This is a genomic window from Mesorhizobium sp. WSM4807 (assembly GCF_055811615.1).
The window spans coordinates 1-57,544 of sequence record NZ_JBVVQY010000030.1 but is presented as its reverse complement, the minus strand read 5'-3'; the positions used below and the strand labels follow the sequence as shown (position 1 = coordinate 57,544).

Sequence of the window (57,544 nt, the reverse complement as noted above, 5' to 3'; positions counted from 1 at the left end):
AGGCGCATCCAGACTATCTCAAGTCCAACCGCGCAGCCGTCGGGCTTACGCGCGATGGCGAGCACCAAATCACGGAAGTCCGGCCCCGGTACGTTGTCGGAGACACGGCCATATGCAAGACTGTAGTAAGTATTGATCTGTGCCTTACCGAGCTCAATCGCGCGATGCAGCCGCTCAAGAGCACGCGCGTCGATGTCTACTGTTGCCTGCAGAATCGGGAACCACGCGGCAAGGGCTGGGTGCTCCAGCGCTTCATCAAGGACGGCGTCGGCAAGCGCAGCGTCGCGCTTGTTTAGCCCGCCTAAGAAACCGCTCAGGAGCCGCAGGCTCGCGTTTTCGGTTGCTGCAAACTGTACAACGATAGTGTCCCACATCGCGCGCGGGCTTTCAGCGGCCTCCGCCAATGCCGCACCGAAGGGAGCCGCATTAGCGTTCTCGCCCATCAACTCCAAAAGCACAGTTTTGAACGTATCCTCGTCCGCCGCGACGTCATGGCCGAGCTCACGTATCGCCGCCGCCGAGCGCGCAGCACGTTCAGCGTAGCACGCGGTCGGGTCGCTCCCGCCTTCGTCCTCGTCATCATCGTCATCATCGTCATCATCGAAGTCGTCCAGGTCGAGGCTTCCGGCGCGCGCGCCGATGACAAGCCCGAGCACTTTGCTGACGAGATCCTTGGGCCGAAGAAAATCCTCCAGCGCCGTCAAGCGGTCGCGAATCTCAGGGTCCATATCCTTGCCGCCATAGGCGCGGGTCTGGCGTGCCGCGATCCAGCCGTCGCGCCAGAACGACGTGGCGGCGATCGCGCGGGCGAGTTGGTCCAACTCCTCCGCCCGACCCGTATCGCTCCAAAGACCCCGAAACTCCCGCGCGATGGCCTTCTGCACCTCCCCAGCCACCTGGCTGTCCGACAGGGCAAACTTTCCTGCGAGTTTCAGCACGCGGTCGAACCATGCGCGCACGTCCGCGCCGGTGGGGGGGTAGTAGCCATAGTCCCGGGAGCGCGCGCCGAAGTCGAATTCATAGTGTGAGGAGAAGTGGCGTGTTTTCATCATCGCTTCGAGCGCTTTGATGCCGAGTGGGCGCACGGCCTCGTCCTGGGAGGCCAGCAGCGCTTCCGCGGCCTTCACACGCATCTCGACCGGCGCATGCGTGCCGGACAGAGCAATGTGAAAGAGCGATTCCACGACCCGCGTCGCTTCGTTGTCATTGGTATCGCCGCTTGGAAGCGCCGCGAATTTCACCAGCAAAGCGAGGGCGCGCTCGAAGAAGGCAGGTTCGTAAGCGAGCAAGCGCAAGAGCCGAACGAAATGCGTGCAGTGGCGGAGCGTGGTTTCATCGGCGCCGGACAATGCATTCGCCAGCGCGGCCAAGACGGTCTCCGGCGCGACCGGTGCGATGTTGGTAAACATCGCGCGGCCAAGCTCGGTGAAATTCGGCAGGTCGCTGAGCAGACCGTCCGGCGCCACCCACGTCTTCACGATGGCTTGGGCTTCCTTGCTGTCATCAAGATACCCGAGACGCCGCGAGAAGGAGCGGAGAAGACGTTCGGACGCATTGTCGACAAGCACCGACTTCACCTTGGCCGGCGCAATGGTCTGAAGTGCCCTCTTGGCGAGGCGATTTGCAATGGCATGCGGCAGCACCGCGCGCCATTCTGCACGCGCCTGCACGAGGTCCCGTTGCTTGAGCTCTGCCACCCCGGCGTACATCTCGTCGGCCGATTTGCCGACGAGGCTGCCGAGGACTGGAAGCTCCGCTTCGCCGCCTTCGAGCGTCTCGCCGTTGAACGAATAGACCAGCGAGCACCCTTGCGCGACCAGAAGGAGCGAGGGGTCTGGGTCGTGGCGCTGCTGAAAGAGACGCTTGAACAGCTCTTCCTCGTTCAAGCCTGCAACGGTCTCGGTTTTCTCGATCCGCGAGGCCAGCGCCAGGGCAACCCGGGCATTGCCGCCGGAGAACTCCGCAATGGTGTGCGCATCGATCTGCGAGAGGTGGGGGTACCGCCGGCCCACCAGCTTCTCGATCAGCGATACGGAAGACGTTTCCAAGACGAAGACGTCGGTGCCCTCCGGCTGGTCCTCCCGGATGTCGTACTCGATGGTGATCCCGCTGATTGTCGAACTGCTCGACCGCGCGACTTCCGAAATCCGCCGGTGCAGTTCGGGCGTGCAATTATCGACCACCAGGATAGCGAGGGTCCGTCCGGCGATCAGGTCCGAGGCAAGCCCGGCGGGCGGCGGCTTGGGCTCGTCGGCTTCATTGGTGTAAATCGCAAGTGACGGATCGAGCGCGCCTTCGCCAACGCTTGCGTCAAACAGCGCCTCGGCGAGTCGCGTTTTGCCGACACCAGAAAGCCCGACAAGCCGCACCACATGCCCCGGCGTGGCAAGCACTTTCCGGATACGGTTGATGCCCTCGATAGCGGAAGCCCCGTCGCCTTCATCCTTGTCGCCCGTCAAAATGCGCGCCTTGTCATCGGCGATGTAGTTTGCGTCCACGCCCGCAGGCGCAAACGACCATGAACCATGAGACTGCCATCCCGGCATCGCTTTGCCGATCCGCGCGCGCACCCACGGAATCTGCCCGGGATGATTCCGAACCCATGTCGCGATCCGGTTACGGTCATAAAAGTCGAGCGTGAGCTTGCCTTCGGCAGGCGTGCCCTTGATAGCTTCGGCCATCGCGTTGCGGCGGTCGGTCAGCGCCGAGTCCGATGTCGAGCCCGTAGAACTCACGATAATGTAGGCGCCGCCGGCATCAGCGAGCTCATTGATGACGGGCCGCAAGACGCCCTTCGGATTCATCTCCTTCAGAATCTCAGCCCGCGGCATGTCCGGCTTCTTGACCTGCACGCCGGTTGCTGGCTTCGGCACGAAGCCGTCGATTGCCGTCCCGGCCGGGAGCGCCACGCGAACATCAAGACCGCCGTCGCTTGCGTCTTGATTTCCACCGTAGGTGACGGCGGACGTGGGCAGGCCTCCTCGACGCATCTCGGTCTCGCAGAGAAGGCCAACTAGGGTGCGCAAGTCTGCGTCGCCAAGAGCGGCGATGTCGTCGCCAGTGATATCGAACATGGGAGCAAGCTAGGAAGCGCTCATCGGGCCGTCAATCGCAAAGAAGGACGGCCGATAACTCGTGCGAGTATTACCTGTGCGTCGCCTTTGCCATGAGCGGCGCGAGGATAACTGGAACCGCAGCTCTCGAACTTGCCGCCCTTGGGAAGAAGTACGCCTTGGCCACGATGTGCATTGGCGTGGGCCAGGGGATCGCTATCGCACTGCAGCGGGTCTAAATAAGTGGGCGACGACCTTAGTTAGACATCCTGACTTCGGACGGCAGCGTCAGCGGACGCCGGCGGTGGCGGTCAGCACCCGAGCAGGCTCCCAACTAGCGAGACAAACGTCCAGAGCGGAGGCCTCGGCTTAGTCAAGCATACCTACGGAATGATGCGCCTGGCCGGTGACAAATGAATCTCTGCTGCACCGCCGATGATATGGGGAGGCGCTCGCAAATCGCGCCCTACGCGCGGGTTGATCGGTTGATCAACATCAAAGCTTGAATATGAGAAATGCGCTAACTGTGACGGCGGTGGTCACGGTGGCTCGAGTGTCAGCAGATGTGGTAAGGTTGAGTGTCGGCGAGTAGCAGAGGTCCAGCAACAATGACTTTGAGGCGAACCAGAGCTTACGGCGCATCCGGCTTGGTTCTAGCGGTTTGCACTGTGTTTGCTTGGCAGAACGCCACTGCTGCTCACAATTGCCACGCAGCCGCGACGCCTGGCGTCAATTGGCACGAGTGTGACAAGAAGCTTCTCATCCTAGAAGGACAGGACCTGAGCGGGGCGAACCTGTTCGGTGTTGATTTCACTTCGACCGACCTCAGGAACAGCAATCTCCTTGCGGCAAATCTTGAGAAGGCAACGCTTGTGCGTGCTTCCCTGGCCGACTCGACCGCCAAAGGCGCCCGGTTCGACAGAATCGAGGCCTACAGGACCGACTTCAGCCGTATGGACGCGCAGGGCGCTGTGTTTGCGAGCGCGGAAATGCAGCGCTCGAATTTCCAGGACGCCAATCTGACCAATGTTGATTTCACAAAGGCAGAATTGGGGCGTGCGCAGTTCCATGACGCCGATATCAGCGGCAGCCGCTTCTCGTTTGCCAATCTCGCACGGGCGGACTTCCGAGGAGCGACGTTCACCGCGCCGATAGACTTTGACCGCGCCTTTTTCTTTCTGACCCGTATCGAGGGCGTCGACCTTTCCAATTCGGCGGGTCTGTCCCAGTGGCAGCTCAACATGGCTTGCGGAGACGCCCGGACCGAGTTGCCTTCTGGCTTGACGAGGCCTGAAGATTGGCCCTGTCAATTCCAGCAGGAATAGTTGTCGGCAAGCGAACTGCGGCAATGCTGCACCCGACAGGATTCGAACCTGTAACTTCTGCCTTCGGAGGGCGCAGATCCTCCGCCAAAGTGGCACGTTTCTGCGGTATTGCTATTGGCGAAATCGCGGCCGAAGGGTGTTTGTGCCCTTTCCGTTCACCGCTACCGGTTCAATCGAACCGGTAGCTCCTGTCCGAATAAATGGCAGCAACTCTTGCATCGTCGAGAATGACTACCATCGTCGTGTTTATCAATTCAGAAGCGCTATCGCGCCAGCAAGCTGGACTGCGACGCCTGTGCCCTGAAGCTGGCGCCAGATGCCATTGCGGGCTTCCTTGCTGAATATCGTGCTGAGCAAAAGCGACTGAACGCCATGAACCGCGAACGGCAAAGGGAAGTCGAAAGGCGGCATGCCGGCATCGACAGGCAGATCACTAACATCGTCGATGCCATCGCTGACGGTGTCGCGACGACCAGCATGAAATCGAAGCTGCTGGACCTCGAACGTGAAAAGGAGGATCTGGCCCGAGAGCTTCAGGCGATGGCGGTCGCAGACAGCATCGTGGAGTTTCATCCGGCAGCGGTGACGGTTTACCGTCGGAAGGTAGTCGAGCTTCAGGACGCGTTGCAATCCGATCAGCGCGAGCGCCACAAGGCGGCCAGGATCATCCGCTCACTGGTCACGGGGATCGAGATCATGCCGACCGAGGGTAGGGGACAGGTTGAGCTGAAAGTCCGCGGTGCGCTGGCGGAGCTTCTCAACCTGCCAAATCGTAAACCAGGAACAGCGCCTAGCGCTGCAGTGATGGTAGAGGGAGAGGACCTGAAATCCAACCTTCTCCACCCCGACTTGCAACCTGCCCCATCACGTTGCCGCCATGCACCACCGCCCACGGCGAAGCCGGGAACGTTGCACGCTTCCTTGACCTTCTTAACGATGTCCGGCAGGGCGCCACCGCCTTCTCGACACTCCGACACTGCCATCAGCGCCACCTTCAAAAGCCGGCCTAAGTTTTTTAACGGAGGCGGGGAACATGGATGCTGCCTCGCGGTTGGACCTCAGAAAGCCAATTCCAGCCTGAAGGAAAGCGGCCGAGCTCGCTCTCACGACGCCGCGAACCGGGCCTACGGGAGATTAAGCATGCGAGCGCTGGTTTGGCATGGAAAAGAAGACATACGTTGCGATGAGGTTACCGATCCCGAAATCGAGGACCCGCGCGACGTCATCGTCAAGGTGACGAGCTGCGCGATCTGCGGCTCGGACCTGCACCTCTATCACAACCTCATTCCGGCAATTCTGCCCGGCGACATTATGGGCCACGAAATGATGGGTGAGGTGGTGGAAGTTGGATCCGGGGTAAACAGCGCCCTTAGGAAGGGAGACCGCATCGTCGTTCCCTTCACCATCATTTGCGGGGAATATGACCAGTGCAAGCGCAAGAACTTTTCGGTCTGCGAACGTACATGGTCGTGCCGCCGATGTACCCCGTGGCGGCGGCACTGCCCGCTTCAGCCGAAGACAATGTCTCCAGCATCGACGGAGATGGTAGTACCTTTTTCACCTCGCACCGCGGCGGGCACATCCGGCAGGGCACAGATGATGGCGCGTCCACCGGTTACCCGGGCGAAGTCCTGCGCCGCCTCGACTTTCGGCCCCATCGAGCCCGCAGGAAAGGTGTAGGCGTCGAGCGCGTCGGGCGTAGCCGAGCGAATCGCGCGCTGTCCAGGCTTGCCCCAATCGAGATAAACAGCATCCGTGTCGGTCGCGACGACGAAAAAATCCGCCCCGATTTCCTTAGCGAGCAGGGCCGAGGCACGATCCTTGTCGATCACGCATTCGACGCCGATCAGATGCCTCTCCTTGCCCGGTTCATACATCGTCGGGATGCCGCCCCCGCCGGCGGCGATCACCACCGCGTCCTTTTCAAGCAGCCACTTGATCGGGCGGAGCTGGAAAATGCGCTGTGGCAGCGGAGAGGCCACGACCCGGCGCCAATACTTGCCGTCGGGCTTGACTTGCCAACCTTTCGCCGCCGCCTCCGATTTCGCCTCCTCTTCGGTGTAAACCCTTCCAATGAACTTGGTCGGGTCCTTGAACGCAGGATCATCGGGGTTGACCTCGACCATGGTCAGAATCGTAGCGATCGGCTTTTCGAACGGCAGGATGTTGCCGAGTTCCTGTTCGACCATGTAGCCGATCATGCCCTCGGTCTCTGCCCCGAGCACATCCAACGGAGAGTCTTCGCCCTCGTAAGCGATCTCCTGGAGGGCTAACAGTCCGACCTGCGGGCCGTTTCCGTGAGTGATGACGGTCTGGTGCTCCAGGCATAGCGGCGCCAAGGCTTCGGCTGCGACCTTGGCATTCTTGCGTTGATTGGTGGCGGTCATGTCCTCGCCGCGTTTCAAAAGCGCGTTGCCGCCGAGTGCTACCACCACGCGTCCCATGGCTCAGGCCCCCAGCGTGGCGACAAGGATCGCCTTGATCGTATGCATGCGGTTTTCCGCCTGCTCGAAGGCGATGTTCATCGGGCTCTCGAATACTTCCTCAGTTACCTCCATTTCGGTGATACCGAACTTCTCGGCCATTTCTTTGCCGACCTTGGTGTCGGTGTTGTGGAAGGCCGGCAGGCAGTGCATGAACTTCGCGTTCGCGTTGCCGGTCGCCTTGATCACCTTCATGTTGACCTGGTAGGGCGTCAGCAGCTCGATCCGACTCTTCCAGACTTCCTTTGCCTCGCCCATCGACACCCAGACGTCGGTGTGCACAAAGTCGACCCCCTTAACGCCTTTCGCCACGTCGTCGGTGATGGTGATGCGCGCGCCGGTCTCGGCGGCGCGCTTGGCCGCCATCTCGCGCACATCCTCATGCGGTTGGTTCTCCTTCGGAGCCACCATGCGCACGTCGCAGCCCATGATCGCGCCCAACATCAGCAGCGAATTGCCCATATTGTTGCGTGCGTCGCCTAGGAAAGCATACGAGATCTGGGTACGCGGCTTGTCGGCATGCTCGACCATGGTCAGCATATCGGCGAGCATCTGGGTGGGGTGCCAGTCGTCGGTCAGGCCGTTATAGACCGGCACGCCGGCGTATTGGGCAAGCTCCTCGACCAATCCCTGACCGGAGCCGCGGTACTCGATGGCATCGAACATGCGCCCGAGGACGCGGGCGGTGTCCTTCATGGATTCTTTGTGGCCGATCTGGCTGCCGCCCGGATCGAGGTAGGTGATGTGGGCGCCCTGGTCGTGGGCGGCGACTTCGAACGCGCAGCGGGTGCGCGTCGAGGTTTTCTCGAAAATCAGGCAGATGTTCTTGTCCTTCAGCGCCTGCTGCTCGGAACGGGCGTACTTCGCACGCTTGAGATCGCGCGAAAGGTCGAGCAGGTAGAGCATCTCGCGCTGGGTGAAATCCGCAATCTTGAGGTAGCTGCGGCCCTTGAGATTGAATGCCATGATGTTTCTCCCTGAAATTGGTTGGCGAAGGCTCAGTAGGCAGGGTCGCGCAGGATCGGGCAGGTCATGCAGTGACCACCGCCGCGGCCGCGGCCGAGTTCCTGGCTTCCGATGGTGATGACCTCGACGCCTGCGCGGCGCAGCAGCGTGTTGGTGTGGGTGTTGCGGTCGTAGCCGATGATGACCCCGGGCTCGAGCGCGACGACGTTGTTGCCGTCGTCCCATTGCTCCCGCTCCTGCTCGAACGCGTTGCCTCCGGTGCCGATGACGTGCAGGTCGTCGAGCCCGAGCGCCTCCTTATAGACATCGAACAGGTGCTTGTTCTCCTTATGGATCTCGAGACCGGCATCGCCGCCTGGACGCAGCGAGAAGCAGTTGATCTCATCGACTACCTCGCGGAAGGCGGTTACCTTGTCGTGATCGAGGCAGGTGAACACCGTGTCGAGATGCATCGCCGCCCGCGATTTCGGCATGACGCAGGCGATAACGCGTTCGGCGGCTTGCTTGGCGAACAGCCGGTTGGCGACCTGGTTCACCGCCTGCCGTGTGGTGCGCTCGCCCATGCCGATCAGCACCACCCCCTTGCCGATCGGCATGACGTCGCCGCCCTCCATGCTGGTATTGCCCCAGTCCTCGTCGCTGTCGCCCCACCAGATCTCGAATTCGTTCTTCGTGAAAAGGGGATGGAACTTGTAGACGGCCCGCTGATAAAGCGTCTCGGGCTGGCGCGCCGGCCAGAACATCGGATTGCAGGTCACTCCGCCATAGATCCAGCAGGACGGGTCGCGCTGGAACAGCGCGTTCGGGACAGGCCGGACCACAAACTCGCTCGCTGACAGCACCTCTTGCATGATGGGCGTCACCATGTCGGCCGGTAGGTCATCGCGCACAATGCCGCCGAGCAGGTGCCGCGCGAGGGCATGACCGTCCAGTTCGTCGAGCCATGGTCGCAGGATTCGCGAGAGCGTGGGACCGACCTGATTGTCCGTTATTCTCCGGTCCAGAACGAACTTACGACCCTCCGGCACCGTGTCGAAGACTTCCGTCAGCAGGTCCTGGATGTCGTAAACCTCGATGCCGCGGTCCTTCATTTTAAGTACGAAGTCGGCATGATCGGATCGTGCCTTCTGCACCCAGATCACGTCGTCGAACAAGAGATCGTGGCAGTTACCCGGCGTCAGCCTTTCGTGCGCCAGCGACGGGCGCGACACCATCACTTTGCGGAGCTTGCCGATTTCCGAATGAACACCGAGTTGCATAGTCGAACCTCCCTTACTTGAGACCGGAGGCCCCGTGGGCTCCGGCGCGGGCATTGCGCCATTTGATCAGGACGTGAATGGGAATTCCCACGAGAACGAGCAGGAAACCGAGAAAGACTGTTTGGGCCCCAGCGCCATAGATCGCCCAGAGCGAATAGGTGAAGCCAACGCCGCCCAGTATCGCGACCTTGGTGACGCCGGCGCCAGCCACTGTCCGGCCAGTCCGAATCAGGATCACAAGCTCGGCGAGCGAGCAGAGCGCGTAGGGCAGGAGGCTCGACATCACCGCAAGCAGGATGATGGTGTTGAACGCGCCCACCAGCCCTTGTGCAAAATTCATCGCGACGAGGATCGAGGCCAGAACGTTCGAAAACACCAGCGCGTTCGCCGTTGAAGAAAAGATGTCTCGCAAGCTCATACATTCTACAATCTGTTCCTACATGGCAATCGCGCCTGTGCGCCGTCGTTGCCAGACAAACACAGGAATGCCCAACAGCAAGAGCACCAGTCCGTAAAGAACGGGCTCTGCCCCGCAGCCGTAGAGCGTGAACATGGCGAATAGGAAGGCTACGATCTCGACGATCGTCACACGGGGAACATGCACGCCGCCGCTGACGCGAGCTGAAACCAGGCTGCCGGCTAGTGCGCAGAACGCGTAAGGGACGACTGCAGCCATCGTGCTCAAGCCGACGACCAGATTGTAGAACGCCGAGAAGCCCTCCGCGCCTATGGCCTGAACGAGAATGAGCAGCGTCGCCAACACGGCCGAGACCACGATTCCGATCGCCGGCACGTTTTGCTGCGAAAGGTTGCCGAACAAGGGTGGGAATAGCCCATCGCGCGCTGCCGCCATCGGCACCTGCCCCATCAGCAAGGTCCAGCCATTAAGGGCGCCGATAGATGACAGGATCACGGCGATGGAGATCGAAATCTCGCCTGCAGGCCCCCACATCGCTCGGGCTGCATCGGAGAACGGCGAGAGCGAATGGACGAGTTCGTGCCGCGGCAACACGCCCATCACCACAATCGTTCCGAACACGTAGAGGGTCGCCGCGATCACAATTCCCAGCACTGTCGAACGAGGAATCGTGCGCTCGGGATTGCGAACGTCGCCAGCCGGGACGGTCGCAGATTCAAGCCCAAGGAAGGCGAACATGGTCAGCGGCGCCAGCGCGGCAGTGGCTTGCAGCAACGGCTGGCCGCTCGGATTGAACTCGCTGAAATGCGACGTGTCTATGTAGAGCAGACCAATAACAGCTACTGCACCGAACGGCACCAGCTTGGCGTAAGTCATTACCTGAGACACGAGGCCGGCAGCTTTGACACCTCGCAGATTGATCAGGACCACAACCCAGATCGCACCGAGGGTAAAGACAACGATCATCGTCCTCCCCCGCAGAATCGGGAACAGGTCGACGACCGAACCGGCAAGGGCAACGGCGATTACTGGCAGTGACGCCCAGATCGATATCCAATAACCCCAAGCAACCAGAAAGCCAGGGAAGTCGCCGTAAGCCAAGCGGGTGTAAGCGTAGGGTCCGCCGGTTGCGGGCGCCAATCGCGCCAGTTTCGCGAAGGTCAGGCCGAGGCAGATCGCTCCTGCACCCATCACGATCCAGATGACAATGGCGAGGTTGCCATAGGGAGCGAGGGCCGCGGGCGACAGATAGAAGCCCGACCCGACCATGTTGCCGACCACGATAGCCGTACACGCCGCCATACCAAGGCTTTTTGCGGTCGTGAGACCGTGCTCCGCCACAGCAACTGCAGGCCCTGCGGCAGGTGCACTTTTGGTCGGGTCCGGTGCTTGCGTTGTCAAGGAAGCGCTCAATCCGTGCTAGCAGTGGTCACAGTGCCGGTTCAAAGACCTTGAAGTACGATGATCGCCCTTCGCTCGGGCCTGCCTGGAACCTCGAAGTTCGTTGTCAATTCCGCTTACCCAGATCCCGCCAAAACTGCGACTTGCTAGGCCTCTGTCAAAGCAGACAGGCTACTTGTCAGATAACCAGTCCCTCACCGCCGACCAGCTCGTATCGAAGGAAATGGTCGCCACCACCCTGTCATCGCAACCATCGGGGAAGCCGCTACGAACCGTGCAGCCCTCGTCGGAAAGATCGGTACCCCAGTAACGAACATCGAGGGTCAGCGATTTCCAGCTGTACGAGATGCCGGCCATCCATGCGAGTTGCTCGAATGCGTCGGGATCATCGATGAACTGGTAGCCGATGCCAGCATACGCCGAGAAGTCATGCGGCAAAGGTACCCTCACGCCGCCGGCAACCCAGGTAGCGGTATTTCCACTTTGATTGAAGTCGGGAGCAAAAAATACGCGGCCGCCAACAGTAAACATGTCGTTGAAATTGTAGTCCCCCTTGGCGAAAATTTCCCCATAATCGGGGCTAACATGCTCCGGTGTATAGAAGTAGTGAACGTAACCAAGATCGAGCGACAGCGGACCGAATTCCGGCCTGATACCCGCGGCGACATCGATCTCTGCTCCTTCAAAACCTTCGCCATAGTCGACGTTGGACGACCACACATTCACATATGCCGTGCCTATAGTCGGTAGTTCGATACTAGGCTCGACATAGCCTTGGATTGCAGGTTCGCTGTTGGAGTTGGTTATACCGCGCGAAACATAGTCGGTCGTAAATGCAATGCCAAACGCAACGTCGAAGGGGACCCCCGGAGTGGCAGCGAGAGGCGGAGGGGGAGCTGTGGGCGCGATTTCCTGCTCAACTGCCTGCGTGTTTGCTGACAGCAGTATGAAAGGAATTGCAACCATTGATCGTGAGAATATTGTGGCATAGACAGTACGGGAAATGTTACGAACAAATGCGGCCATGTCGTTCCCCTGGAATCGTGTTTTCAAGCCACCCCATTCCAGAATACGCCCCTACACGTTGGTGTAAACACGGCATTCGCGTATCCTTGTGTTATTATTGCACCAGATCATGTCTCCGAGCGCCATCAATCCGGCAATGCGCTTTGAAGGAAGAAAGTCAGGACCGCCTCGTCCGGCGCGCCGAACCATTTCGCGTAGGTGTCTTGGAACTCACTGGACCTGAAGTGCCGGCTGAGCGAACGATCGACAGACAGCCGAAAATCGTCATCGTTCCTTGCCAGCGTGAGCGCGACGGGCTCATGGGTGAAGAACCTCTGCAAAATCATCAAGCTGTCCTTCTCTTCAATTTCCGCTGTGGTCTCCACCAGGATCGGCCGGGGCCCGAAGAAGACATCCGTGGCGCCTTCCAGAAGGCCACGCACGCCGGCTTCGAAGCTCTCGACTGGAACGACCTCCGCGGGAATCTGAAAGTGTTTGAGGCGCTCTGAGAGCCAGGTTTCCGCGCTCGTGCCGGCCACGACGGAAAAGGTCTGCTCCTCGAGAATATGAGCCGGCGAGGCGCGCCAGATCGGTCCCGACGGAGGGCGGCCCTCCAGCACATCCCTCAGAGCCGGGGGAGCATCCGCCCTGAGCATCGCGGCTACTCCGGACGGATAGATCGGAATCGAGAACGAGACAGTCTTTCGTCTCTCAAGAGTGACCGCGTCCGGTCCGCACAGCAGATCGACCTTGCCCTGCACGACTGGATCGAAACCCTCCCCGACAGTCACAGGCACCCATTCGATCTCCAGGTCAGAAAGATTGAGCTCGGCTCTGATCTCTTCGGCAATCTTTTGGCACAACGAAACCGAATAGCCGGCGGGACCACCCGATTGCTCCGCGAACGAGAACGGCCGCACGTCCGGCCGGTAGCCGAGCAAGAGCTTGTGCGCCTCGCGGATGCGGTCCAGCGTGGCGGCCGGGGATGGAACCGTATACAAAAGCCCCAACGCAAACGCGACTGCCAGGACTAGCAAGGTCTGCCGGTGGCTATGATGCCGCAATGAAAACTGTTGGGCGCGTTGCATGTTTAGTCTCCTCTCGAGGGCCTTGCTCCCCGGCAGTCAAGGGGCCGTGGTTGGTTCGACCGCCTCGCGCTGCCTGGTCGCGAAGCGAGGCGCGATAAAGCCCCAAATGATAAAGGTAAGCGCCGTCACCAGCATGCCGCCCATGACAGCCTCGTGCCCTGATGCGTAGAGGGCATAGGTGCTGTAAAGCATGGCCACTAAAGCAACAGCGACATTTGCCCGGTACTTTGTCCCGGCAATGTTCGCGGTCTTCATCATCATTATGAGCGCAGACAGAGCGATGATGTAAGGAATCACGTTCGTCACGACCGCGAGATTCACTAGAGCCGAGAACTGCTCGCTCAGCGTAGGCGAGATCGTCATCAGTGCCAGCAGCGATTGCACGACGCCGAGAACGATCATTCCCGTGACCGGCGCACCCATGCTGTTTACTCGCGAAAAGAATGCGGGGAACATGCGTTCGTCGGCAGCCGACTTTCCGGTCTGGGCGATCGTGAACTGCCAGCCGAGCAGCGAGCCGAGGCAGGCAAGAATTGCGAGCGCCATGACAATGTTTCCGATAAACGGATTGAACATCTGCGCATATGCCAGCGCGAACGGGCCGGTTGACTGGGCTAGGTCGGCGTTTGGCACGATGCCCTGGATCACGGTCGTGGATAGAATATAGATCACCGCCGCGCCCAAGGTCCCGAACAGGCATGCCAACGGGACGTCGCGCTTCGGGTTCTCCACCGCAGCCGAATTCTGCGCGGCCGATTCCATGCCCAGAAAGGCCCATAGCGTCAGGGCAATGCTCGATCCCATGCCTTCCGCGAGCGAAAGCCCGTTCGGATTCCATGCCTGCGCGAAGGTCTCTGAGCTGAACCAGAACCAGCCTATGATGGATATTCCGGCAACTGGAATGATCACGCCCCAGACCGTAATCGCGCCAATCCTTCCTGTGATGCTCGGGCCGCCGAAGTTTGCAACGGTAGTCAACCAAAGCAGTGCGATAAGTCCGATGCAGGTTGCTATCGGGGTCGACGAAAGCACCGGGAAGAAGCCGGCCAGGTAGCCGACGGCGGAGATGCCAATCGCCACGTTTCCAATGGCCAGCGAAAGGAAGTAGAGCAGGAACACCAAAAAGTAGCCTGGCTTCCCGTAAGCATCTTCGGCATAGGCCGACATGCCGCCAGGACGCTGATTAAACAGGCCCGCCTGCGCGAACCCGTACGCGATCGCCATCGATCCCACTGCTGTCACAATCCAGGACAGCAGCGATATCGCACCAACCTTTGCCATGTTCGTCGGCAGCATAATGATGCCGGACCCCATCATATTCACAGCGACGATCAAGGTCAGCTGGACCAGGGTCATGCGTTTTGGCTGTTCCGGCATGGACAGTCCTCCTTAGCGTCCCCTGTGGGCCCTACTGGCGCACCACGTAGGTGTGAAACTTAATACGGCCGTTGATCTTTTCCTGGAAAACGCCCTGAACCTCGTAGTTGAATCCAGGAAACCGATTGAACGATTCTTCGAAAGCAAGGAAGTAGTCGAGCATCGGACGGGCTCTCTCGTCCCAGCGTTCGCCGGGCACGACGACGCCGATGCCAGGCGGGTAAATCAGCGCAAGCGTGGCCGATATCCGGTCTTTAATGTTGGCCAGAGGTATATAGTCGACATCGTTCGCGACGAGCGCCTCGTAAGCCTTCTTGGAAGGCATCGCGAGTTCAGGGAAGCTGGACGCCCTGAAGCATTGCAGTTGAAGTCCCTTGACGTTGGCCGCACGATAGAAGTCGTGCATCTCATTGCAGATCTTGCGGATCGTATAGCCGGCATAGCGTTGGCTGTTCGCCGCGCACACGGTCGGCAGGACCTCGGGCAACGGCGCATCGCGATCCCATAGGTTCTTGAACTTGACCAGTTTCGCAATCAGCGTGTTGAGCTTGCTCTCGTCCTCCGCCGGTGTCATGAGAAAGAGTATGCTGTTGAGATCGCACTTTTCCGGCACGACGCGCTGTTCGCGCAGATAGTTGGCCACAACCGTCGCGGGCACGCCGAAGTTCAGGTAGTCGCCGGTCCTCCGATCAATCCCAGGCGTCACCAGCGCCAGCTTGTTGGGATCGACCATCGCATAGCTGTCCACATAGCCTGAGTAGCCGTGCCACGTGGCCTCCGGATGGAAATTCCAGCATTGCTGCTCGCGCTTAAGCACGTCCGTGGGAAGGCTCTCCCATGGAGCAGCGTCAACGTCCGGGGTTATGGCGGAGCCGCGGATCGTCACCTTGTCGGGTACGAACGGGTCGAAGAACCATTTCTCTTCGTCGCCCTCGCCGTTATCCTTGTAGAATCGGCAGAATTCGCGCAGCTTTTTGCGGCAGTCAATCCCGAGCGCGATGCAACGATCCCAAAGCATCTCGCCGGCCTTGCCTTCGTGCACCTTCGCGTTTACCTCCAGCGAGGCGAACAGCGGATAGAACGGCGACGTCGACACGTTCATCAGGAAGGATTCGTTGAACCGCTTGTGCTCGATGAACCGGCGCTGGCCGCTGATATGCTGGTCGCGCTTGTGGATTTGCGATGCCTGCGAGAAGCCCGCGCCCTGCTTGTGAACGGATTGCGTGGAGAAAAGACCCGCCATCTGCGGCCCAAGGTCCTCCAGGCGCATGGGGCTATGGTCTTTGAAAAGGGGGTGGAAGGCATTGTAGCCGATCCACGCTTCGTCCCAGAGGATGTAGTCGCAGAGATGACCGATTTTCTCCATGACCTTGCGGACATTGTAGACGGTGCCATCGTAGGTTGCGAGTTGAATGCACGCGAGCCGGAAGGGGCGTTCCGCCCTGTGCCGGTTAGGATCCTTTACGAGAGGATTGGTGCGGATTTGCTCGCGGAGATAATCTTCGTCCCAAGCATTCCAGTCGACGGCGCCGATCATGCCGAAGGAATTGCGGGCGGTCGGCAGGAAGATGGGGATCGCGCCGGCCTGGACCAGTGCGCCCTGGTGTAGCGATTTGTGATTGTTGCGATCGAACAAAACCAGATCATCGTGCTTGAGAGCGGCGTTTGCCACGATCTTGTTGGAGGTGCTCGTGCCATTAAGGACGAAGTAGGTCTTGTCTGCGCCGAATACCCGTGCGGCGTAGCGCTGTGCTTCTACGGCCGGGCCCTCGTGAATGAGGAGATCTCCGAGATCAACATCGGCGTTGCACAAGTCGTTGCGAAAGATGTTCTCGCCGAAATGCTTGAAGAACAGCTGGCCGGTCGGGGACTTCTGGTAGAACTGGCCGCCCTGATGTCCCGGGCAGTCGAAGGCTATGTTGGCCTCGCCGTCATAAGCCATCAACCCCCCGAAGAATGGGGGCAACAGCGTCTTTCCGTACATCAGCAGGCTGGCGACCACCTGCTTGGCGTAGAAGGCCGGGGTCTGCTGACCGAGGTAGATATAGCCGTCAACCTCGCCCGTCTGGATGAGTACCGCCATGTCAGCGAGCTGGTGCGAGTCGGCCAGCGCCCACAGCGGCGTACGGAACCCAATTGCCCTCACCGCCCTCGCCAGGCTGCGCGCACCTTCGAGTCGATCGCCGTCGATGGATGCAATGTAGGCCCCGACGGAGGCATCCTCGGAAACGTCGCGGTTGGGACTGTCAGCGATCTCGATCTCGAAGCCATCGGCTGCGATCTGCTCGAGCAAATTCTTCGTCAGGGGATTGCTGTCGTCAACGATCGCGACGATCTTGAGTAGTTTGTGGAATGGGATCGCGGCAGTCGGGGATCTGACGTCACGAGGGATCATTTGGCTACCCCTTTCGCAATGCAGTCAATCAGGTAGCGTCTTCCCTCCGTAGTAGGCTCGAAGCGCAGCCCGTGAATGTCGGTTTCAAAGCCTGGAAACTTCTTGTCGAAGTCCCGAGCGTAGAGCAGATAGTCGTAGATCGACTTGGTTGCCTCGGTGATACGTTCACCAGGCATGATCAAAGGTATGCCTGGCGGGTACGGCACCACCATTACGCCAAGCGTTCGTCCCATCAGCGCGTCGATCTCAACGCTTTCCACACGGCCGCGCACGAGGCTTTCATAGGCATCGCAGGGCCGCATCGCCATCTCGGGCAACGTCGTGTACATCTCGCGCTGCGCCTTGGGTAGATTGTCTTCGCGACAGATCTTGTGAACCTGATCGCACAGGTCCTTGAGGCCCATTTTTCCATAAGCCCCCGGATGCGCGTCGACGAGCGCCGGTAGCACACCCTTCAGAGGCGCATTGGCATCGTAGAGTTCCTTGAAATTGAGCAGCTCCGTCACCAGCGTGCTCCACTTGCCCTTGGTGATTCCCATCGAGAACAGCACCAGGAAAGAATAGAGTCCTGTCTTTTCGATCTCGATGCGTCGCGCCGACAAGAACTTGACGACCACGGCAGCAGGGATGCCATGTTCCTGCATGTAGCTATTCGCCGACAGGCCCGGGCTGAGGATGGTGACCTTGATCGGGTCCACGAGTACATGATTGTCAGCCAGACCCTCGAAGCCGTGCCAAGGATCACCTGGTTTCAGGACCCACTCGAACCTTGTCCCGGCAGGCAGCTCAGCGATGGCATCAGGCTGCCAGACGTCGAACCACCATGAACCGTGGACCTGCTTTCTGACGGCCGCCATTGCGCGGCGGAAGCTGAGCGCCTCCTCAATGGTTTCCTGCACGAGAGCCCGGCCTGCAGGTTGTTCCATCATCGCCGCGGCGACATCGCAGGAAGCAATGATGCCGTATTGCGGCGAGGTGGAGGTGTGCATCATGAACGCGTCGTTGAAGCGGGCCATGTCCAGCCGCTTCTTCTCGGCATGCTGTACGTGGATCATGGACGCCTGCGACCAGGCAGCCAGCAGCTTGTGTGTCGAGTGGGTTGCGAAGGTGATCGCGTTGGCCGAACGCGCAGGACTGGCCGACGAGATGCCGTGATAGCCATCGTAGAATTCGTGGAAATTGGCGTAAGCGTACCAAGCCTCGTCGAAATGAAGTATCTCGACAGAATTGCCGATGGTCTGCTTTACCGCATCGATATTGTAGCAAAGACCGTCATAGGTTGAGTTGGTCATCACCATCAGGCGGACCTTGCCGTCGGTCTCCTTGGCAAACTCACTCGCCGCGATCTTCTTCTTGATCGACTGTGGCGTGAACTGGTCCCTGGATATCGGACCAATGATGCCCAAGCCGTTACGGGACGGCACAAGATAGATCGGCGTTGCACCCGTCATGATCAATGAGTGCAGTATCGACTTGTGACAGTTACGGTCGCACAAAACCAGATCGCCACGGCTAACGGTTCCGTGCCAGACGATTTTGTTGGCCGTGGATGTACCGCCCACGACGAACAATGTCTCGTCCGCTCCGAAGATTCGCGCAGCGTTACGCTCGCCTTCCGCGATGGGACCGGTGTGGTCCAGGAGCGATCCAAGCTTGCCGACCGATACGGAGATATCGGACCGCAAGGTGTTTTCGCCGAAGAACTCGTAGAAGAGCAGACCGACCGGACTCTTGCGGAAAGCCACACCACCGCCGTGACCGGGCGTGTGCCAGGAGTAGCTGGCCTGCAAAGTGTATTCCATGAGCGCCTTGAACATCGGCGGTGGAAGGCGCTCGAGGTAGAGCTGCGCCGCGCGCACGATGACCCGCGCAATGAACTCAGGCGAGTCCTCGAACAGCCGCATGAAGGCATTGGCGTGCTTCAGGACCCTGGTCGGAACCATCTCGGCGGTGAGTTCGTCGCCGAAGAGGAAGATTGGCAGTCGATCGTTGCGACTGCGCTTGGACGCCAACACCTCCTCGAGGACCTGCCACCGCGTCTCGGCGTTCTCCGAGCCGTCTACGGAGATCAACCAGCACGATTCGTTATTGAAGATTTTGACGAGCCGCCGGGCATCCTCGTACGATACGCCAGCGACCACGCGGAATCCCTCTTTCTCGATCGCGGCAGCAAGCTGTTGCATCCCGCGACCGGCAGCGTTCTTGCCTTCATAGTCTTCATCGATGATGGCAATGGGGAACGCCTGGACCTCATGCATGGCTTACTCTCATTGCCTTGAGTTTCGCGGCGCGTCATAAGACGCAACCCAGGTAGTCCTACCTCTTCCAGATCAACCGAGAGTTGTGGCGGCGGCGGCGTTCGCTGCTGACGATCCGTCAACGCTATGTGGCGAATGGCAGCTTTGGTCGCGGGTCGCCCGGTATCTGCGCCCTCATGCCCCTAAGTTTCGCACGAATTGGTGGACCTGACAAGGAACGAGGCGAAAGTTACGGCAATCGAGGAAACAGGCCATGGCACGGTGTTGATGCCGCAGGTTGGAGCGTCGGGTTCGCCCGCTGCGATCTGTCCGACAGAACAGCACGTGTGCAGCCGACCAGCCGCGGTCCCTCAACCGCCTAACGCGATGGTCAGCGCAACCAACAGGCAACCGAGCAAAACCATGGAACCGGCCGTCCACCACGGCCGGTATTCTACCAGGTGTCCGAACGCGTAACCAGCGATCAGCATTATCGCAATGGCGATTGAGTTTGAGATCCGAAGCGCAGTTCGGGCATCCTGCACAAGCAGGAACGGAACAATGATGGGCATCGTAGAGCCGAACACCAGAACAAAAACAGCCGCGGCGCCTAGCCAGTCCTCTCTCTTGAGTCCTGCCCGCGTTTTCGCCGTCGTGACCTTCGACAGCGTGGAATGCACCCTGTCGAGATCGGCAGGCGTCAATACCGACGCCACCAGCGAAGGCAGCCTGTCAGCTATTGCCGCCCGTGCCTCTTCGGGTGTGGCAGCCTGGTGCACCTTGGCAATGGTGCGCTGGTCTGCTGCCCGATCGGCAAGACACCCCATGAGATACATGATTGCATCGATGAGAGCCCAAGCCAGATTGCAGCCGATCGCGCCGACCAGCATTGTACGCACTTCCAGTCGGCCCACCCCTGCAACGCTCATCGAGCCGGTAAAGGTAAGCGCCATTATAAGGCCGAAAAGCACTTCGGAAATCCGCTCGATAGGTTCGAGCACTCGCATCGATGCACCCAGATGCCCAGCGCCCATTGTCTACCCCGAAGAACAAGTCGTGGCCCGCGATGTGCGTCATCACTGTGCCATGGGACGGATTTTACGATGCCGGCTGCGTCATTATCCATCTGGAACGCAAGGCGACACCATGAGGATAGCATTGTGATCTTCTCCTCGCCAGCGTGACTTCCTCGTCATCAGACACTCTTCTCGGAACGCGTCTCCCGCAATGTCGACCTCGGTCGCGCGATGCGGGTCTGCGTAAATTGCGCTAGCGGATTGAGAACGGATACCTCATGACGGTATCGCTATTCGGCCCAGCCGACGTCCGCAGTAAAGGCTATTGTTAACCAGCGATTGTGTCCTTCATCGCCAATTGCTGTACCTATCTGGTCGCGGATGCGATCCCACTCCTCGATGCTCTTTGGAGGCAGGTTCGCCGGCACGATAAAGTAGAGTTCTATTTGCGTGGCCCGTCCAACTTTTGCGGCGTAAGCTCTATGGGACAGAAATCCTTCCCGCTGTACTGTCTCGGTGGCAATTCGGTCAACGTGAGCTTTGAGATCGACAGGTGTTATGAGCAAGATCTCGGACAGAGCTTGGCGCACCGCGCCGATGGGCAACGGGATAATCACTACGCAAACCAACGCCAGAACGACAGGATCGACGTATGGCGAAATCCAGGCAAGTGGTGTTCCGCCTACCGCCTGACCGATTAGGAAAGCGATCAAGAGGGCCGACGTTATGCCGGCGGACATTATCCATGCCTTGACATCCAATGCGATAAAATCCGACTGCAGACTCCTATTTACCCGCGTGCCTATTAACGCCATTGCCAGACAGACCGCGAGGGTGACAACGGCATAGACAATCGCGATGCCAAAGCGCAGTTCGTTGCCCCCGTGTAAAATGGTGATTACCCCGTTGATAAGGGCGTAGCTTGCAACGGCAATAAGGAGGGTGCCATTGAGGCCAAGCACGATAGGCTCCAGATGCCAGAATCCCATCGTGAAGCGATTGCGCAGCCTGCCCGACAATGCATCGGTCTTCGCCGATCTTACAATGAGGCTGGATACCCAAAGAGCCAGGATTGTCATCCCCGCATCGCCAAGAGAATAGGCGCCGTCAAAAGCGATCGAGAACGAGCCCGACAACAGGCCGAAGACAATTCCAAAGGCCGCGACGGCAACCGTTGCAAAAATCGAGGTGCGGAGGAAACCTTGTTCGCTGAACATCTATCTCAATCAGCTTACGAGCGGAGAGCCGAACCAGTCTTGTGCTGCGTTAGTTGTCGCTCACCCAATTGCTGAATACAGAACCCAATTAGGGGGTTATCGACCCCCTGCTGTACAGGTTCGCCCGAAACTGTCAGACTTTCAAGCTGGAAGGGACTGTGTAGCAATCTGAGAGCCAAAACATGGCAGCTTCTAGATCTAGGGGTAAACTTCACGGCCCTCTCGGAAAGCTCCCCTTGCGGCGCTAAAGCGCTTTGAACATGCGCTCGGCTCGTTTCTCAACCTCACCGAAGCCGGGCGTGAGTCACAACCGGCTACAGAGCCGAGCGACGGCTGGCCAGCAGTAGCAAACTATACCGACATCTTGAGCATGCGGAGAAATCGCCTCCGCCGAACACACTCGCCTATTGAGGTGACGAAGAGCATGTTCAACCTTGGCCGAGCAGCCGTGGCTTGACGTGCTCGCGCTTCAGCGGCTCCTTCAACAGCGGGTTATCGAGGAGGAAAATCTGGCGACCGACAGATAGTTGGACGGCCGGTATAGGCGTCATCGCTCGAAGTTCATCGACCGAGAGGCGCGCCGGCTGGTGGTATTACAATCGGGCCTTGTCTAGCGGCCAGACCACCATCTCTTTGTGACATCGGCTGCACCGTGCGCTCGTTGCGACAATCTCGCAGGCGTTGTCTTCTGACTCGATGGGGCGCCCGCATTTCGGGCAAGTATAACCTTTAGGTGTTGGTACGAAGTCGTATTGGGGCCTACATAGGCGCACATCATGTGATGAAACACCGGGAAGATTTCGAGGCCGCCACCACAGGCGGGGCACAGAGACTGGTCGGCTTCAATTTGCATTACGTATCGCCCAGCTCAGTCGAGTCCGAACAGCCATATCAGCTACTCGGCGACGCGAGCAACGAAGCGCGTGTAGTACATGTGAATGGAGACCGTTGAATTGAGCGCCGGCGGCGGCGCGCCCTCGTTGAAGCGGATACGCGCAATCTGAGTGGCCTGACGGTCGCGCCCGAACTGCGGCTGCCGGCCAGCGTAGACATCGGACACCGGCAGGATGTCGATTATCGTGCCGGGAATTCATCGGTTACCGAACAACACCATAACCTGATGGTCGATTCTGGGATCGGCGAGGCGCTGTTGGGAATGTACCAGTCGACGAAGATATCGGTCGCATCGAGGATCTCGGCGATTGGCGCGCCAGCCACCAACGATTGGCCGGCATAGGCTACATTGATTGAGACCACTCCCGCGACCGGCGCAGAGACCTTGCCGCCCGCAAAACTGTGCTCGACGGCATCCACAGAACAAATTCGAGTCGGAGAGTGATTGCACTATTTCGAACATGCTAGCCACCGCGATGCAGCAGGCAGCTAAGCACAAATATGAAGAAGCCACGAGGTGGCGGCGCTTTCAATTCACTCAGCGTGCTTAACGGATGAGCAATCGCAAGAGCCCGGCCACATTGCGAACCTGCCCGCTCAGCCCGAATGACGCCGGTCGTTGGCAGAACTGTGGGCGCGTCACAAATCAGTCATTACCGGCACCGCATAGTGTTATTGACGTACCGCAATGCCAATCAGCCGAGTTTCTCTTGTCGAGGATATTAGTAGTTAACCGGCGTCGATCCCGTTTGTCCCGGCCGCGCCGGTGGCTATTTCCCGCTTATAAAGAGTAGGGGATTGCCGCGCGAGAACGTTGCGCAAGTTCGACACCTGCCATTGGCCATTGCGCGCTGTGGGAACGCCGCGGTTGTTTAGAGCGATTGCCAGTCCACGGAGGCTGGTGATGCCCGACCGCTGAATGGAAGCGATGATTGGCAGCACGGTCTGGGCAAACCGGTCGGCTTCTTCGATCGACATCTTCCGACCCTTCGCCGCAGCTTCCGCTGTGTTAGTCGGATTACCGAGTTTTATGCCAGTGGTCTTGCGCGAGGCGAGGGCCATTTTGGTCCGTTCCGAGATTAACCGCCGTTCTTTCTTTGCCGACGCGGCGTAAAGGTGCAACATGAACGGATCGGCATCGGCGCCAAGTTCGGCGACGATAAACGGGACCCGCTGGACCATCAGGCCGGCTATGAAGGCGACATCTCGCGACAGGCGGTCGAGCTTGGCCACGATCACCTGGCATTTGAACTGCCGGGCAAGGGCGAGGGCAGCTGTCAGTTGCGGACGTCGATCAAAAGCATCCGCGCCCTTTCCGGTTTCGATCTCGGTGAACTCCTGGAGGATGATCATTCCCTCCGCCTCGGCAAAGCGGGCGACCGCGGCACGTTGGGCCTCGATGCCCAAGCCTGAACGTCCTTGCCTCTGAGTGGAGACTTGATAGTAGGCGACCGCGCGCGGCATGTTGCTAATCCCTGGGGTGTGCTCACAGGAGAATGAGAAGCAACTTCTAAGTGGTTGTTTATGAAAACTTCCGGTCACCGGCGAGCGTAGCAGGGCGCACCAGCCGGTTTCCTCCATCAGACGCACTCCCGAGCGATCGGGATGAGAAGCCATCACAAGCGTTCTACGACGTAAATTGACCCCAAGTGGACCTTCTTATCGCGAGGCGGCAGTGACCGCTCAAGGGGGAAAGCCGGACCGATGTAGGCCTCATGCGTTGACATTAGGCGGGCGCGGCCAGTTTAGTGGGGGCACCAAAGCTGTTGTGCCCTATCGGAAGATGCTAGGTTACCTCTTACCTCTCGGCTACCGCCCCATCCTGTCGCTTCTTCGCGGCACGGGTTTCCTGCTTGCAGCAACAGGGTTGCATGGCTTGCTCTTGCCGCTGCGCGGGCAGGCGGAGGGGTTCTCGACTGCGTCCCTTGGGTTACTCGGAACCGCCTGGGCGGGCGGTTTCGTCGCCGGCTGCATCTTGGCACCTCGGCTTGTCCGCCAGATCGGGCACGTCCGCGCATTCGGCACCTTTGCGGCTTCTGGCGCAATCATCGCGCTGCTCACCGGCCTGATGGTTGACCAGTACGTATGGATTGTTCTGCGCGCCTTCACTGGCTTCGTGATGGCCGGCGCTTACATGATCGTCGAGAGCTGGTTAAACGAGAAGGCGACCAATGAGAGCCGGGGCACCGTCTTCGGCCTTTACATGATTGTCTCATATGCCTCGCTCGTGGCCGGCCAGATGATCGTCGTCTTGGGAGACGTGAGGAACGCGTCGCTGTTCATGGTCGCCGGGATCTTCTTCTGCCTCGCCTTAATCCCGACGGCAGTGTCATCGGCAGCGACGCCAAAACCGCTAGAGGATGTCGCCCTCGATCTGAAAGGTATCTATGCCACTTCACCGCTCGCCCTGATCGGCTGTTTCCTGACCGGCGTTGCCAACGGAGCCTGGGGAACGCTCGGAGCCGTCTATGGTGCCCGCATCGGTATCAGCAACACGGGTATTGCGGTGATGGCAAGCGCAGTTGTTCTCGCCGGTGCCGCTCTCCAGTTTCCGGTGGGCCGGCTGTCCGATATCACCGACCGCCGCCATGTGCTGGCCGGTGCGGCGGTCGGAGCGGCCGTCTTCGCGCTCCTCGTCTTCGTCCTCCAGCCGCGGTCGGCCGCATTGGTCATAGTTACCACCGCGGCCTACGGTGCCCTGGCCTACACCCTCTATTCGGTCGCAGTGGCACATGCCAACGACCGCGCCCGTCCAGAGGAGTTCGTCAAGGTGTCGAGCGGTCTGCTGCTGTTCTATGGCTTCGGCACGATGGTCGGGCCGGTGCTGGGGGCCGTGCTGATGGCCGAGATGCGGCCCGAGAGCTTGTTCCTCGCTACCGCTCTCGCGCACACTCTGCTCGCCGTATACGCGCTGGTCAGCATCAGGAGCCGCGCTCCGGTATCGCAGGCTGCCAAGGAGGCGTTCAGGACACTGCCGGTCGAGCAGGCTGGGACGCCTGAATCGCTGCGGCTGGATCCACGAACCGGCCCGGCCGCAGAGTGAAACCAGGCGGCAAGTCTGACAATCCCGTCGGGAATGCGTCGCTGTGTCGCTTGCCGCCGTCTGTAGATTGTGCGCTTTGCACAGCCGCTCCCTACAGTGGAGTGTCCTATCTCGGCCGATATTGTTGAAAAGTCCGGCGCCCCGAACGCTTCCAGGCGTTCGATAATCGTGGTCTGAGTCAACCCGTCCTTGTGGAGGCGATCCCTTGCTTCGTCCTTCCAGAAGAGATCGCTGTGCGGCAGCCGCTTCGCGTTCAGATCCCTGACTGTCCGGACGGCCTTCTTGGCCCATTTCTGAAAATCATCGACAGACCAGTAAAGCACCTTCTTCAGTGCGGGCTTCGCACCAATCCCAGCCTTAACGCACGGCGTGATGAGAACAGCGGTCATGCTCAATTCGTCCGCTCCCGCCACGTTTTCCTTGATCCAGTCGGGGTGCATCGCAGCCTGTTTCGCCTTTTCGGCCCCAAACACCGACGTGGCGCTGCATTAGGATGATCCTCGAACACGATGCCTTTGGTTTCCCCGAGCCACCAAGGGATCGGGCGCAGCGTCAGAGTCCTCGTTTCCCGTGACGAAGCCAAGCAATTCCCCCAATTCGCTGTGTCCCTGTTAGAAAGTCTCCGGCTTTCCTCGCTTCAAGCTCCCGGGCGGCTTCCTTGAACCGCTCGGATTGCTCTTTCAGACTAAGTTTATTCCCCTTTTTGCCACTTGGCAGGAACCGGTCCGAGCCAGGTGGCGAAGTCGCGACCATGCTTGGAAGCTTTTGGCTCCTCGACGGCGAGGCGGTCGTCACCTGCAAGGCGCGCCGCGAAATTCTCTATGGTAAAATCAAGCCGAACAAGAGGCGATGCCTGGTGACCCAAACGCGATCTTCTACCTCGTCGACCAGGCAGGGATTGAGGGGATCGTCTCGAAGCGCGCCGACAGCAAATATCGGAGCGGCCCGACGACGAACTGGCTGAAGATAAAGAGCTGGACGGTCGACGAGTTCGAACTGGTCGGCGTCGAGCGGGAGCCGGGCAAGGGGGGGCATGCTGGTCAGCAAATTCCCGCCTATAAAAGCACGTTCGCAGAAGCTTGCCGCCCCAAAATGTTGCGCACGTTAGAGACTTGCCACTGGCCGTTGCGCGCGGTTCGAACGCTCGATTGTTCAGGGCGATTGCCAGTCCACGTAGGCTGGTGATGCCGGACTGCTGGATGGAGGCGATGATCGGCAGCACGGTTTGGGCAAATCTGTCAGCCTCCCGGATCGATATCTTCCGACCTTTCGCCGCAGCTTCGGCTGTGTTGGTCGGATTGCCGAGCTTCATTCCAGTGGTCTTGCGAGAGGCGAGGGCGGCTTTGGTGCGCTCCGAGATCAGCCGCCGCTCTTTCTCTGCCAACGCGGCGTAAAGGTGCAACATGAACGGATCGGCATCAGCACCGAGTTCGGCGACGACAAAAGGCACCCGCTGGACGATCAGTCCGGCAATGAAGGCGACATCGCGCGAGAGTCGGTCAAGCTTGGCGACAATTACCGGGCACTTGGCCTGTCGGGCCAGGGCGAGGGCGGCTGCAAGTTGCGGGCGGCGATCTAGGGCGTCCGAGCCCTTTCCGGTTTCGATCTCGGTGAACTCCTGCAGGATGATCATTCCCTCGGCCTCGGCAAAGCGGGCGACCGCGGCACGCTGGGCCTCGATGCCCAAGCCCGAGCGTCCTTGCCGCTGTGTGGAAACCCGATAGTAGGCGACCGCGCTCGTCATGCTGCTGTTTCCGAGGTGTTCAAACTGCAAACCACCGTTTGCAATTGGTGACCGTGAACCGATACCTAGACGTCTCCAAACATCGCCGGGCTCTCTGTCGCCAGAGCCCGGATTAGTCAAAAGCAAACTTTCGCTAGATGACACACAGGCGGCAGCTTGCAGCCAGTCGAATTGACCTACACCACCTCGGACGGTAGCAACTCCCGGTCGGCCAGAGAGGCGATAATCAGCGGACGACCGAAAGGAATCATGAAACACGAAGCGATGGCTGAGAGTGCGCTCCGCAAAGAGCAGCTGGGGCGAATCGCCTTGCGGGAGGCCGAGCGATTAGCTTTCCCCCCGACCGAATGGGAGGCTAACACACTTGCTGAGGTTCTCGCCCTGCCGCGAGTTACTGTCACGCGACCGCCCGAAGAGCATCTTCTGGCGGCCGGCATGGTTCCCAAGGACTGTCACGTAAATTGCTCCACACAGGCGGCAAATGACCCGGATCGGCTGAGCCGTCATGTTTGGGGTTGGTGGATCTATAGTCCAATTGTTGTCCTGCATTCAGTTGTCGAGGTTCGCGGGCAATGGCTTTGTCTAACGCCACAGATGAAGCTGTTACCTTCCACGTTCCAGTTCATCCCCGATGCCTCGATCGAATGGCTAGAAGCCAGCGACGGTGTGGCAACGCATGGATTTCGGGGCGGAGTAAAGCTGCCCGATGCGCTTCGCAGATATCCCGAACATCATCTTCGGATGCGGGATGAGCTCCGCGCTCTTACGGCGTCAGGAATGACGGCCTTTAATGCCTGGCAAATCGTCGATGCCAATCTGGGCGCCGAGCTAATGAAAAGAGAGCCCATTTAACTCATGCGTCTCGGCGCCCGAACCGCTTGTGTAGGATCAAATACGAGGTCTCATTAAAAGAAAATGAGGCTGAAGCCGATCGGCTGATTTCCGCCCCCTAGAACTCAGAAGCGGACCGGTAGCTGCCGGTTGAATGTCTGCTATCCGCTAGGGACATACCGCAAGCTGTCGGTCCGCCTTCGGCCCAAGACGCGACGTCGAGCAGTGGCTTGGGGATGTCCGTGTTGGCGCAAGCCGGACCTAGCGAGCGACAACCTATTTGTGGTCTTCCTTGACAGGCGAGCGAAGCGCAAAACTGCCCGTAGCAAGGCCGGCGCTAAAGCATTGATATTGCCGGTGTCAAAACCTGGGGACCTTTTAGGGCTACTCCCCAGCTTTGGAGAATGATGGGCGTTCAGAGAGCGTTTTGCGGAAGAACGTCGTTTCCGCACTCCCCGGCTTTCGGCCGCACGTACCGCACACGCTGGGCTTTCGGGAAGCCATCAGCGAACCGGAGAATTGTTTGGACTTTGAAGGTGGTAGCGGGAGAGGGACTTGAACCCCCGACCCCAGGATTATGATTCCCGTGCTCTAACCAACTGAGCTACCCCGCCAGGGCGGCGAAAGGCCCGAAATCCGCCTCAAATCAGAGGGCATGTCGAAGCGTTCGCCAAGGTCGGGCGGATATAAGGTTGGGACGCCAAGCCTGTCAAGCATCGATGCAGCCGGTGTCGATGCAGCTGGCGCCACACTCTATCGCATCCTGTCGCGTCGCCAAGCTTCACGGTTTTGAGACGTACTTTGTGTGTCCAGGTGCACGCACGTCGCTCTGATGGCCGAAAAGCTTTGCCGGGCAGATAATTGGGCACAGAAATGCCGGGTTGAGTTCGGCGGGGCGCGCCGCTATGTCTCGGCCACGAAATTCTAGAGTTGGAATGATGAAACCGCGCATTGCAGTCCTCGGTTGCGGATACTGGGGCAGCAACCACATCCGCACCCTCAAGGCGCTCGGCGCGCTGCACGCGGTCTCGGACGTCAACCCTGCCCGCGCCGAAGGCTTCGCCAGTGAGCAGGATTGCCTGGCGATCGAGCCGGAGGCGCTCTTTGTCCGCAGCGACGTCGATGCCATCGTCATGGCGCTGCCGCCGCAGTTCCATGCCGACATGGCGGTGCGCGCCGTCCAGGGCGGCAAGGACGTGCTGGTGGAGAAGCCGATCGCGCTGACGGTGGCGGATGCCGGGCGCTCGGTGAAGGCGGCGGCCGACAATGGCCGTGTCTTCATGGTCGGCCATGTACTGCGCTTTCATCCAGCCTTCGAGACGTTGAAAGCGCTGATCGACAATGGCGAGCTCGGCGAGGTCCGCTATATCCATTCGCACCGGCTCGGGCTCGGCAAGTTCCACACCGAGAACGATGCGCTGTGGGACCTTGCGCCGCACGATCTGTCGATGATCCTCGCCATCACCGGCACGGAACCGATCGAGGTGCGTGGCGAGGGGGCAGCGCTCCTCGACAATCTCAGCGATTTCGCGCATCTGCACATGCGCTTTCCCAACGGTCTGCGCAGCCATCTCTTCGCGTCGCGGCTCAACCCTTACCGCGAGCGGCGGCTGACCGTGGTCGGCACCAAGGCGATGGCGGTGTTCGACGATGTCGAGCCGTGGGAGCGCAAGCTCGCCGTCTACCGTCACGCGGTATGGCAAGACAGCGGCCAATGGGCCTTCACCACAAACGAGCCGTCCTATGTGGCGGTAGGCGAGGGCATGCCGCTGACGCGAGAGCTCGAGCATTTCATCCAGTGCATCGAGACGCGGGCAGAACCGCGCACCAGCGGCGAGGAAGCCATCAGGGTGCTGCGTATCCTGACCGCTGGCACGGTTACCCACACCGGATCGTCTTCCTGAAAGAAAGTGCCGCTGTGTTAGAGCCTGATCATCCCGATAGAATCGGGATCATTCGGCGGGAATCTGCGCCGGGCGGGCTGCCAGCCGCGTCAGCATCGCCTCGGCCTCGGCGCCACGCTCGGAACGCTCGATGAAGCCGCCGCCGAACACGCGGGCCTGGTTGCCGTCGTCGGAATAGAGCACGCAGGCCTGGCCGGGCGCGATGCCGGACTCGCCGTCGACCAGTTCCACCGAAGTGATGCCGGCGTTGTGATGCAGCACGGCCGGGCGCGGCGGGCGTGTCGAGCGGACCTTCGCGAAAAGCTCCAGCCCGGCCGCCGGGATGTCGGACAGCGCAGCGTCGCCCAGCCAGTTCATGTCGCGCAAATAGATCTTGTGCGTCTCCAGCGCCTCGCGCGGGCCAACGACGACGCGGGCCCGATCGGCGTCGAGATGGACGACGTAGAGCGGCTCGCCCGAGGCGACGCCGATGCCGCGGCGCTGACCGATCGTGTAGCGCAAAATGCCTTCATGGCGGCCGAGCACGCGGCCGTCGATATGGACGATGTCGCCCGGATTGGCAGCAGTCGGCCTCAGCTTGGCGATGATGTCGGAATATTTGCCCTCAGGCACGAAGCAGATGTCCTGGCTGTCCTGCTTGGCGGCGACCGTCAGCCCCATTTCCTCGGCGATGGCGCGAACCTGCGGCTTCGACAGGCCGCCAAGCGGAAAGCGCAGATAATCGATCTGCGCCTGCGTGGTGGCGAACAGGAAATAGCTCTGGTCGCGGTCCGCGTCGACCGGCCGGTACAGTGCGCGATGGGCGCCGTTGGCGCCGGAGCGGATGTAATGGCCGGTGGCCAGCGCGTCGGCACCGAGCTCCTTGGCGGTCGCCAGAAGGTCGGCGAATTTCACCGTCTGGTTGCAGGAAACGCAAGGGATCGGCGTTTCGCCGGCCACATAACTCTCGGCGAAGGGGTCGATCACCGCCTTGCGGAAGCGCTCCTCGTAATTGAGCACATAGTGCGGAATGCCGAGCGTCTCGGAGACGCGGCGGGCATCGTCGATGTCCTGGCCGGCGCAGCATGAGCCGGGCCGGTGCGTTGCCGCGCCATGGTCGTAGAGCTGCAGCGTGACGCCGACGACATCATAGCCTTCGCGCTTCAAAAGACCGGCAACGACCGACGAGTCGACGCCGCCCGACATGGCGACAACGACGCGGGTGTTTTCGGGACGTCCGGGAAGGTCGAGGCTGTTCATGGTTCTTTCGTTCTGCACGGCGCCCTGGACGAGGGCGCTTGAATGCCAATGGCCGGAATATAGGTCAAGCTTTCCGGGTGCGCCAGCTTCGCGAACCGGCCGATTTTTTTGAACGGATTCGGCGCTCGCGGGCAGATATCTCAAATGCCGACGAAAAGACTAACGCGGCGTTCATGATCCTTACCTAGCTATTAGGGTTCGCTTAGGCAATTTTTAAAGCTGTGGCGGTAATGTGGTGGGGATTGGGTCTTTGAGTTTTTAGTAGAGAGTACGATGACCGATCTTGTTAGACCGCGCGTCAAATATGTTATCGGGCCTGACGGCAGCCCCCTTACGATTGCCGATCTGCCGCCGACGAACACACGTCGCTGGGTTATCCGGCGCAAGGCGGAAGTGGTGGCGGCTGTACGGGGTGGGCTTTTGAGCCTCGAGGAGGCGTGCCAGCGCTACAAGCTGACCACCGAGGAATTCCTGTCCTGGCAGGCGTCGATCGACGAATATGGCCTTGCCGGCCTGCGCACGACGCGCATCCAGCAATATCGCCATTAAGGCTGGTTCAAGGAAGTCAAAAGGCGCGACAATCCGCGCCCTTTTTGCTTTGCCGCAACGGTTTTCTCTGCTTCAGACGGTCAGCACCACCTGCCGATCGGCCGAGAAAGGCATGAGCGGCGCCTGCTTCTTCGAGCGGATCATTGCCACAGGAACGACAAGCTTTTTCGCGTCGACCTTGCCACGTTCCACAAGCCGGCGCGGTCGGGCCCGACTGACATCCGCTCGACGCGCCGAACTCGGCCAGAACCGGTGGGTTGCTCAATCAGATAAGGTCCTGGCCGGAATCGCCTGCGCCGACATCAGGAATGCCCGGATGCGGGCGGTCTCGGAACGTGAAGGAGATTTTGGTAGCGTAGCCCTGAAACTGGCGACTGCTCGACCAATGAGCGGCGACGTTCCAGACGAGCAACGCCCTGATCGCCGGGTGTTGACCGGCTTAAAGCCTTGTTTTCAGCCGATCATGGCGCTGCGGCCGCCGGTCTCGGCGTCGCGGATCTTGGTGTCGCGCGATTCGAGCATTTCCGCTTTGGAAAGCTCCGCTTCGGCTTCGCCGAGCAGTGATTCGGCAACGCTTCGCTGCTGGGCGAGGTCGCTTTGCGAGTTTCTGAGATTGTCGCGGCGCAGGCGCGCTGCCTTGGCGAAGGTCGGATAGGCAAAATGGTTGATGTCGGTGATGCCGGCTTTCTTTTCTTCGGCAGTGATCTGGAGCTCCAGTTCGACAGCCATGCGCTCGAATTCAGCGATCATCATGTCGAGTTGCAGCAATTGCCGCCGCTTCTCATTCACCTGGAACTGCTTCAGCCGAACGAGGTTTTCACGTGACTTCATGATTCGGTACTCCTGGAAACGCACACCTGCACATATCGTCCAATCCACCTGGCAAACCTCAGGCTTTACCCGTTTCCACCGACTTTACAGGAACTATGGGAAACAAATTCCTAAAGTTTTTTGCCGGCGGTAACCATTCGTTTACGGGCATTGTTAATCATAGGGCTCAGGACTTAAGGCCGGGTAAAAATTCCGGCTCTCGATGCGGAAGCACGGCCAGCGAGTCCAAAGAGTCACTTAGTCTGGCTTATTAATGTTTTGCATTAGCGGTTTGGTTCTGTGATTCACTATTAGATTCAACAAGGTGTAGAAAGGGGTTAAAAAATCTGATACCGTCGGCGGCACGGAATTAGGTTTTGTTAACCATTCGATGGCAGCCTCTGCTCAGGCAATCACTGCTCCGGTCCTGGACGGGTCGTGAAATGGTCCGGCAGCAGAAAAGGGGAATGAAATGCGTGTTCTGCTGATAGAAGATGACAGTGCAACCGCACAAAGCATCGAGCTGATGCTGAAATCGGAAAGTTTCAACGTCTATACGACCGATCTTGGCGAAGAAGGTGTCGATCTAGGCAAGCTCTACGACTACGATATCATCCTTCTCGACCTCAATCTCCCCGACATGTCGGGATACGAGGTCTTGAGAACACTTCGCCTTTCCAAAGTGAAGACGCCGATCCTTATCCTCTCCGGCATGGCCGGCATCGAGGACAAGGTACGCGGCCTCGGCTTCGGCGCAGACGACTATATGACCAAGCCGTTCCACAAGGACGAACTGGTCGCCCGCATCCACGCTATCGTGCGGCGCTCCAAGGGCCATGCCCAGTCGGTCATCACCACCGGCGACCTGGTGGTCAATCTCGATGCCAAGACCGTTGAGGTCGGTGGCCAGCGCGTGCATCTGACCGGCAAGGAATACCAGATGCTGGAGCTGCTCTCGCTGCGCAAGGGCACTACGCTCACCAAGGAAATGTTCCTCAACCACCTTTACGGCGGCATGGACGAACCGGAACTGAAGATTATCGACGTCTTCATCTGCAAGCTGCGCAAGAAGCTCGACCACGCTTCCGGCGGCCAGAATTACATCGAGACGGTTTGGGGTCGCGGCTATGTGCTGCGCGAGCCGGAAGATATCCGCGTCAGCGCCTGAGCTGACGACGCCGATCCGATCGATTTTCCGACAAAATCCGGCTTCGGCCGGACTTTTGCGTTTGTATCGCAGACATGGAGCGCCAATTTCCGGGGGCCATGCGCCAGGGATCGGCGAATCAGGCTGCAATTCTCAAGGTGCGGAAGCATTCGAGAAGTTGCGGCCGATTGAACGGCTTCAGCAGATAGCCTTGAGCGCCGGCGCGCTTTGCCCGCATGATCGAAGCGACGTCGACCTCAACCAGCGAAATCAGGATCTGGGGCTGTATCGGACTTTCCATGGCGCGTATGCGGCGGATGACGTCCTCCGCCTGCATGTCCGGCAAGGCGCCGTCGACGACGATGATATCCGGCATGTCGGCAGTGCACATCTCGACCGCGTCAAACCCGCCGGCAGCTTCGATGACCAGCATGTCGGAACCACCCAGGATGCGCTTTGCGACCTTCCTGATGACGCTCGAATCGTCGATGAACATGCAGCGTTTCATTTCCGGTCCCTCTTTGCCATGCGGCAATCCGGCAGCGTCGCGGTACTGAAAGGCACGGTAGGATCAATCCGGTAAAGAAGCTGAAAAGCCGATAGGTAAAATTTTTGCAAGAACAGCTTTTACGGAAACTTCTTGACCGATGCTTCGGCCGAACTAGTCTGGAAGGCTCGCTTCATTCGACCGTGAGGGGGTAGTAAATATTGTCTAAAAGCTATTATCTGTTCTTTTCAATCATTTCTTAGTAACTTCAAGCAGCCGATAGTACGATTTCTTCTGCAGTTGCGTGGATCGATATCGTCATGTTCGCCTCGCGCGCCAGAAGCAACGTGTAGTAGGGCTGCACCGAATGCGCGTCGATCGGTTCTTCAGGCCTGTTGCCGGAATGGAGCTCCAGGAATTTGGGCGGCACGCGCAGCATCGGACCGCTCGCGGCGAGCGCAAAGCGGGGTTCTGTGTCGAGGTTTTCAAGCGTAACCGTAAGCTTACCGCCACGCGGAATGGCGGCGTTGGCGACGAGAATGAGATTGAGCAGCAGCTTTACCTTGTTCTTGGGCAGCAGCGCACGGGTTCCGTTCCAGACCAGTTCCGGCTTCTCGTTCTTCAAAAAGGCGATCGCAACGGCCTCGGCGTCCCCCGTGTCGATCATCATGCCGGCAGAACCGGCTGCGCCGAAGGCGATGCGGGCGAATTGCAGGCGGGCCGAAGCGTTTCTGGCGCTCTGCCGAATCAATTTCATGGCATCTTCGTCGGCGCCGCCTTCGTCGAGCAGCTCAAGCCCGTTGTTTATGGCGCCGACCGGCGAAATGATGTCGTGGCAGACCCGGCTGCACAAAAGCGCTGCGAGATCGGGTGCGGAAATGGTGAAAAGCTCGGCCATCGGCGAAAGTCCCTGCAAAATTTCACTGGAATGGCCGCGCGATAAATGATCACGCCTGCCCACACGAATCACGCTCTCTCCCAAGGCCTTGAATACACAGCGCCTGAGCGTGCGGCAACAAATCCGGAATTGTCGTTATCGAAAATGGTGTGTTCACGCAGGGTGCGGATACTGCGGGGCGACGCGAAACCAGCCTTTTAACCGCCATCTTCATGTGAAAGCTTAATGGTTGAAAAAGGATTACAGCATAGTTTGCCCATAACAGTCATCCTTAGCGGCCGCCAAAGAGCCGCACGGATGTGAGGCGTCGGCGAAAGTGCTCCCTGACGGAGATTGGAAGCATGTTTTCCCGATACTACGACCGGAGTTTTTTCCGCGTCACCTCTGACCGGATTTTCCGTGTCATCTCTGACCGGAGTTTCTTCCGTGTCCTCTCAATGGCGATCGCTCTCATGGGCCTTGTCATCGTCTTTTCGACCTCGCCTTCGCGGGCCCAGGAATACACCGCTCAGGAGATCGTCGATTCCGGTCACAAATTCTTCGGCGCGACGTCGGGCGGGCTCGCCACCGTCGTCGAGAAGATTTTCGCCTCCTACGGCCTGCCCAATGGCTATTTGCTTGGCGAGGAGGGCTCGGGCGCGCTGATCGGTGGCCTGACCTATGGCGAAGGCACGCTCTATACCAAGAATGCCGGCGATCACAAAGTGTTCTGGCAGGGCCCGTCGCTCGGCTGGGATTTTGGCGGCGAGGGCTCGCGGGTGATGATGCTGGTCTATAATCTCGACGACGTGAACAGCCTCTACAATCGTTTCGGCGGCCTTGCCGGCTCCGCCTACCTCGTGGCTGGCGTCGGCTTCAACGTGATGAAGAACAACAATGTGCTGCTGGTGCCGATCCGTACCGGTGTCGGCGCCCGGCTTGGCGTCAATCTCGGCTATCTCAAGCTTACCCAGCGCGCCACCTGGAATCCATTCTGAGCAAGCGGTTGCCTCGTCACCGCGATTGGTTCCAGGATCGACGGTCTGAACATTGCTGCGGCAGACCCTTGCCGCGGCACTGGAATTCCGTCATGCGAACGTGGCACAGTCGCTTTCGGTTGTTTGCCGTTCATAACGGATAGTCACCTTGGTTCAGTCGGTCCTGTTCTTTGTCCTCGGCTTTTTCTGCGCCGGCTTTCTGGCGCTGATGATTGCCCCGGCCATCTGGCGGCGGGCCGTGATGCTGACGCGTAAACGCGTCGAGGGCTCGATGCCGCTGACGCTGGCCGAGATCCAGGCGGAGAAGGATCGCATCCGCGCCGAGTTCGCCATGTCGACGCGTCGGCTTGAGATGAGCGTCAAGTCGTTGCGCGAGAAATCGGCCGAACAGCTTGTGGAGATCGGCCGTTGCCGCGAAGCACTGAAGGAACTGGCGCTCGAGCGGAAGGACAAGGAACAGGCCCTTTCCGCGCTCGAGGCCAAGGGCGAAGACCTTCGGCAGCGCAAAGACCAGTTGCAGCTTTTGTCGGATCGGCTTGCTCAAACCGAGCAGGCCCTGGAAAAGCGTGTGCTCGAGCTGAAAAAACTGGAGCACATGTATGACGACGCCAGCTTTTCTTCGAGCAGCCGTCAGATCGAACTTGTGGCGCGCGAGTCCGAACTGCAAAAGCTGGCCGACGACATTTCGGTGCTGCGTGGCCAGCGCAAGGAGGCGGACAGGCGTCAACAGGAGATCGCGGCCGAGAGCAAGGCCTCGCGAGACGCGTTGAAGGCCGAGAAGAAAAGGACGGGCGAACTGGACAAGAAGGTCGAGCGCCTGCTCGCCACGCTTGCCGATCGCGAGGACAAGCTTGACCGCCGCGACAAGGAAATCGCGCGGCTTCGCGAAAAGTCGAAAAGCGAACGCGTGGAAAACGCCTCCGCGGTGCGTTTCGTCGGAGTGCAAGGCAGTCCGGCCGATGCGGCCGTCAAGGACGACACCCAAAAAGTCATCGCCAAGCTCGACAACGACCGCGAACGGTTGGAGGCGAGGCTGACGGAACTGGCCCGCGAGAACAAGAAACTGAAAACGGATCTTGCCGCCTTCGAGGCATCCAAATCCGAAGGCGGCGACGATGCGCGCCGCGCCAGCGCTGCATTGCGTGAGCAGATGAGCGACCTGGCGGCGCAAGTCGTCGCCCTGACGGCGAAGCTCGACGGGCCGGAGTCGCCGATCGCAAAGGCTCTTGCGGCACCCAACCAACCGGGAAGCGGCGAACGCAGCCTTGCCGATCGCGTGCGGGCGCTGCAGAAGGCCGAATCGGCGCATTGAGCCCAGGCAGTGATGCTGTCTTCTGCGGCTCAGGTCCTGCTTGCCGAAAAATGATGTAAGGCGATGGCTGACGCGGCGGCGACATTCAGGCTGTCGAAACCTTCTGCCATATCGATCCGCACCGTCCGCAGGCGGGCGAGCAGACTTTCGGGCAGGCCTTCGCCTTCGCTGCCGAGATAGAGCGCCAGCCGTTCAGTCCCTTTCGCATCGCGGATGCCGGTTTGGCCGCGTGGCGACAAAGCGAACTGACCGAAGCCCAGCCGGTCGAGCGCCGCGGTGAAGCCGATGGTCTCAGTGAGGGAGGCGAAGGGAACTTTCAGCGCGGCGCCGACCGAGACGCGGATCGCCTTGCGGTACAGCGGATCGCAGCAGGTCGCGTCCAGAAACACCGCATCGGCGCCGAAGGCGGCGGCGTTGCGAAAGATCGAGCCCATATTGTCATGGTTAGCGATGCCGACCAGCACGACGATCAACGCGCGGGCGGGCAAGATGTCAAGCAAGGCCTCTGCAGGCTGCGCCGCGCCCTTGCGGCCGATCGCCAATATGCCGCGATGCATGTGAAAGCCGGCAATCCTGTCCATGACCTCGCTGGCCGCGACGTAGACCGGAAGGTCCGCGGGTGCCTTGCGCAGGGTTCCATCGATGCCTGCCAGCCGGTTTTCGAGTACCAGCACCGATTCGGCCGAAAAGCGTTTGGCCGCGAGCAGCATTTCGAGCACCACCTTGCCTTCGGCGACGAAGCGGCCCTGCCGGCCGGCAAGATCGCGCTCGCGGATGTCGAGATAGGCGGCGACGCGCGGGTCTTGCGGGTCTTCGATACGAATGGGGCGCATGCTTGCCTCGGCGGACACGCATCACCCCGAAAATCGCACTGGGTTTTCGGACAGCTCGATGCGTGGATCCAAAGTACTTCCTGCGTCCAAGTGGACGCAAGTCGCTCTAAGAACCGTCAGCGAGGTAGGGGGTGCTTGGGCCAGTTCTTGTTGTTATGTATGTCGTTATCCCAAAACCGCTTCGCACCCTCGGGTCAAGCCCTGGGTCAAGCCCAAGGGCAGGCTTTGGGCGACATGCATTGGCCGGTCAAGTCCCGGAGCGACGCAGGCGGTACGCCATCTGCGACAACTCACCTTCGCCGAAAATCCCGTCCAGCGTGTTGAGAAGTTCGCGCACGGCATCGGATTTGCAGGAATAGTAGATCATCTGCCGGTCGCGCCGGGTCTCGACGAGATCGAGCGCCCGCAGTTTGGCCAGATGCTGTGACAGGGCGGATTGGCTGAGCAGAACCTTCTCGGCGATAGCACCGACCGACATTTCACCGTCGGCCAGATAGTTCATGATCAACAGTCGTTTCTCGTTGCCCATCAGCGTCAGAAACGCAGCCGCTGATTCGGCATTGGCGATTAGCTTTTTCGAGACCATCGATCCCCCACACCTTCCTGCTCATCCGGCGCTATGGGGGCAATAGCGTCTGATTCCATAGACTCACTCGCGAATGTGCGCTGGCGATTCAACGCTACCGAGAAAGGGTAGTACATTTCACTCAAACCTCAAGACTTGCTTTCGACCCGACACGATTAACTGTCGGACTGTGTTTCGTCTGCAACTCGGCCGGTCTTTGCCATGTCGACCAGAACATGCCTGAGCTCACGCGCTGTCCTCAGTGGCTCGGGGAAGAAGACCCGGCAGACATCGTCGCCCAATGCCAGGTCCATGCCGTCGGCGTCGAAGCTGGTGATGACCCAGCCGTCGCCTGCGGCCTTGGCGAAATGGCGCGCGTAGACCGCAATTGCGTCGCTATGGTCGGCATTCATATGGTCGAGGGCGGATTGTTCACCAGCGGCAAGCTCTTCGACGATCGGAGCGGTCGTGATCAGATCGGTGCTCTCGAGCAAGTAGGCCTTGCCGAAGCCACCGTTGAGACTGGCCCGCTCCGGCTCGAGGCGGAAGATCGAGAAGTCGCCAAGTCCGGCATAGAGCTTCGCTTTGGGGTTGCGGTTGAGATAGCGCCGTTCGGCGCGGGCATGCTCGCCGGACCCGCGCTCAAGCCGTGCTGCCCGACAGACGAGCGTCAGCCGCGGGTGCGCCAGCGGGTCGCCCCTGCCGGGCTCGCCGACAAGCAGCGAACAGCGCGGGTCGGCAAGGATCGCGCCGGTATGGGCGGACAGCATCGACACAAGGATAAGCGGCGCGCCGTCGATATCGGTGGCGACACCAACCCTGCTGGCCAGCGGCGAACCGGTCCCGGGCTCGATCACTGCCAGCGCGCCGAAACGGGCACTGCGGATCAGCGTCTTCGCCAGCCTGATCGCTTCGGCGTCGGTCTCGCGGATCACATCCTTTTTTCGGTCGGCCAAAATCCACCCGTCTTAAGCTGATTTTTATTCTCTGGTTATCAACCTATCACACCGGATTTGACAAGGGCCTCAGTTTCGCTTTCCGAAAGGCCGAAGCGTGCCAGCACGGTCGCCGCCAGACAATGGTGATCGGCCGGCATGGCGGCAAGCGTCGGCCGGGAGCGCGAAAAGCGCGGCGCCGGGGCGGGGCGCTCAAGCGCACCCGACATTACAAAGGCGTTGCGAGCGCGATTGTGCGGATGATCCCTGGCTTCCCGCAACGACAGAACCGGTGCAACGCAAGCATCGGTCGCAGCAAAGAGACGGTCCCAGTCGTCCCGTGTCTTCTGCCCGACCCGATCGACAATGGCAGCGCGCATCTGCGGCCACAAATTCCTGTCGTATTGGCCGTGCACAAAACGCTTGTCGAGCGGCAGCAGTCTTGCGAATTCAGCGAAGAACCGGGGTTCAAGGCAGCCGACGGCGACGTGCCGTCTGTCCGCCGTCTCATAGGTATCGTAGAAGGGCGCGCCGGAATCGAGCAGGTTCGCGCCGCGCGTGTCACTCCACAGGCCCGCCGCCATCAAGGCGTGCACAGGTGTCGCCAGCATCGAAGCGCCCTCGATCATCGCGGCATCGATCACCTGGCCCTTGCCGGAGCGCGAACGCTCAAACAGGGCGGCCAGTGCGCCGGCAACCAGCATCACGGCGCCGCCGCCATAGTCGGCAACGAGGTTGAGCGGTGGGACTGGCCGGCTTCCTTCCTGGCCGATGGCGTGCAGCACACCCGAATAGGCGAGGTGGGTGATGTCGTGGCCGGCACGACCCGATAGCGGTCCGTCCTGGCCGAATCCCGTCATGCGGCCGTAGATCAGCGCCGGGTTGCGCGCCAATGCCGCGTCCGGCCCGAGGCCAAACCGCTCCATGACATCGGGACGAAACCCTTCAACCAGAATGTCGGCCTTTTCGCCAAGGCGCAGCACCAGTTCGGCGCCTTCCCAGCGACTTAGGTCAATCCGCAGGATGGAGCGGCCGTGACGGTCGAGGTCGTATTCATCCGGTAGCGACAGGAACGGCTGGGTCGACCCAATCCGCTCGATGCGCAGCACCTCGGCTCCCATCTCCGACAGCATCAGGCCGGCCAGCGGCACCGGTCCAATCCCGGCCATCTCGATCACCGTCAGACCGGCGAGCGGGCCGGTCTTCGCCTGCGGCGAGACTTCGGCACTCATGATCGGCTACTTCGGCGCCATGCGGATGGCGCCGTCAAGGCGGATGGTCTCGCCGTTGAGCATCTGGTTTTCGACTATGTGCAGCACAAGGGCCGCATATTCGGAAGGCTCGCCGAGACGGGACGGGAAGGGCACCGCGGCGCCCAGCGAATCCTGCACCTCTTGCGGCATGCCTGATATCATCGGCGTCTTGAAGATGCCGGGCGCGATGGTGCAGACGCGAATGCCCGACCGGGCAAGGTCGCGCGCAACCGGCAGCGTCATGCCGACGACGCCGCCCTTGGAGGCTGAATAGGCGGCCTGGCCGATTTGACCGTCATAGGCGGCGACCGATGCCGTGTTGACGATGATCCCGCGCTCGCCGCCCTCCAGCGGCTCAAGCTTCGCGGCCCGGTCGGCGACGAGGCGGATCATGTTGAAGGTGCCAATCAGATTGACCTCGATCACTTTGCGGTATTGGTCGAGCGGGTGCGGACCGTCCTTGCCGATCGTCTTCATACCGATGGCGATGCCGGCGCAATTGACCAGGATACGAGGTTCGCCGAGCTTTTTTGCCACTTCCGCGACGCAAGCAGCACCGCCGTCGGCGCTGCTTACGTCGCATTGGATGGCGATGCCGCCGATATCGGCCGCAATCTTCGCCGCATGCTCGATGCCGAGGTCGAGGATGGCAACGCCGGCGCCCTTCGCGGCCAGTGCACGCGCCGTCGCTTCGCCGAGGCCGGAGCCGCCGCCGGTGACGATCGCAATCTGGCCGTTCGGGTTCATGCCGGCGTCCTCCATCTAAAGCGCGTCGAATTGAAACGGACTCAATCGACGCGCTTTAGGTCATTGTTTTTATGCATGTCGTTATCCCAAAACCGCTGCGCACTTTGGGCGATATGCACTACAGCGCCGCGCGTCCTTCGGACGCGCAAAGGACGCTGTAGCACTTTATTTGCGCATGATCCTTTCCGAAAATCGATTCCGATTTTCGGGGTCATGCGCTGATCGGCCACATGCTACGAAGCCCGACGGGACGGCGCAACAGCATCCGGATGGTCACGCCATCGCGGCGACGTGCGCGGCAATTCTTGCCTGATCGGCGTGGCAAACCTCGCCCACCAGCCGTGCCATCGCGCCCGGCACGATCTCATGCGACAAAAGCCGGTCGAGATCGACCGGGCGCGGCATGGAGATTTGCCCACGCGGAATTCTCTTGAAGCCGAGCTGGCCGTAATAGGGCTCGTCGCCGACGAGCATCACGGCCGGCATGCCGGCCTTGGCGGCGGCTTCCAGTGCGATCGTCACCAGCCGGCGGCCGATGCCGAGATTCTTGAAGGCCGGCCGCACGGCAAGCGGTCCGAGCATAAGCGCACGGCCGGCGCCGGCCGCGATGCGCGTCATGCGCACCGAGGCAACAACGATGTCGTCATCGACGGCCACGAAGGACAAAGCGCGTTCATGCGGGCCGCCCTCGCGGATCCTGTAGGCGCCCAGCACAAAACGGCCCGGCCCGAAGGCTTCGTCGTTGATGGCTTCGATTTCGGGGTCATGCGCCGGATTTTCCGGCAGGTAATTCACGTCGGCAAGGCTCATGGTCTTTGCGTTCCGGTAGACGGGGAAAGGTTTGCTGCAAAACGGCAGCGTTCGCCAGTCAGCGCTTCATCAAGCGCGGGCGCCCTTTCGTCGTCGGTCGAACCGGATCAAGGCAAAGTCGAACATGCGGATTTTCCGCTAGCACCAATCTTCAGCCACTGCAATCGGCCGTTTTCGCCTGCCGCCCTTCGTTTGCCGCCCTGGCGATTGACGAACTGTTCAACGCCTGGCGGTTTCCGCATCGTCGGTATGTGCCTACATCCCCATGAAGACGAAAGGACATCGCATGGGATTGCTTGTCGACGGCAAATGGCAGGACCGCGGGTACGACACCAAGGGCAGCGACGGCGAGTTCGTGCGGGCGCAGTCGCAATGGCGCGACTGGGTCACGGTCGACGGCACGCCGGCCGAAGGCCGCAAGCGCGGCTTCAAGGCCGAACCTGGCCGCTACCATCTCTATGCCTCGCCTGCCTGTCCCTGGGCGCACCGGACGCTGATCTTTCGAGCGCTGAAGAAGCTCGAGGGCGTGATTTCGGTCTCAGTCGTCCATCATTTCATGGGCGCCAACGGCTGGACATTCCTGGCCGAGGACGGCGCCACCGGTGACACGCTCTACGGCCTCGATTTCCTGCATCAGATCTACACCAAGGCCGATCCCGCCTATTCCGGCCGCGTGACGGTGCCGGTTCTGTGGGACAGGCGAGAACAAACAATCGTCTCCAATGAGTCCTCCGAGATCATCCGGATGCTCAATTCAGCCTTCGACAAATGGGGCGACGCCAGCCTCGATTTCTATCCGCAGGCACTGCGCCGCGAAATCGACGCAGTCAATGCGCTGGTCTATCCCTCAGTCAACAACGGCGTCTATCGCGCCGGCTTCGCCACGACGCAAGCGGCCTATGAAAAGGCGTTTGGCGAACTGTTCTCGGCGCTCGATCAACTCGAGGATCGCCTGTCTCGCCAGCGTTATCTCGTCGGTGACCGCATCACCGAAGCCGATTGGCGGCTGTTCACCACGCTGGTTCGCTTCGATCCGGTCTATGTCGGCCATTTCAAGTGCAACCTCCGCCGCATCGCCGACTATCCGAACCTGTCGAACTATCTGCGCGACCTCTATCAGGTCCCAGGCGTCGCTGGCACGGTGAGCCTGCACCACATCAAGGCGCACTATTACGGCAGCCATGAAACGATCAACCCGACGCACATCGTGCCGGTCGGACCGGAACTGGACTACGCCGCGCCGCATGATCGGGCGCGGTTCAGGAAGGCGGCATGATCTACCAGTAGGGCGACGCCGCCTCGCCGCCAAAAATCTCGCCAATCCGTCGCAGTGTGCCCGGCGTCGTTCCTTCCGGCAGGCGGTCGAGCGGAAAGAAACCGGCTGCGGCGATCTCGCGGTCCGGCAGCTTCGGCGCCGTCTGATTGAACTGCTCGACCAAATAGAGGCCGACATGGTCGCGGCGGCTGGCCCGACGGTTGAAATGCATCGATTTCAGCAACGGCGGCGCGGTCAATGCAATATTGCCCTCCTCGGAGAGCTCGCGCGCCAGCGCCTCGAGCATCGTCTCGCCCAGCTCGACGCCACCGCCGGGAAGCTGCCAGCCCGGTATATAGGTGTGGCGAATGAGGAAGACGGAATTGGACGTGCGGTCGTGGATCAAGCCGCGCACCCCGAGCGTCATCGGCCGCCGCAGCACGAAATACAGATGAAACAGCCTTGCCCTGAGACCCGGCCAGCCGGCCTGGCGGAAAGCTTGCTCCGGATCGGGCCGCGTCATCACCCACGAAACCGTGGGTGGAAAGCAGCGCGCGCGTCGCTTATGAAGAGAGCATGTTCAGGCTCGCGCATATTTCCGATATCCATCTGGGACCGCTTCCCGGTGTAACCTATCGCGATCTCGCCTCCAAGCGCGTGGTCGGTTACGTCAACTGGCAGCGCAACCGCCGCCGCCACATGCGCGATGCCGTCATCGACACGATCGTCGCGGATATCAAGGCGAGCGCACCGGATCACCTTGCTGTCACCGGCGATCTGGTCAACCTGGCGCTCGATGGCGAGATCGAGATGGGCAAGCACTGGCTGGAGACGCTGGGTTCTCCCGATGATGTGTCGGTCGTTCCAGGAAACCACGACGCCTATGTGCCTGGCGCCTTCGACAAGGCCTGCCGGTCGTGGACGGCATGGATGACCGGCGACGGCGTCAATACGCCGATCGACCGCGACGCCTTTCCGTATCTGCGCGTGCGTGGCAACGTCGCGCTGATCGGTGTGACGACGGCGCGGGCCACGGCTCCGTTCATGGCCAACGGCTTCTTTCTGGAAGACCAGGCGGAAAGGCTGCGCGAAGTGCTCGATGCTACGGCCAAGCGCGGACTGTTCCGGGTGATCATGATCCACCATCCGCCAGTGCGCGGCGCCGTTTCGCAGCCCAAGCGGCTGTTCGGCATTGCCCGCTTCCACAAGGTCGTTCAGCGGCACGGGGCCGAGCTTGTGCTGCACGGCCATTCGCACGAGCCGACGCTGTTCTCCATCAACGGGCGCGGCGCCAAAATTCCAGTGGTCGGTGTCGCCGCCGCAGGGCAGGCGCCAGGCGGCCGGCGGCCGGCGGCGCAATATAATCTGTTGGAGATCGATGGCGAAAAAGACAATTGGCGGATCAGGCTGACGCGACGTGGCCTGACCGGGCCGGCCATCCCGCCTTCCGATCTGGAGATTCTGGAGCTTGGCGCGGACGCTATGGCCTGAAGCGCGTCGTGTTCGACCGGCCTCGCGCGACGCGCTTCAGGGCGTTGTTTTATACATGTCGTTATCGCAAAACCGCTGCGCACTTTTGCGCGACATGCATTAGAGCCTGTTCCATCCCGATAGAATCGGGATGGAGCTCTATCTTTTTTGTTTGACCATGATCTTTTCTGAAAACCGGATTCCACTTTTCGCTACGCGGACCTTCGGTTCAGGATCATGGTCCAAAGCTCAGTCCCATCGCAACAAGGCGGTCCCAGAACAACACGATCGATACAGCCAGCCCGACCAGGGCGCCTGCGGCGATCAGGCCGAGACCGGAGAGAAACGCCGACCAACGCTTGCCGCGCGGGACGGATCGCAGTGGCGGCTCGGCTTCCGGGACCAAGGCACGCTTCAGGCCGGCGACAGCCTGCTCGACCCCGCCTTCCATCATTCTCTGGCGTTCGACGACGCGCTCCGCGACGTAGCGCATCACCTGATCGGCAACCGGTTTCATCTCGGTTGATTCGGCGAGCACCACCCGGCCGATGCGCGTATCCCTGAGGAAGCGATAGGTGCGGCGGTCGCGTCCCATGGCGACATGGCTGACGGCGTCGATCCAGAGGCGCGGCTGCAGCCCGGACGAGACGGCGAAGTCGAAATTGTCCATGTCGGCGGGCACGTCGGCGAAGATGGGCGCGAGCTCGGCGGCAAGCAATTCCAGCCGCATGCGATGCGCCTCGCGCATGTCGATCACGACGTCGTCGCGGTCGGCGAAGGCGTTTTTCACATCGCGAATGGCGTCGGACAGTTTTCGCGACTGATCGATCTGGGTGATGTTCTCGCCTGCATCCTTCATCGGCGTTTGCCTCGCGGGTTTGGTTAACACCGAATTAACACAGCCGTCGGCAAAATGCAGCAAAATGCACTTGCGAGATCGATAGACGGCTTGCCGGACCAAATCCGGCCCGAATCCGCGCTTTGACAGGGACGGATCAGTTCGCCTCGGAGGCGGAGTTTGGACGAAGCGGCCTGGCGCGGCGTTTCATGTTGCGGCGGACGATCTCGGCGATCAGGCCGGGCGCTTCCTCGACCAGCATATGGCCGGCCTCCAACACGTGGTGCAGGTGGAAATGCGCCGGCAGTCCATCGGCCTGTGTGAAGGGCAGCACCGCGTCGCCTGTCCCCCAAACCACCATCACCGGCATGGTGAGCGTTTCGAGCCGTTCGCGCGGGATGACGCCCTGCCGATCACCCCTGGTCATGACAGCCGCGATCTCGACAAGTCTCTGCAACTGGCCGGGACGCGCACGCATTTCGCCAAGCACATCCACGATGCGCTCCGAGGGCAGGCTTTGCGGTCCGGACATGGCGGCGAGGCAGGCGCGAAGTTCGCTCTTGCCGGCAGCGGCGGCGTAACGGCGCAACAGCTGGCCGTTGATCTCAGTCCCAAATCCGCCCGGCGCCAGAAGCGTCAGCGACGCTATCCTTTCGGGCTCGGCCAATGCCATCAGCACTGCCGCCGCTCCGCCCATCGAGTGGCCGACGAGATGCACCCTCCTAATTCTGTGTGCGGCGAGGTTTGCAAGAACGGCCCGGGCGGCCGCCTTGGCCGGACCGCCACCCGGAAAATCGAGCGATAGCCCATGGCCCGGAAGGTCATAGGCCAGCGTCCGTGAACCAAGTGCCAGTGTCGAAATCACCTCGTGCCAGTCGTCGTGGCAACCGCCGAAGCCATGCAGGAAGACAACCGTCTTCGGACCGGCGCCCCGTTCGGCAGCGTAAAGGGATGAAATCATGCAATTTTATGGTTTTACCGCAAAATCAAACAGGATGCGAAATTCCAGATTGTGGCTGGATTGCGCCTTGTCCAAGCCGATGGCCAGTAAAATTTTCGCGATCAGCCGTGCCAATTTAGAAAGCTAGCTGGCATTGCCGAGCCCGGCGGCACGCAACGCTTCGACCAGCCGGTCGGTTAGATCGGCGGGGTATCTCCGCTCGACAAAGGTAGCGCGCGGATCGGCAGCGAATTTCGGAAATTTGACAGTCATCTCGTCCACGAGTTCATGCGCCAGTTGATTGCGGCCGGTTGCCTTCGCGCCGATCAGCCGCGCAGCCAGATAGTGCGATTTCGTCGGCGTCGCTTGCAGCGCATCGCTGGCAAGCGCGGCCTTATTCATATCGCCCGCCATGAACTGCCCGACGAAAAGCCCGTAGTCCCACCAGGTCGGATGCGCGCTGGAGGTTTCGGCGGCGTGAGCAAGGATCGGTGTTCCCTCCCTGTACCTGCCGACGAAAATCAGCCCATAGGCGTAAGCTGCCGCCATGCTGAGGTCGTAAGGGTTGAGTTCGTAGGCCTTGTGCATCCAGCGAATCGATTCCTCCGAATTGCCGAGGCGGGAATTGAGATAGCCATAGGCACGGTGCGCATAGGGGCTGGTCGGCCCCATCTGCACGGCGCGACGGGCATGCGACATCGCCTGTTCGATCGTTGCGCCGGCTGGATAGGCGTAGTGATCTGTGGCCGCCTCGACATGCAGGGTCGCCAGCTCCGAATAGACGAGCGACGATTTCGCATCCCGGTTGATCAGGTTTTCGAGACAGCGATAGGCAGCCTCATGGGTTTTCGCGCCCTGGTCGAGATAGTATTTGTCGTTGAGCAGCAGACATTCCGTCAGGCCGGTCTGAAGACCGCTCTGTTCGATATAGTTGTAGATCGTGCCAGAGGCGGGAACGGCCGAACTCAAAATGCCGGCGACACTGTCCTCGACGGCGGAGGGTGTGCTGTCGGCGGCAGTCAAGTTGCGTGACAGCAGGACCCGTCCGGTCGCCACGCTTTGAAGCTCCAGAGTGACATCGCCTGCCGTTGGTCCCGGCAAGACATCGAATACGAAGCTGACTGCATCGGTGACCGGATCGGGTGGGCCGTCGGCGTCCCGACCGATGAAATTGACCGTATCGAAGCCGCTGAGCCCGGCGCGCAGCGATGCCGCGACGCGGGCAGCCTCGGCACTGTTGGTTTTCACTGCAATGTAGACGAGCGGAAGGCTTTCAATCGGAGCCCATGGCGCAATGCTGCCGGTTGCCACCGCGTTTTCGATCGTCGACGCGGTATCGCTTCCCGCCAGCAATGCGCCGCTTCCCTGACGAAGGATCAGCACGCCCAGCATGGCGATGACCAGAGCGATCGCCAGCCAGAAGAACTGGAGATGGCGCAGCAGCGACGGTACCGGCTCGCGAACGACAGGGGACATCAACGATGCGGCACCTGCGGCCATGCCGGGTTCCTCGAGCGATCCCGACAAGGTGGCAGCCGCCTCGGTGTGTTCCTCCGGCTTCGGCTCGGCCGGCAGGCGGATCGCGTTGAGTTCGTAGGATGGAACATAGCCGCCACGCGGAATGGCGATGCGGATCGGCTCGGCAACACCCTCATTGGCGAAGTAATGCTGCAGAAGTTCGCGCAGCCTGCCCGCCTGCACCCGCACCACGGCGTCGGTCGACGGATCGAAATCGCCGTCCTTGCCGAAAACATCCATCGCGATGGAAAAGCCCTTGAGCTTGTCGGCTTCGCCTGCCTGCTCGCGTTCGACCAGGTAGCGAAGCAGCTTACGCGCTCGTTCGGATCTCCCGAACGTTTCGCTGGCTAGCAATCGCTCCAACGTCTCGCGCACTGCGGGGGCGGCAGGCGTGGCATGCTGCAAGTGTCGATCCTTTCGAAGTCGGCACAGGTTAAGACGCAATCATATAGGGCCTGCCCTGCCATACAAGCATGCAGCCATTATGCGATCGCGTACCCCACCGGATAATTTTCTGGTGGTTAACGGCGCGAAAGACCAGAGCAAGAAGTGGGTTCATCTTGCTCCAGCGCTGTTAGCTTTCGACAGCTTGTCTAGAGCGGTTCAGCTTTTTGATGGACCCGCCGAACCGCTCTAAGTATTTGTTTTTGCGCAATTCCGGACGGAAAACCGCTACGCACTTTTCCTGGAATTGCTCTAGTCGACCTTTCGGTCGACGATGCGGTTGGCGGCGGAAACCACGGCTTCCAGCGAAGCGGCCACGATGTTGGTGTTGATGCCGGCGCCGAACAGCTTGCCGCCGGGATGCTCCATCTCGACATAGGAGATGGCCGAGGCATTCGAGCCGCGCTGCATGGAGTGCTCCGAATAGTCGAGCACCGACATCGGCACGCCGACATGGCGCGACAGCGCGTCGACAAAGCCGTCGATCGGGCCGGTTCCGGATCCTGAAATCGTCACCTCCCTGCCCCTGTCCAGGATGACCGCCTCCACCGCACGCCGGCCCTTGGTCTCGAGGTCCGGATAGGTGTGGTGGTCAAAGAACTTCAGCCGCGCGCCGGGCTGATCGACATAGGTTTCGAGAAAGCGCTCGTAGATGCGCTTGGCCGGCACCTCCTTGCCTTCGGCGTCGGTGATCGCCTGGATCGCCTGACTGAACTCGATCTGCAGGTTGCGCGGCAGGTTGAGGCCGTAGTCCGCGTGCAGCACATAGGCGATGCCGCCCTTGCCGGACTGCGAGTTGATGCGGATGATCGCCTCGTAGTTGCGTCCGACATCGGCCGGGTCGATCGGCAGATAGGGCACTTCCCAGTACGGCGTGTTGGCCTTGCGCAACGCCTTCATGCCCTTGTTGATGGCATCCTGGTGCGAGCCGGAAAAGGCGGTGTAGACGAGCTCGCCGACATAGGGATGGCGCTCGGGGATCTTCAACTGGTTCGAATATTCATAGACGTCCTTCATCCGGTTGATGTCGGAGCAATCGAGCTCGGGATCGACGCCTTGCGTGTACATGTTGAGCGCCAGCGTGACGATGTCGACATTGCCGGTGCGCTCGCCATTGCCGAACAGCGTGCCTTCGACGCGGTCCGCGCCCGCCATCAGGCCGAGCTCGGTGGTGGCGACGCCGGTGCCGCGGTCGTTGTGCGGATGCAGCGAAATGAGCAGGTTCTCGCGGTTGTCGAGGTTGCGGCACATCCATTCGATGCGATCGGCATAGATGTTGGGTGTCGACATCTCGACCGTGGACGGCAGGTTGATGATCAGCTTGTTTTCCGCCGTCGGCTTCACGATTTCGGTGACGGCGTTGCAGATTTCCAGCGCCACTTCGAGCTCGGTGCCGGTAAAGCTCTCCGGCGAATATTCGAAACGATAACCGCCGCCGGCCTTCGCCGCCATGTCGGTGATCATCTTGGCAGCATCGGTGGCGATCCGCCTGATCCCGGCAACGTCCTTCTCGAAGACGACGCGGCGCTGCAATTCGCTGGTCGAATTGTAGAAATGCACGATCGGGTTGGCGGCGCCCTGCAGCGCCTCGAAGGTGCGGGTGATCAGTTCCGGCCGGCACTGCACCAGCACCTGCAGCGAGACATCGGCTGAGACATTGCCCTCTTCGATGCACCAGCGGGCGAAATCGAAATCGGTCTGCGAGGCCGACGGGAAGCCGATCTCGATCTCTTTGAAGCCCATGTCGAGGAGCAGGGCGAACATGCGCGCCTTGCGCTCGTGGCCCATCGGGTCGATCAGCGCCTGGTTGCCGTCGCGCAGGTCGACCGAGCACCAGATCGGCGCCTTGTCGATGACCTTCGAAGGCCAAATGCGATCGGTGAGACCCACCGTCGGGTAGGGTTGGTATTTCCGGGCTGCCTCAGGCATGCCCCGGGCTGCCTCCGGCATGCCCCGGGCATCCTTGCCCATCTCCCCGCTGTCTGCGCGGATCTCTTCTCGTGCGTTCATTGTCGTCTCTCCCGGCGGCTCGCGGGGTCCGCCTTCAGGCGGATTTGGTGCCGAGCGGCGCCTTTACCAGATGTTCATTCGCTTGATGTGACTTGCCAATTTTGAGACTGGCCAAGGAGCATGCGCGTGAGCGGCGGTTCGACCGCCGGGCGCTCCTTCAGCGAACCCGGCGATCGCCGATAAGGCCGAGAAGCAGCAGAGCGGAAGCAAGCGCGCGCACGGTCTCGCCAGCAAAGCCGGTCTGACGGGAAGCTACGGAGGTGGCGCGGTTGATCATGGCGGTTTTCATACAGGAGCGGCTAAGGAGAGGCAAGTGGGCTGCATGGCGGCGCTGTGCGCGCCCTTCCCCACACGCGGCAAATGCGCCAGACTGGGCTGTCGACTTGGTGACAATGCCGGGGGAGGCCGTCCATGAATTTCGTGTTCTTCTCGCCGCATTTTCCCGCCAACGGCGCCGACTTCTGCGATCGGCTGAGGAAGGCCGGTGCCACCGTGCTCGGCATCGGCGACGCGCCCTATGAAGCGCTGAACGGAAAACTGAAGACGGCGCTGTCGGAGTATTATCGCGTCGCCGACATGGAGGACTACGAGCCGGTGTTCCGGGCGATGGGCCATTTCATCCACAAATGGGGCCGCATCGACCGCTTCGAGTCGCTCAACGAGCATTGGCTGGAACTGGAAGCCAACATCCGTACCGACTTCAACATCTTTGGCACCAAACTCGATTTCGTGAAGAATTTGAAGCGCAAGAGCCGCATGCGCGCCTTCTTCCGCAAGAGCGGCGTCGAGACCATACCGCAGCGCAAATGCTCCGACCGGGCCGGCGCCATGACCTTCATCCGCCGCGTCGGCTATCCCGTGGTGGTGAAGCCGGACTCCGGCTCCGGCGCCTCGAACACCTTCAAGATTTCCAATACGAGGGAACTCGACCAATTTTTCAAGGACAAGCCGGAAGATGTCAGCTTCGTCATGGAGCAGTTCATCGAGGGGCTGGTGGTGACCTTCGACGGGCTGGTCAACCGCGACGGCGAAGTGGTGCTGGCGGCCAGCCACCGCTACGACCAGAGCGTCATGGAGGTGGTCAACCGTGATCGCCACATGAGCTACACCTGCTTTCCTGAGATCAGCCCGGCAGTCGAGGAGGCCGGCAGAAAGATCCTCAGGGCCTTCGACGTGCGCGAGCGCTTCTTCCATATCGAGCTGTTCGAGACCAAGGACGACCGCATCATCGCGCTTGAGGTCAACATGCGGCCACCCGGCGCCTGGATGACCGACGCCATCAACTATACGTTCGACATCGACGTCTATGCGGCGTGGGCCGAGATGGTGGTCAGGGATGCCGCTGGCGGGCCTTACAAGGGCAAGTACTTCACCGCTTATGCCAGCCGCAAACGGCGCCTCCACTATTTGCATAGCCATGCCGACGTGCTAGCCGCCCACGGCGACAAGATCGTCCACCATCAGGCCATCGAAGAGGTTTTCAGCCGCGCCATGGGACACTACGCCTATCAGATGCGTTCCAAAGACGCCCAAGCGCTGCGCCAGGCGGTCAATTACATCCACGCGGAAAAGGCGTGAGGCCGATGGATATTTCTTATCACAAGGGTTTTGCCCGCAACCTTGGCCGCGACATGGAATACAAGCGCTACGGCCATGCCGGGCGGCCGGTGGTGGTGTTCCCGACCTCGCAAGGACGGTTCTACCAGTTCGAGGATTCCGGCGGGGTCGCAGTGCTTTCGGAGTTTATCGACACTGGCCGCATCCAACTCTTCACCCTCGACGGCATCGATTCGGAATCCTTCTTCGCCAAGCATACCGACCCGGCCGACCGCATCGCTCGCCACGAGGCCTATTTCCGCTATGTGCGCGAAGAGGCGATGCCGGAAGTTCTCTCTACAGCGACCGAGGCCAATGGCGGGCGCACGCTGAAGCCGTTGTTTTCAGGCTGTTCGATGGGCGGCTATCATGCGTCGAACTTCGTCTTCCGATTTCCGGAACTGGGCAGCGGCGTGATTGCGCTGTCGGGGGTCTATTCGACCCGCGACTTCTTCGGAGAGGCGCTCGACGGCAACATCTTCTTCAACTCACCGCTCGACTATCTGCCTGGCATCGTCGACCAGAAACTGCTCGGCCGGCTGAAGGCGCTGAGGCTGATCTTCTGTTGCGGGCAGGGGGCATGGGAAGAACGGATGCTGGTCGAGACACGGGCGCTGGAACAGGTGCTGCGCGAAAAGTCCATTCCCGCCTGGGTCGACTATTGGGGAGGCGATGTCAGCCATGACTGGCCATGGTGGCACAAGCAACTGGTCTATTTCTTCGCCCGCTGGCTGGATGATGACCTGATGCACAGGCTGGATTGATGAGATGACCCCGCCCGATCCCATCCGACGCTTCGTCGAGGCCACCAATGAAGGTGACACTGCGACGTTTCTCGACACGTTCACGGCGGATGCATTGCTGAGCGACTGGGGCCGCACCTTCAAGGGCGCGCAGAGATCGCGCGCTGGAACCAGTCGGACAATATCGGCATGCAGTCCCATCTCAGCATTGTCTGCGTCGCAGCTGTGGACGGCACCTATGAGGTTCGCATTGCCGTGAAGGGCAATGGCTTCAACGGTGAGGGCGACATGACCTTCACGCTGGACGGCGATCTCATCTCCAGCCTGGTGATTGCGTGACTGTCCGCACCGTAACGGTGCGGCGGAACACATCTGCGCGAGCGGGTCATTCCTTCACGCTTCTTGCCACCAGCCGCGCCACGCTCGGCCCGACCAGCAGAACGACCAGGAAGCGGGCCGACTGCAGCGCCATGACGAAGGAGATGTCGACGTGCTGTGCGGCGGCGGCGATGATGGCGACGCTATCCATGCCGCCGGGGCTGGTCGCCAGATAGGCGGTCAGCGGATCGATGCCGAGCACATGGCTGATCATGAAGCCGAGACCGCCGCAGAAGGCGATGAGGATGATGATCGAACCGACGATCTGCGGCAGCGCCCGCGTCGCGTGCCGCAGAATTGCCCTGGTGAAATTCAGGCCGATGGTCCAGCCGATCATCGTATAGCCGAGGGCAAGCAGCCAGGGCGGCAACTGCATCGGCACGCCTAGTCCGAGATGCACCGCAGTGCCGAACACGAAGGTGCCGAGGAAGAAGGGTGACGGCAGCCTGACCAGCTTTCCGATGAGGCTGCCGACGAGCGCCACGCCAAGTGTCGCGGCAAAGGCTATTGGATCGATCGGCGGGAACCAGATGACGGCCGGGACCTCGATGCCTGACGTGTCGACCCACATCTTTGCGACAAGCGCCGCAGTCATCGAGACGAAGATGACGCGCAGATATTGCATGAAGGCGACGAGGCGCTGGTCGGCGCCGAAGGCGCCTGCCATCAACACCATGGCGGTGGCCGCGCCCGGCGATGAGCCCCAGACTGCGGTGGTGCCGGGCAGGATACGCCAGCGGCTGATCAGCCAGCCGAGCAGGCTTGACGCAGCAACGGTCGCCACCACGGTGCCGAGGAACAGCGGCCATTCCCTGTAGAAGACCGGAAAGATGTCCGCAGAGATCGAAGCGGCGACAAGGCAGCCGACGATCGCCTGGGCGGCGCCGAACAAAGGGCGCGGCACGCGCACCGTGGCGCCGTTGGTGCCGGCCAGAATCGCCGCCAGCATCGGCCCGATCAGCAGCGCCGCCGGCAAGGCGGCGAATTCCAGCGCGCCGGCAAACAGGATCGAGAAGATCAGGAGGGCCAGCCACTGCCAGGCTTTGGGTATCCGCGCCATGCGTTCGACGGTCGGCTGGTCTGGCAGGGAATCCATTTTTCGGTCTTAGACCCGAAGAGGGGAGATGCGAACCCCGCGGCGGCGAAAAATGCGTCCGCTCAGGCGTCAGTCGGTTTTAGCGGTGGGCAGGCCGAAGCCGCCTACGGGCTGGGTCTCGACCTGGAATTCGAAGCCGGCGATGATCGGCCGCGCTTTGGCGATCGCCGCCTGGACTTCCGGCAGTTGCAGCGAAGCCTTGTGGCTTGCCTGGTCGGTCCACACCTCGGTCACCCAGATCGCGTCGGCATCGGCCGGGTCAGTGGCGATGATGTAGCTCAGGCAGCCAGGCATGGCGCCGGTGCTGGCAAGCAGGACATCCATCATTGCGTCGCGCTGGCCGCGCGTCGCCCGCATCTTGCCGATCAGACCGTACATTGCCGTTTTCTCCGTTGGCTTCCGCGACAAGTATGCAGGTCGCCGCTCACGGCATCAACTGGCCACCATTCACCTCGATCACCTGACCGGTGATGTAACCACTCAACAGAGCGGACGAGAGGAACAGATAGGCGCCGACGCAGTCCTCGGGCGTGCCGGCGCGGCCCTGAGGAATGGTGGCCACCATGCTCTTCATCTGCTCCTCGGTGGAATAGCGCTCATGGAAAGGCGTCGCGATGGTGCCCGGCGCCACCGCGTTGACGCGGATGTTGAAACCGATCAGTTCCTTGGCCATGCCGCGGGTCACATTGGAGACGAAGGCCTTGGCCGAGCCATAAAGGCCGGCGCCGCCGCCGGCGCCATTGCGTGCAGCGATCGACGAGGTGTTGACGATGAAGCCGCCCTGGCGCTTCAGCCATGGCATCGCCTTGCGCGATGCGGTCAGCACGGAGCGGGCGTTGAGGTCCATCACCGCGTCGTAATGCGCCTCGGTCAGTTCGGCATAGGGCACGCGCCCAAGCATGCTGCCGGCATTGTTGACGAGACCGTCGAGCCGGCCGAAATGTTGCGCGCTGTCTTCGACGACGCGCTCGACATCGGCGGGGATCGAGAAATCGCCCTGGATCAGGAATACCTCGCCGCCGCCGTTGCGGATGGTCCCGGCCAGGTTTTCAGCAGCCGCCCGACTTGAATTGTAATGCAGCGCGACGCGGCATTTCTGCGCGGCGTAGGCCAGTGCAAGTGCCGCCCCGATGCCGGTCGAAGCGCCGGTGATCAGCACCGCCTTGCCGGCGAGGTCGGGGATGACCAAAGTGGGGGTGAGAAGGGCGGTTGTGGTGGCTGGCACGTCTATTCCTCCGGGACTCTCCCACTCTTCGTAGGGCCTCGCCGCCCTCATGTTCAAGTCAGTAGAGGTTCAGGGCCGCAAATAGGCGTAGCCCTGGCGCTGCAATTCGGCGAGCTTGACGACGCCGCCGGTCTCGGCGGCATGGAAGCCATCGAGGAGATCGGTGAGCGCAACATCCATACCGTGCATGGTGTTGGCGCAAGCATGCGGGGTCAGCCCGTCGCGGACCAGGCCGGAAAAACGGCTGGAAATGGCAGCCGACGCGCTCTTCGACTTGAAGGCGGCGAGGGCCGGTCCATGCACGACCAGCACGATGTCGACCTTGCCGCCGGTGCCCTCATAGTGGTTCTTGATATTGCCCAAAACGAAGCCGACCTTGTCGAGATCACTGAGGTGATAGGCGACCTTCTGCCTTTCTTCCACGGCCGCCGCCTTCACCTGGCGCAGCCCGAAGAGGCCAGCGGCCCCGGCAAAGCCCACACGGAAAATATCGCGGCGTCGCATCATGTCGTTCTCCAGTATGTCCTCGCAAATTGCGTGGCTTCGGCCTCGATCCTAGCATAAATTGAAGTCACGTCCTGTCGGGCGAGGAGGGGCAGATGACATCGAAGACCATTGTGGGCGCCGGACTTGGTGGCGCCTTGCTTGCCGCTGTTGCCGGCACGGCCCTTGCCGACGATACGCCTAAGCTCACCGAACTCAGCCAGGACGGCAAGGATGCCTGTTTCGGGCGTGTCTATGATGCCGCGCATCTCAAGATACATCCGAACCAGAAGGTGGGACGGATTTTCTTCTACTATGGCAGCGATCCGGTCAGTCACCCGAACGAGGAGCCGAGCAGCGCTCCGTCCGGCTACAACGGCTTCATGGCGACGACGGTGCGCGGCGCCAAGAAGCCCGAATGGGTCGGCGGTTGGTGCGGCAAGGATGATCCGCAATCGGGCGAGATTCATTGCGGCATGGAATGCGACCGCACCATGGCCCTACTGAACGTCGATGAAAAAGGCCGGCTGATCGTCTCCGGCGTGCATCGCAACCTTTATCTCGATGCCGGCGCCGAGGAAGAGCTGGGCGAAAAGGAGTTTACCAAGCAGGCACTCGGCACAGAAGACGACGGCTTTCGGCTCGACCGCATGCCGGCGCAGACCTGCAAGGCCGAATTCGCGCGCATCGATCCGGTCGATCCGTCGCTGGGAGCACCGCTGCGTGAGCGGCTGAAACCGGACCAGCCGTTCTGCTACGGGCGCGACTACGATGCCGCGCATCTCGGCTCGCATCCCGATCAGCTTACCCACACCATCCGGGTTTTCCGGGGCCCGATCGAGCTGGCCTCCTTCGCCAAGGACGGCGATCCCACGAACTGGCCGAGCGGTGCTGATATAGCTGTTTCCGTCACCACGCGCCACAAGCCCGCCGAGGTCACGCAGAGCTACAGTTGTGAAGGTGAAGCGGACCAGTGGCACTGTGTGGCGAGCGGAAAGACGAGCGACTTTTCCTGCGACATCTCGGCCAAGGAGATTTTTCTGCGTCGCGGCGCCAACGCCACGATGATGCTGGCCAACCCCAACAGCAGCCTGCCGATCATCGACCTGTGCTCGAAGGCGGCAGAAGGCGAGACCGCATCCGACGACAAGGTCTACCGGCTTGAGCCGATGCCGCAGTCTGCCTGCGCGCCTTGATCGGATCCGGATCCTCGGTTCGGAAATTGGCGGCTGCAGCGATCCTTCCCACCCCCCCCGGGGGGGGGGGGGGGGGGGGGGGGGGGGGGGGGGGGGGGGGGGGGGGGGGGGGGGGGGGGGGGGGGGGGGGGGGG

Annotated in this window: 51 protein-coding genes, 1 tRNA gene and 3 pseudogenes (1 of these 55 cut by a window edge); 16 read left to right on the top strand and 39 right to left on the bottom strand. The window is 60.7% G+C overall.

Annotated features, from left to right (window positions below; all coding sequences use genetic code 11):
• A protein-coding gene (locus AC0L3N_RS28050; RefSeq protein ID WP_473550745.1) for a hypothetical protein crosses the window boundary here: on the bottom strand, positions 1-3,074 show its 5' portion. Its footprint begins 769 nt before the window's first position; 3,074 of the gene's 3,843 nt are visible here — the first part of the coding sequence; it begins with the start codon at positions 3,072-3,074; its stop codon lies beyond the left edge, outside the window.
• Positions 3,075-3,166: 92 nt separating this feature from the next.
• Here AC0L3N_RS28050 and AC0L3N_RS28045 point away from each other — a divergent pair.
• Positions 3,167-3,292: pseudogene (locus tag AC0L3N_RS28045) on the top strand (3-oxoadipyl-CoA thiolase); the annotation flags it as partial.
• Positions 3,293-3,661: 369 nt separating this feature from the next.
• Positions 3,662-4,378: a pentapeptide repeat-containing protein gene (locus tag AC0L3N_RS28040; protein ID WP_006337614.1), complete on the top strand. Its 717-nt coding sequence runs from the start codon at positions 3,662-3,664 to the stop codon at positions 4,376-4,378.
• A gap of 249 nt (positions 4,379-4,627) precedes the next feature.
• Here AC0L3N_RS28040 and AC0L3N_RS28035 read toward each other — a convergent pair whose 3' ends face one another.
• Entirely contained in the window at positions 4,628-5,029 is a 402-nt protein-coding gene (locus AC0L3N_RS28035; RefSeq protein ID WP_473550762.1) for a hypothetical protein, read from the bottom strand.
• 489 nt (positions 5,030-5,518) lie between these two features.
• Here AC0L3N_RS28035 and AC0L3N_RS28030 point away from each other — a divergent pair.
• Positions 5,519-5,842, top strand: a pseudogene (locus AC0L3N_RS28030) (alcohol dehydrogenase catalytic domain-containing protein); the annotation flags it as partial.
• Positions 5,843-5,886: 44 nt separating this feature from the next.
• Here AC0L3N_RS28030 and arcC read toward each other — a convergent pair.
• The 16 genes and pseudogenes from arcC to AC0L3N_RS27950 form a co-directional block, all read right to left on the bottom strand.
• Positions 5,887-6,822 carry a carbamate kinase gene (gene arcC / locus AC0L3N_RS28025; protein ID WP_473550743.1) on the bottom strand — a complete coding sequence of 312 codons (936 nt, stop codon included), beginning with the start codon at positions 6,820-6,822 and terminating at the stop codon, positions 5,887-5,889.
• Positions 6,823-6,825: 3 nt separating this feature from the next.
• Positions 6,826-7,827: an ornithine carbamoyltransferase gene (locus AC0L3N_RS28020; protein WP_473550742.1), complete on the bottom strand. Its 1,002-nt coding sequence runs from the start codon at positions 7,825-7,827 to the stop codon at positions 6,826-6,828.
• Positions 7,828-7,859: 32 nt separating this feature from the next.
• On the bottom strand, positions 7,860-9,086 hold the full coding sequence (arcA, locus tag AC0L3N_RS28015) for an arginine deiminase (protein WP_473550741.1): 1,227 nt from the start codon (positions 9,084-9,086) through the stop codon (positions 7,860-7,862).
• A gap of 13 nt (positions 9,087-9,099) precedes the next feature.
• Entirely contained in the window at positions 9,100-9,462 is a 363-nt protein-coding gene (locus AC0L3N_RS28010) for a hypothetical protein (protein WP_473550739.1), read from the bottom strand.
• A gap of 60 nt (positions 9,463-9,522) precedes the next feature.
• A complete protein-coding gene (locus AC0L3N_RS28005; protein ID WP_473550760.1) occupies positions 9,523-10,806 on the bottom strand; it encodes an amino acid permease in 1,284 nt (427 codons plus the stop codon).
• Between the two features lie 270 nt (positions 10,807-11,076).
• Positions 11,077-11,931: a TorF family putative porin gene (locus AC0L3N_RS28000; RefSeq protein WP_473550738.1), complete on the bottom strand. Its 855-nt coding sequence runs from the start codon at positions 11,929-11,931 to the stop codon at positions 11,077-11,079.
• A gap of 125 nt (positions 11,932-12,056) precedes the next feature.
• On the bottom strand, positions 12,057-12,851 hold the full coding sequence (locus AC0L3N_RS27995) for an amino acid ABC transporter substrate-binding protein (protein ID WP_287246229.1): 795 nt from the start codon (positions 12,849-12,851) through the stop codon (positions 12,057-12,059).
• A 183-nt stretch (positions 12,852-13,034) separates the two neighbouring features.
• Positions 13,035-14,375, bottom strand: coding sequence for a putrescine-ornithine antiporter (gene potE, locus AC0L3N_RS27990; protein WP_473550736.1), 1,341 nt, complete (start codon positions 14,373-14,375; stop codon positions 13,035-13,037).
• Between the two features lie 31 nt (positions 14,376-14,406).
• The gene (speC, locus tag AC0L3N_RS27985) at positions 14,407-16,770 is read right to left on the bottom strand and encodes an ornithine decarboxylase (RefSeq protein ID WP_473550734.1); all 2,364 of its coding nucleotides are present in this window, start codon (positions 16,768-16,770) and stop codon (positions 14,407-14,409) included.
• Complete coding sequence (locus AC0L3N_RS27980) at positions 16,767-19,028, bottom strand: Orn/Lys/Arg family decarboxylase (RefSeq protein WP_473550733.1); 2,262 nt, start codon at positions 19,026-19,028, stop codon at positions 16,767-16,769. Before AC0L3N_RS27980 ends, speC begins: the two co-directional genes overlap by 4 nt.
• A gap of 350 nt (positions 19,029-19,378) precedes the next feature.
• Entirely contained in the window at positions 19,379-20,014 is a 636-nt protein-coding gene (locus AC0L3N_RS27975) for a VIT family protein (RefSeq protein WP_473550731.1), read from the bottom strand.
• A 299-nt stretch (positions 20,015-20,313) separates the two neighbouring features.
• A complete protein-coding gene (locus AC0L3N_RS27970) occupies positions 20,314-21,240 on the bottom strand; it encodes a cation diffusion facilitator family transporter (RefSeq protein WP_473550730.1) in 927 nt (308 codons plus the stop codon).
• A 437-nt stretch (positions 21,241-21,677) separates the two neighbouring features.
• Positions 21,678-21,781: pseudogene (locus AC0L3N_RS27965) on the bottom strand (phosphoketolase family protein); the annotation flags it as partial.
• A 354-nt stretch (positions 21,782-22,135) separates the two neighbouring features.
• The gene (locus AC0L3N_RS27960; protein WP_473550728.1) at positions 22,136-22,300 is read right to left on the bottom strand and encodes a hypothetical protein; all 165 of its coding nucleotides are present in this window, start codon (positions 22,298-22,300) and stop codon (positions 22,136-22,138) included.
• A 14-nt stretch (positions 22,301-22,314) separates the two neighbouring features.
• Positions 22,315-22,554, bottom strand: a complete 240-nt coding sequence (locus AC0L3N_RS27955) for a hypothetical protein (RefSeq protein WP_473550726.1) — start codon at positions 22,552-22,554, stop codon at positions 22,315-22,317.
• Positions 22,555-22,863: 309 nt separating this feature from the next.
• The gene (locus AC0L3N_RS27950; protein ID WP_473550759.1) at positions 22,864-23,598 is read right to left on the bottom strand and encodes a recombinase family protein; all 735 of its coding nucleotides are present in this window, start codon (positions 23,596-23,598) and stop codon (positions 22,864-22,866) included.
• A 319-nt stretch (positions 23,599-23,917) separates the two neighbouring features.
• Here AC0L3N_RS27950 and AC0L3N_RS27945 point away from each other — a divergent pair, with 319 nt between their 5' ends.
• Positions 23,918-25,177: an MFS transporter gene (locus AC0L3N_RS27945; protein WP_287065260.1), complete on the top strand. Its 1,260-nt coding sequence runs from the start codon at positions 23,918-23,920 to the stop codon at positions 25,175-25,177.
• Between the two features lie 691 nt (positions 25,178-25,868).
• Here AC0L3N_RS27945 and AC0L3N_RS27940 read toward each other — a convergent pair.
• Positions 25,869-26,921: a recombinase family protein gene (locus AC0L3N_RS27940; protein ID WP_473550725.1), complete on the bottom strand. Its 1,053-nt coding sequence runs from the start codon at positions 26,919-26,921 to the stop codon at positions 25,869-25,871.
• 249 nt (positions 26,922-27,170) lie between these two features.
• On the opposite strand from AC0L3N_RS27940, the gene AC0L3N_RS27935 reads away from it, so the two are divergent.
• Complete coding sequence (locus tag AC0L3N_RS27935) at positions 27,171-27,773, top strand: hypothetical protein (RefSeq protein WP_473550724.1); 603 nt, start codon at positions 27,171-27,173, stop codon at positions 27,771-27,773.
• Between the two features lie 516 nt (positions 27,774-28,289).
• On the opposite strand, the gene AC0L3N_RS27930 is transcribed toward AC0L3N_RS27935, so the two are convergent.
• Positions 28,290-28,366: transfer RNA gene (locus AC0L3N_RS27930), tRNA-Met, on the bottom strand.
• Positions 28,367-28,690: 324 nt separating this feature from the next.
• On the opposite strand from AC0L3N_RS27930, the gene AC0L3N_RS27925 reads away from it, so the two are divergent.
• The gene (locus AC0L3N_RS27925; RefSeq protein ID WP_473550722.1) at positions 28,691-29,656 is read left to right on the top strand and encodes a Gfo/Idh/MocA family protein; all 966 of its coding nucleotides are present in this window, start codon (positions 28,691-28,693) and stop codon (positions 29,654-29,656) included.
• Between the two features lie 48 nt (positions 29,657-29,704).
• On the opposite strand, the gene mnmA is transcribed toward AC0L3N_RS27925, so the two are convergent.
• Positions 29,705-30,895 (bottom strand): tRNA 2-thiouridine(34) synthase MnmA, encoded by a 1,191-nt coding sequence (gene mnmA / locus AC0L3N_RS27920; protein WP_473550721.1) that lies wholly within the window; start codon positions 30,893-30,895, stop codon positions 29,705-29,707.
• Between the two features lie 273 nt (positions 30,896-31,168).
• On the opposite strand from mnmA, the gene sciP reads away from it, so the two are divergent.
• Complete coding sequence (gene sciP, locus AC0L3N_RS27915) at positions 31,169-31,444, top strand: CtrA inhibitor SciP (RefSeq protein ID WP_006203587.1); 276 nt, start codon at positions 31,169-31,171, stop codon at positions 31,442-31,444.
• A gap of 453 nt (positions 31,445-31,897) precedes the next feature.
• Here the strand turns inward: sciP and AC0L3N_RS27910 are convergent, their stop codons facing one another.
• Entirely contained in the window at positions 31,898-32,275 is a 378-nt protein-coding gene (locus AC0L3N_RS27910) for a flagellar export protein FliJ (protein ID WP_029349790.1), read from the bottom strand.
• Between the two features lie 451 nt (positions 32,276-32,726).
• On the opposite strand from AC0L3N_RS27910, the gene ctrA reads away from it, so the two are divergent.
• On the top strand, positions 32,727-33,422 hold the full coding sequence (ctrA, locus tag AC0L3N_RS27905; protein ID WP_123149336.1) for a response regulator transcription factor CtrA: 696 nt from the start codon (positions 32,727-32,729) through the stop codon (positions 33,420-33,422).
• A 118-nt stretch (positions 33,423-33,540) separates the two neighbouring features.
• On the opposite strand, the gene AC0L3N_RS27900 is transcribed toward ctrA, so the two are convergent.
• Entirely contained in the window at positions 33,541-33,909 is a 369-nt protein-coding gene (locus tag AC0L3N_RS27900; RefSeq protein ID WP_473550719.1) for a response regulator, read from the bottom strand.
• Positions 33,910-34,156: 247 nt separating this feature from the next.
• Positions 34,157-34,786 (bottom strand): histidine phosphotransferase ChpT, encoded by a 630-nt coding sequence (gene chpT / locus AC0L3N_RS27895; RefSeq protein WP_473550718.1) that lies wholly within the window; start codon positions 34,784-34,786, stop codon positions 34,157-34,159.
• Positions 34,787-35,223: 437 nt separating this feature from the next.
• Here chpT and AC0L3N_RS27890 point away from each other — a divergent pair, with 437 nt between their 5' ends.
• The gene (locus AC0L3N_RS27890; protein WP_292190885.1) at positions 35,224-35,763 is read left to right on the top strand and encodes a DUF1134 domain-containing protein; all 540 of its coding nucleotides are present in this window, start codon (positions 35,224-35,226) and stop codon (positions 35,761-35,763) included.
• Positions 35,764-35,911: 148 nt separating this feature from the next.
• Positions 35,912-37,075 (top strand): coiled-coil domain-containing protein, encoded by a 1,164-nt coding sequence (locus tag AC0L3N_RS27885; protein WP_473550716.1) that lies wholly within the window; start codon positions 35,912-35,914, stop codon positions 37,073-37,075.
• 29 nt (positions 37,076-37,104) lie between these two features.
• Here AC0L3N_RS27885 and AC0L3N_RS27880 read toward each other — a convergent pair whose 3' ends face one another.
• The 6 genes from AC0L3N_RS27880 to AC0L3N_RS27855 all read right to left on the bottom strand — a co-directional run bounded on the left by AC0L3N_RS27880 (position 37,105) and on the right by AC0L3N_RS27855 (position 42,218).
• Positions 37,105-37,908: a TrmH family RNA methyltransferase gene (locus AC0L3N_RS27880; protein WP_473550715.1), complete on the bottom strand. Its 804-nt coding sequence runs from the start codon at positions 37,906-37,908 to the stop codon at positions 37,105-37,107.
• A 247-nt stretch (positions 37,909-38,155) separates the two neighbouring features.
• The gene (locus AC0L3N_RS27875; RefSeq protein WP_123149342.1) at positions 38,156-38,494 is read right to left on the bottom strand and encodes an ArsR/SmtB family transcription factor; all 339 of its coding nucleotides are present in this window, start codon (positions 38,492-38,494) and stop codon (positions 38,156-38,158) included.
• 155 nt (positions 38,495-38,649) lie between these two features.
• Positions 38,650-39,429: a HugZ family pyridoxamine 5'-phosphate oxidase gene (locus AC0L3N_RS27870; protein WP_473550713.1), complete on the bottom strand. Its 780-nt coding sequence runs from the start codon at positions 39,427-39,429 to the stop codon at positions 38,650-38,652.
• 38 nt (positions 39,430-39,467) lie between these two features.
• Entirely contained in the window at positions 39,468-40,640 is a 1,173-nt protein-coding gene (locus AC0L3N_RS27865; protein WP_473550712.1) for a CaiB/BaiF CoA transferase family protein, read from the bottom strand.
• Between the two features lie 6 nt (positions 40,641-40,646).
• Complete coding sequence (locus tag AC0L3N_RS27860) at positions 40,647-41,408, bottom strand: 3-hydroxyacyl-CoA dehydrogenase (RefSeq protein ID WP_473486846.1); 762 nt, start codon at positions 41,406-41,408, stop codon at positions 40,647-40,649.
• Between the two features lie 273 nt (positions 41,409-41,681).
• Complete coding sequence (locus AC0L3N_RS27855; protein ID WP_473550710.1) at positions 41,682-42,218, bottom strand: GNAT family N-acetyltransferase; 537 nt, start codon at positions 42,216-42,218, stop codon at positions 41,682-41,684.
• 286 nt (positions 42,219-42,504) lie between these two features.
• Here AC0L3N_RS27855 and AC0L3N_RS27850 point away from each other — a divergent pair, with 286 nt between their 5' ends.
• Positions 42,505-43,494: a glutathione S-transferase family protein gene (locus tag AC0L3N_RS27850; RefSeq protein WP_473550709.1), complete on the top strand. Its 990-nt coding sequence runs from the start codon at positions 42,505-42,507 to the stop codon at positions 43,492-43,494.
• 1 nt (position 43,495) lies between these two features.
• Here AC0L3N_RS27850 and AC0L3N_RS27845 read toward each other — a convergent pair whose 3' ends face one another.
• On the bottom strand, positions 43,496-43,996 hold the full coding sequence (locus AC0L3N_RS27845; protein ID WP_123149346.1) for an NUDIX domain-containing protein: 501 nt from the start codon (positions 43,994-43,996) through the stop codon (positions 43,496-43,498).
• A 53-nt stretch (positions 43,997-44,049) separates the two neighbouring features.
• Here AC0L3N_RS27845 and AC0L3N_RS27840 point away from each other — a divergent pair, with 53 nt between their 5' ends.
• Positions 44,050-44,964, top strand: coding sequence for a metallophosphoesterase family protein (locus tag AC0L3N_RS27840; RefSeq protein ID WP_123149405.1), 915 nt, complete (start codon positions 44,050-44,052; stop codon positions 44,962-44,964).
• 214 nt (positions 44,965-45,178) lie between these two features.
• On the opposite strand, the gene AC0L3N_RS27835 is transcribed toward AC0L3N_RS27840, so the two are convergent.
• The 4 genes from AC0L3N_RS27835 to leuA form a co-directional block, all read right to left on the bottom strand.
• Positions 45,179-45,802 (bottom strand): hypothetical protein, encoded by a 624-nt coding sequence (locus AC0L3N_RS27835; protein WP_123149347.1) that lies wholly within the window; start codon positions 45,800-45,802, stop codon positions 45,179-45,181.
• Between the two features lie 136 nt (positions 45,803-45,938).
• Complete coding sequence (locus AC0L3N_RS27830) at positions 45,939-46,742, bottom strand: alpha/beta fold hydrolase (RefSeq protein WP_473550708.1); 804 nt, start codon at positions 46,740-46,742, stop codon at positions 45,939-45,941.
• A gap of 123 nt (positions 46,743-46,865) precedes the next feature.
• Positions 46,866-48,644, bottom strand: a complete 1,779-nt coding sequence (locus AC0L3N_RS27825; RefSeq protein ID WP_473550706.1) for a tetratricopeptide repeat protein — start codon at positions 48,642-48,644, stop codon at positions 46,866-46,868.
• 291 nt (positions 48,645-48,935) lie between these two features.
• The gene (gene leuA / locus AC0L3N_RS27820) at positions 48,936-50,654 is read right to left on the bottom strand and encodes a 2-isopropylmalate synthase (protein WP_473550757.1); all 1,719 of its coding nucleotides are present in this window, start codon (positions 50,652-50,654) and stop codon (positions 48,936-48,938) included.
• Positions 50,655-51,104: 450 nt separating this feature from the next.
• Between leuA and AC0L3N_RS27815 the strand changes: the two genes are divergently transcribed.
• The 3 genes from AC0L3N_RS27815 to AC0L3N_RS27805 all read left to right on the top strand — a co-directional run bounded on the left by AC0L3N_RS27815 (position 51,105) and on the right by AC0L3N_RS27805 (position 53,371).
• On the top strand, positions 51,105-52,271 hold the full coding sequence (locus tag AC0L3N_RS27815; protein ID WP_473550705.1) for an ATP-grasp domain-containing protein: 1,167 nt from the start codon (positions 51,105-51,107) through the stop codon (positions 52,269-52,271).
• A 5-nt stretch (positions 52,272-52,276) separates the two neighbouring features.
• A complete protein-coding gene (locus tag AC0L3N_RS27810; protein WP_123149352.1) occupies positions 52,277-53,053 on the top strand; it encodes an esterase family protein in 777 nt (258 codons plus the stop codon).
• Between the two features lie 168 nt (positions 53,054-53,221).
• A complete protein-coding gene (locus AC0L3N_RS27805) occupies positions 53,222-53,371 on the top strand; it encodes a hypothetical protein (RefSeq protein ID WP_473550703.1) in 150 nt (49 codons plus the stop codon).
• 46 nt (positions 53,372-53,417) lie between these two features.
• Here AC0L3N_RS27805 and AC0L3N_RS27800 read toward each other — a convergent pair whose 3' ends face one another.
• The 4 genes from AC0L3N_RS27800 to AC0L3N_RS27785 form a co-directional block, all read right to left on the bottom strand.
• A complete protein-coding gene (locus AC0L3N_RS27800; protein ID WP_123149354.1) occupies positions 53,418-54,506 on the bottom strand; it encodes an AbrB family transcriptional regulator in 1,089 nt (362 codons plus the stop codon).
• Between the two features lie 69 nt (positions 54,507-54,575).
• On the bottom strand, positions 54,576-54,884 hold the full coding sequence (locus AC0L3N_RS27795) for a putative quinol monooxygenase (RefSeq protein ID WP_123149355.1): 309 nt from the start codon (positions 54,882-54,884) through the stop codon (positions 54,576-54,578).
• Positions 54,885-54,930: 46 nt separating this feature from the next.
• Positions 54,931-55,731, bottom strand: a complete 801-nt coding sequence (locus AC0L3N_RS27790; RefSeq protein WP_473550702.1) for an SDR family NAD(P)-dependent oxidoreductase — start codon at positions 55,729-55,731, stop codon at positions 54,931-54,933.
• 69 nt (positions 55,732-55,800) lie between these two features.
• On the bottom strand, positions 55,801-56,235 hold the full coding sequence (locus AC0L3N_RS27785) for a DsrE family protein (RefSeq protein ID WP_473486879.1): 435 nt from the start codon (positions 56,233-56,235) through the stop codon (positions 55,801-55,803).
• A gap of 95 nt (positions 56,236-56,330) precedes the next feature.
• Here AC0L3N_RS27785 and AC0L3N_RS27780 point away from each other — a divergent pair, with 95 nt between their 5' ends.
• Positions 56,331-57,410 (top strand): hypothetical protein, encoded by a 1,080-nt coding sequence (locus AC0L3N_RS27780; RefSeq protein ID WP_473550700.1) that lies wholly within the window; start codon positions 56,331-56,333, stop codon positions 57,408-57,410.
• The last annotated feature ends 134 nt before the right edge of the window (positions 57,411-57,544 follow it).

Coding starts and splice junctions, on each gene's coding strand:
- AC0L3N_RS28040 (WP_006337614.1), top strand. CDS start 3,662: ATGACTTTGAGGCGAACCAGAGCTTACGGCGCATCCGGCTTGGTTCTA.
- arcC (WP_473550743.1), bottom strand. CDS start 6,822: ATGGGACGCGTGGTGGTAGCACTCGGCGGCAACGCGCTTTTGAAACGC.
- AC0L3N_RS28020 (WP_473550742.1), bottom strand. CDS start 7,827: ATGGCATTCAATCTCAAGGGCCGCAGCTACCTCAAGATTGCGGATTTC.
- arcA (WP_473550741.1), bottom strand. CDS start 9,086: ATGCAACTCGGTGTTCATTCGGAAATCGGCAAGCTCCGCAAAGTGATG.
- AC0L3N_RS28005 (WP_473550760.1), bottom strand. CDS start 10,806: ATGGCGGCGTGTACGGCTATCGTGGTCGGCAACATGGTCGGGTCGGGC.
- AC0L3N_RS28000 (WP_473550738.1), bottom strand. CDS start 11,931: ATGGCCGCATTTGTTCGTAACATTTCCCGTACTGTCTATGCCACAATA.
- potE (WP_473550736.1), bottom strand. CDS start 14,375: ATGCCGGAACAGCCAAAACGCATGACCCTGGTCCAGCTGACCTTGATC.
- speC (WP_473550734.1), bottom strand. CDS start 16,770: ATGATCCCTCGTGACGTCAGATCCCCGACTGCCGCGATCCCATTCCAC.
- AC0L3N_RS27980 (WP_473550733.1), bottom strand. CDS start 19,028: ATGCATGAGGTCCAGGCGTTCCCCATTGCCATCATCGATGAAGACTAT.
- AC0L3N_RS27975 (WP_473550731.1), bottom strand. CDS start 20,014: ATGCGAGTGCTCGAACCTATCGAGCGGATTTCCGAAGTGCTTTTCGGC.
- AC0L3N_RS27970 (WP_473550730.1), bottom strand. CDS start 21,240: ATGTTCAGCGAACAAGGTTTCCTCCGCACCTCGATTTTTGCAACGGTT.
- AC0L3N_RS27950 (WP_473550759.1), bottom strand. CDS start 23,598: ATGCCGCGCGCGGTCGCCTACTATCAAGTCTCCACTCAGAGGCAAGGA.
- AC0L3N_RS27945 (WP_287065260.1), top strand. CDS start 23,918: ATGCTAGGTTACCTCTTACCTCTCGGCTACCGCCCCATCCTGTCGCTT.
- AC0L3N_RS27940 (WP_473550725.1), bottom strand. CDS start 26,921: ATGACGAGCGCGGTCGCCTACTATCGGGTTTCCACACAGCGGCAAGGA.
- AC0L3N_RS27935 (WP_473550724.1), top strand. CDS start 27,171: ATGAAACACGAAGCGATGGCTGAGAGTGCGCTCCGCAAAGAGCAGCTG.
- AC0L3N_RS27925 (WP_473550722.1), top strand. CDS start 28,691: ATGAAACCGCGCATTGCAGTCCTCGGTTGCGGATACTGGGGCAGCAAC.
- mnmA (WP_473550721.1), bottom strand. CDS start 30,895: ATGAACAGCCTCGACCTTCCCGGACGTCCCGAAAACACCCGCGTCGTT.
- sciP (WP_006203587.1), top strand. CDS start 31,169: ATGACCGATCTTGTTAGACCGCGCGTCAAATATGTTATCGGGCCTGAC.
- AC0L3N_RS27910 (WP_029349790.1), bottom strand. CDS start 32,275: ATGAAGTCACGTGAAAACCTCGTTCGGCTGAAGCAGTTCCAGGTGAAT.
- ctrA (WP_123149336.1), top strand. CDS start 32,727: ATGCGTGTTCTGCTGATAGAAGATGACAGTGCAACCGCACAAAGCATC.
- AC0L3N_RS27900 (WP_473550719.1), bottom strand. CDS start 33,909: ATGAAACGCTGCATGTTCATCGACGATTCGAGCGTCATCAGGAAGGTC.
- chpT (WP_473550718.1), bottom strand. CDS start 34,786: ATGGCCGAGCTTTTCACCATTTCCGCACCCGATCTCGCAGCGCTTTTG.
- AC0L3N_RS27890 (WP_292190885.1), top strand. CDS start 35,224: ATGGCGATCGCTCTCATGGGCCTTGTCATCGTCTTTTCGACCTCGCCT.
- AC0L3N_RS27880 (WP_473550715.1), bottom strand. CDS start 37,908: ATGCGCCCCATTCGTATCGAAGACCCGCAAGACCCGCGCGTCGCCGCC.
- AC0L3N_RS27875 (WP_123149342.1), bottom strand. CDS start 38,494: ATGGTCTCGAAAAAGCTAATCGCCAATGCCGAATCAGCGGCTGCGTTT.
- AC0L3N_RS27865 (WP_473550712.1), bottom strand. CDS start 40,640: ATGAGTGCCGAAGTCTCGCCGCAGGCGAAGACCGGCCCGCTCGCCGGT.
- AC0L3N_RS27860 (WP_473486846.1), bottom strand. CDS start 41,408: ATGAACCCGAACGGCCAGATTGCGATCGTCACCGGCGGCGGCTCCGGC.
- AC0L3N_RS27855 (WP_473550710.1), bottom strand. CDS start 42,218: ATGAGCCTTGCCGACGTGAATTACCTGCCGGAAAATCCGGCGCATGAC.
- AC0L3N_RS27850 (WP_473550709.1), top strand. CDS start 42,505: ATGGGATTGCTTGTCGACGGCAAATGGCAGGACCGCGGGTACGACACC.
- AC0L3N_RS27845 (WP_123149346.1), bottom strand. CDS start 43,996: ATGACGCGGCCCGATCCGGAGCAAGCTTTCCGCCAGGCCGGCTGGCCG.
- AC0L3N_RS27840 (WP_123149405.1), top strand. CDS start 44,050: ATGTTCAGGCTCGCGCATATTTCCGATATCCATCTGGGACCGCTTCCC.
- AC0L3N_RS27835 (WP_123149347.1), bottom strand. CDS start 45,802: ATGAAGGATGCAGGCGAGAACATCACCCAGATCGATCAGTCGCGAAAA.
- AC0L3N_RS27830 (WP_473550708.1), bottom strand. CDS start 46,742: ATGATTTCATCCCTTTACGCTGCCGAACGGGGCGCCGGTCCGAAGACG.
- leuA (WP_473550757.1), bottom strand. CDS start 50,654: ATGGGCAAGGATGCCCGGGGCATGCCGGAGGCAGCCCGGGGCATGCCT.
- AC0L3N_RS27815 (WP_473550705.1), top strand. CDS start 51,105: ATGAATTTCGTGTTCTTCTCGCCGCATTTTCCCGCCAACGGCGCCGAC.
- AC0L3N_RS27810 (WP_123149352.1), top strand. CDS start 52,277: ATGGATATTTCTTATCACAAGGGTTTTGCCCGCAACCTTGGCCGCGAC.
- AC0L3N_RS27805 (WP_473550703.1), top strand. CDS start 53,222: ATGCAGTCCCATCTCAGCATTGTCTGCGTCGCAGCTGTGGACGGCACC.
- AC0L3N_RS27800 (WP_123149354.1), bottom strand. CDS start 54,506: ATGGATTCCCTGCCAGACCAGCCGACCGTCGAACGCATGGCGCGGATA.
- AC0L3N_RS27795 (WP_123149355.1), bottom strand. CDS start 54,884: ATGTACGGTCTGATCGGCAAGATGCGGGCGACGCGCGGCCAGCGCGAC.
- AC0L3N_RS27785 (WP_473486879.1), bottom strand. CDS start 56,235: ATGCGACGCCGCGATATTTTCCGTGTGGGCTTTGCCGGGGCCGCTGGC.
- AC0L3N_RS27780 (WP_473550700.1), top strand. CDS start 56,331: ATGACATCGAAGACCATTGTGGGCGCCGGACTTGGTGGCGCCTTGCTT.